48 protein-coding genes, 2 rRNA genes and 2 pseudogenes (1 of these 52 running past the window's edge) are annotated in these 57,671 nt (G+C 70.8%); 14 read left to right on the top strand and 38 right to left on the bottom strand.

All coding sequences use genetic code 11. The features are described from left to right. The first annotated feature begins 14 nt into the window (after window positions 1-14). Complete coding sequence (locus OG456_RS28810) at window positions 15-977, top strand: ABC transporter substrate-binding protein (protein ID WP_266565981.1); 963 nt, start codon at window positions 15-17, stop codon at window positions 975-977. 52 nt (window positions 978-1,029) lie between these two features. Here OG456_RS28810 and OG456_RS28805 read toward each other — a convergent pair whose 3' ends face one another. Further along, window positions 1,030-2,367, bottom strand: coding sequence for a DUF5685 family protein (locus OG456_RS28805; RefSeq protein WP_266565979.1), 1,338 nt, complete (start codon window positions 2,365-2,367; stop codon window positions 1,030-1,032). 290 nt (window positions 2,368-2,657) lie between these two features. On the opposite strand from OG456_RS28805, the gene OG456_RS28800 reads away from it, so the two are divergent. Beyond that, window positions 2,658-3,101: a cell division protein SepF gene (locus OG456_RS28800; protein ID WP_266565977.1), complete on the top strand. Its 444-nt coding sequence runs from the start codon at window positions 2,658-2,660 to the stop codon at window positions 3,099-3,101. 56 nt (window positions 3,102-3,157) lie between these two features. Here OG456_RS28800 and OG456_RS28795 read toward each other — a convergent pair whose 3' ends face one another. Continuing rightward, window positions 3,158-4,789, bottom strand: coding sequence for an MFS transporter (locus OG456_RS28795; protein ID WP_266565975.1), 1,632 nt, complete (start codon window positions 4,787-4,789; stop codon window positions 3,158-3,160). Window positions 4,790-5,037: 248 nt separating this feature from the next. On the opposite strand from OG456_RS28795, the gene OG456_RS28790 reads away from it, so the two are divergent. Beyond that, a complete protein-coding gene (locus tag OG456_RS28790; protein WP_266565973.1) occupies window positions 5,038-6,195 on the top strand; it encodes a glycosyltransferase family 39 protein in 1,158 nt (385 codons plus the stop codon). A 261-nt stretch (window positions 6,196-6,456) separates the two neighbouring features. Then, complete coding sequence (locus OG456_RS28785) at window positions 6,457-7,482, top strand: phosphatase PAP2 family protein (RefSeq protein ID WP_266565971.1); 1,026 nt, start codon at window positions 6,457-6,459, stop codon at window positions 7,480-7,482. Between the two features lie 111 nt (window positions 7,483-7,593). Here OG456_RS28785 and OG456_RS28780 read toward each other — a convergent pair whose 3' ends face one another. Further along, entirely contained in the window at window positions 7,594-7,809 is a 216-nt protein-coding gene (locus tag OG456_RS28780; RefSeq protein WP_266565969.1) for an I78 family peptidase inhibitor, read from the bottom strand. A 412-nt stretch (window positions 7,810-8,221) separates the two neighbouring features. Between OG456_RS28780 and ctaD the strand changes: the two genes are divergently transcribed. Next, window positions 8,222-9,928, top strand: coding sequence for a cytochrome c oxidase subunit I (ctaD, locus tag OG456_RS28775; RefSeq protein WP_266565967.1), 1,707 nt, complete (start codon window positions 8,222-8,224; stop codon window positions 9,926-9,928). Here ctaD and OG456_RS28770 read toward each other — a convergent pair. The 5 genes and pseudogenes from OG456_RS28770 to OG456_RS28750 all read right to left on the bottom strand — a co-directional run. Beyond that, window positions 9,810-10,607, bottom strand: a pseudogene (locus OG456_RS28770) (helix-turn-helix transcriptional regulator); the annotation flags it as partial. The gene ctaD and the pseudogene OG456_RS28770 sit on opposite strands and share 119 nt — an antisense overlap. A gap of 57 nt (window positions 10,608-10,664) precedes the next feature. After that, the gene (locus OG456_RS28765) at window positions 10,665-11,513 is read right to left on the bottom strand and encodes a hypothetical protein (protein WP_266565965.1); all 849 of its coding nucleotides are present in this window, start codon (window positions 11,511-11,513) and stop codon (window positions 10,665-10,667) included. Beyond that, window positions 11,510-12,778, bottom strand: a complete 1,269-nt coding sequence (locus OG456_RS28760) for a glycosyltransferase family 4 protein (protein WP_266565963.1) — start codon at window positions 12,776-12,778, stop codon at window positions 11,510-11,512. Before OG456_RS28760 ends, OG456_RS28765 begins: the two co-directional genes overlap by 4 nt. Window positions 12,779-12,941: 163 nt before the next feature. Then, window positions 12,942-13,133 (bottom strand): annotated as a pseudogene (locus tag OG456_RS28755) (amino acid ABC transporter substrate-binding protein); the annotation flags it as partial. Window positions 13,134-13,197: 64 nt separating this feature from the next. After that, window positions 13,198-13,788, bottom strand: a complete 591-nt coding sequence (locus OG456_RS28750) for a transglycosylase family protein (RefSeq protein WP_266569471.1) — start codon at window positions 13,786-13,788, stop codon at window positions 13,198-13,200. Window positions 13,789-14,190: 402 nt separating this feature from the next. Between OG456_RS28750 and OG456_RS28745 the strand changes: the two genes are divergently transcribed. Together OG456_RS28745 and OG456_RS28740 are read left to right on the top strand one after the other, a co-directional pair. Next, a complete protein-coding gene (locus OG456_RS28745; RefSeq protein ID WP_266565961.1) occupies window positions 14,191-15,015 on the top strand; it encodes a hypothetical protein in 825 nt (274 codons plus the stop codon). Window positions 15,016-15,245: 230 nt separating this feature from the next. Further along, window positions 15,246-15,563 (top strand): hypothetical protein, encoded by a 318-nt coding sequence (locus tag OG456_RS28740; protein ID WP_323136362.1) that lies wholly within the window; start codon window positions 15,246-15,248, stop codon window positions 15,561-15,563. Window positions 15,564-15,592: 29 nt separating this feature from the next. Here the strand turns inward: OG456_RS28740 and der are convergent, their stop codons facing one another. The 6 genes from der to OG456_RS28710 all read right to left on the bottom strand — a co-directional run bounded on the left by der (window position 15,593) and on the right by OG456_RS28710 (window position 20,617). Further along, complete coding sequence (gene der, locus OG456_RS28735) at window positions 15,593-17,065, bottom strand: ribosome biogenesis GTPase Der (RefSeq protein ID WP_266565959.1); 1,473 nt, start codon at window positions 17,063-17,065, stop codon at window positions 15,593-15,595. Window positions 17,066-17,146: 81 nt separating this feature from the next. Continuing rightward, window positions 17,147-17,797 (bottom strand): 1-acyl-sn-glycerol-3-phosphate acyltransferase, encoded by a 651-nt coding sequence (locus tag OG456_RS28730; RefSeq protein WP_266565957.1) that lies wholly within the window; start codon window positions 17,795-17,797, stop codon window positions 17,147-17,149. Continuing rightward, window positions 17,794-18,498, bottom strand: coding sequence for a (d)CMP kinase (cmk, locus tag OG456_RS28725; RefSeq protein ID WP_266565955.1), 705 nt, complete (start codon window positions 18,496-18,498; stop codon window positions 17,794-17,796). Before cmk ends, OG456_RS28730 begins: the two co-directional genes overlap by 4 nt. Window positions 18,499-18,610: 112 nt before the next feature. Then, window positions 18,611-19,696, bottom strand: a complete 1,086-nt coding sequence (locus OG456_RS28720) for a prephenate dehydrogenase (RefSeq protein ID WP_266565953.1) — start codon at window positions 19,694-19,696, stop codon at window positions 18,611-18,613. Further along, the gene (gene aroH, locus OG456_RS28715; RefSeq protein WP_266565951.1) at window positions 19,693-20,055 is read right to left on the bottom strand and encodes a chorismate mutase; all 363 of its coding nucleotides are present in this window, start codon (window positions 20,053-20,055) and stop codon (window positions 19,693-19,695) included. The genes OG456_RS28720 and aroH overlap by 4 nt, the downstream gene beginning before the upstream one ends. Before the next feature lie 145 nt (window positions 20,056-20,200). Further along, window positions 20,201-20,617 carry a YidB family protein gene (locus OG456_RS28710; RefSeq protein ID WP_266565949.1) on the bottom strand — a complete coding sequence of 139 codons (417 nt, stop codon included), beginning with the start codon at window positions 20,615-20,617 and terminating at the stop codon, window positions 20,201-20,203. Window positions 20,618-20,806: 189 nt separating this feature from the next. Between OG456_RS28710 and OG456_RS28705 the strand changes: the two genes are divergently transcribed. Then, the gene (locus OG456_RS28705; RefSeq protein ID WP_266565947.1) at window positions 20,807-21,511 is read left to right on the top strand and encodes a nucleotidyltransferase domain-containing protein; all 705 of its coding nucleotides are present in this window, start codon (window positions 20,807-20,809) and stop codon (window positions 21,509-21,511) included. Window positions 21,512-21,687: 176 nt separating this feature from the next. Here OG456_RS28705 and OG456_RS28700 read toward each other — a convergent pair whose 3' ends face one another. The 11 genes from OG456_RS28700 to OG456_RS28650 all read right to left on the bottom strand — a co-directional run bounded on the left by OG456_RS28700 (window position 21,688) and on the right by OG456_RS28650 (window position 34,612). Continuing rightward, entirely contained in the window at window positions 21,688-22,692 is a 1,005-nt protein-coding gene (locus OG456_RS28700; RefSeq protein ID WP_266565945.1) for an ADP-ribosylglycohydrolase family protein, read from the bottom strand. Further along, entirely contained in the window at window positions 22,692-23,420 is a 729-nt protein-coding gene (locus tag OG456_RS28695; protein WP_266569469.1) for an NUDIX domain-containing protein, read from the bottom strand. Before OG456_RS28695 ends, OG456_RS28700 begins: the two co-directional genes overlap by 1 nt. 97 nt (window positions 23,421-23,517) lie before the next feature. Beyond that, the gene (locus tag OG456_RS28690) at window positions 23,518-24,738 is read right to left on the bottom strand and encodes a pseudouridine synthase (protein WP_266565943.1); all 1,221 of its coding nucleotides are present in this window, start codon (window positions 24,736-24,738) and stop codon (window positions 23,518-23,520) included. A gap of 12 nt (window positions 24,739-24,750) precedes the next feature. Then, window positions 24,751-25,404, bottom strand: a complete 654-nt coding sequence (gene scpB, locus OG456_RS28685; RefSeq protein WP_266565941.1) for an SMC-Scp complex subunit ScpB — start codon at window positions 25,402-25,404, stop codon at window positions 24,751-24,753. Beyond that, entirely contained in the window at window positions 25,401-26,651 is a 1,251-nt protein-coding gene (locus tag OG456_RS28680; protein ID WP_266565939.1) for a ScpA family protein, read from the bottom strand. The genes scpB and OG456_RS28680 overlap by 4 nt, the downstream gene beginning before the upstream one ends. Before the next feature lie 16 nt (window positions 26,652-26,667). Then, entirely contained in the window at window positions 26,668-27,219 is a 552-nt protein-coding gene (locus OG456_RS28675; RefSeq protein WP_266565937.1) for a hypothetical protein, read from the bottom strand. Further along, entirely contained in the window at window positions 27,204-28,373 is a 1,170-nt protein-coding gene (locus tag OG456_RS28670; RefSeq protein WP_116502892.1) for a ParA family protein, read from the bottom strand. The genes OG456_RS28675 and OG456_RS28670 overlap by 16 nt, the downstream gene beginning before the upstream one ends. Before the next feature lie 346 nt (window positions 28,374-28,719). Then, window positions 28,720-29,835 (bottom strand): alanine dehydrogenase, encoded by a 1,116-nt coding sequence (gene ald / locus OG456_RS28665; protein WP_266565935.1) that lies wholly within the window; start codon window positions 29,833-29,835, stop codon window positions 28,720-28,722. Window positions 29,836-29,979: 144 nt separating this feature from the next. Further along, window positions 29,980-32,019, bottom strand: coding sequence for a tetratricopeptide repeat protein (locus OG456_RS28660; protein ID WP_266565933.1), 2,040 nt, complete (start codon window positions 32,017-32,019; stop codon window positions 29,980-29,982). A gap of 180 nt (window positions 32,020-32,199) precedes the next feature. Then, window positions 32,200-32,829 (bottom strand): NUDIX hydrolase, encoded by a 630-nt coding sequence (locus tag OG456_RS28655; RefSeq protein WP_266565931.1) that lies wholly within the window; start codon window positions 32,827-32,829, stop codon window positions 32,200-32,202. 109 nt (window positions 32,830-32,938) lie between these two features. After that, on the bottom strand, window positions 32,939-34,612 hold the full coding sequence (locus tag OG456_RS28650; RefSeq protein WP_116502888.1) for a CTP synthase: 1,674 nt from the start codon (window positions 34,610-34,612) through the stop codon (window positions 32,939-32,941). A 458-nt stretch (window positions 34,613-35,070) separates the two neighbouring features. On the opposite strand from OG456_RS28650, the gene OG456_RS28645 reads away from it, so the two are divergent. Together OG456_RS28645 and OG456_RS28640 are read left to right on the top strand one after the other, a co-directional pair. Continuing rightward, window positions 35,071-36,879, top strand: coding sequence for a glycoside hydrolase family 15 protein (locus tag OG456_RS28645; protein WP_266569468.1), 1,809 nt, complete (start codon window positions 35,071-35,073; stop codon window positions 36,877-36,879). 126 nt (window positions 36,880-37,005) lie between these two features. Further along, entirely contained in the window at window positions 37,006-38,667 is a 1,662-nt protein-coding gene (locus OG456_RS28640) for a PucR family transcriptional regulator (RefSeq protein ID WP_266565928.1), read from the top strand. A 24-nt stretch (window positions 38,668-38,691) separates the two neighbouring features. On the opposite strand, the gene OG456_RS28635 is transcribed toward OG456_RS28640, so the two are convergent. From OG456_RS28635 to recN, 3 genes are all read right to left on the bottom strand, one after another. Beyond that, window positions 38,692-39,861 (bottom strand): glycosyltransferase family 4 protein, encoded by a 1,170-nt coding sequence (locus OG456_RS28635; RefSeq protein WP_266565926.1) that lies wholly within the window; start codon window positions 39,859-39,861, stop codon window positions 38,692-38,694. Window positions 39,862-40,026: 165 nt separating this feature from the next. Continuing rightward, complete coding sequence (locus OG456_RS28630) at window positions 40,027-40,806, bottom strand: hypothetical protein (protein ID WP_266565924.1); 780 nt, start codon at window positions 40,804-40,806, stop codon at window positions 40,027-40,029. Window positions 40,807-40,812: 6 nt separating this feature from the next. Beyond that, window positions 40,813-42,540 (bottom strand): DNA repair protein RecN, encoded by a 1,728-nt coding sequence (recN, locus tag OG456_RS28625; RefSeq protein WP_266569467.1) that lies wholly within the window; start codon window positions 42,538-42,540, stop codon window positions 40,813-40,815. Window positions 42,541-43,162: 622 nt separating this feature from the next. Between recN and OG456_RS28620 the strand changes: the two genes are divergently transcribed. Then, window positions 43,163-43,984, top strand: a complete 822-nt coding sequence (locus OG456_RS28620) for a hypothetical protein (protein ID WP_266565922.1) — start codon at window positions 43,163-43,165, stop codon at window positions 43,982-43,984. Between the two features lie 84 nt (window positions 43,985-44,068). Here OG456_RS28620 and OG456_RS28615 read toward each other — a convergent pair whose 3' ends face one another. The 3 genes from OG456_RS28615 to OG456_RS28605 are packed head-to-tail and all read right to left on the bottom strand — an operon-like array spanning window position 44,069 to window position 46,087. Further along, the gene (locus OG456_RS28615; protein ID WP_266565920.1) at window positions 44,069-44,974 is read right to left on the bottom strand and encodes an NAD kinase; all 906 of its coding nucleotides are present in this window, start codon (window positions 44,972-44,974) and stop codon (window positions 44,069-44,071) included. Continuing rightward, window positions 44,971-45,786, bottom strand: a complete 816-nt coding sequence (locus OG456_RS28610; RefSeq protein ID WP_266565918.1) for a TlyA family RNA methyltransferase — start codon at window positions 45,784-45,786, stop codon at window positions 44,971-44,973. Before OG456_RS28610 ends, OG456_RS28615 begins: the two co-directional genes overlap by 4 nt. Before the next feature lie 7 nt (window positions 45,787-45,793). Then, window positions 45,794-46,087, bottom strand: coding sequence for a hypothetical protein (locus OG456_RS28605; protein ID WP_266565916.1), 294 nt, complete (start codon window positions 46,085-46,087; stop codon window positions 45,794-45,796). Between the two features lie 42 nt (window positions 46,088-46,129). On the opposite strand from OG456_RS28605, the gene OG456_RS28600 reads away from it, so the two are divergent. Further along, window positions 46,130-46,477 carry an SCP2 sterol-binding domain-containing protein gene (locus tag OG456_RS28600; protein ID WP_266565914.1) on the top strand — a complete coding sequence of 116 codons (348 nt, stop codon included), beginning with the start codon at window positions 46,130-46,132 and terminating at the stop codon, window positions 46,475-46,477. Here OG456_RS28600 and OG456_RS28595 read toward each other — a convergent pair. From OG456_RS28595 to OG456_RS28580, 4 genes are all read right to left on the bottom strand, one after another. Then, complete coding sequence (locus OG456_RS28595; RefSeq protein ID WP_266565913.1) at window positions 46,461-47,354, bottom strand: ABC transporter ATP-binding protein; 894 nt, start codon at window positions 47,352-47,354, stop codon at window positions 46,461-46,463. The genes OG456_RS28600 and OG456_RS28595 overlap by 17 nt on opposite strands. After that, entirely contained in the window at window positions 47,351-48,379 is a 1,029-nt protein-coding gene (locus OG456_RS28590; protein WP_266565911.1) for an iron chelate uptake ABC transporter family permease subunit, read from the bottom strand. The genes OG456_RS28595 and OG456_RS28590 overlap by 4 nt, the downstream gene beginning before the upstream one ends. Next, window positions 48,376-49,419 (bottom strand): iron ABC transporter permease, encoded by a 1,044-nt coding sequence (locus tag OG456_RS28585; protein WP_266565909.1) that lies wholly within the window; start codon window positions 49,417-49,419, stop codon window positions 48,376-48,378. Before OG456_RS28585 ends, OG456_RS28590 begins: the two co-directional genes overlap by 4 nt. A 141-nt stretch (window positions 49,420-49,560) precedes the next feature. Then, window positions 49,561-50,589 (bottom strand): HAD hydrolase-like protein, encoded by a 1,029-nt coding sequence (locus tag OG456_RS28580; RefSeq protein ID WP_266565907.1) that lies wholly within the window; start codon window positions 50,587-50,589, stop codon window positions 49,561-49,563. A 72-nt stretch (window positions 50,590-50,661) separates the two neighbouring features. Here OG456_RS28580 and OG456_RS28575 point away from each other — a divergent pair, with 72 nt between their 5' ends. After that, complete coding sequence (locus OG456_RS28575; RefSeq protein WP_266565905.1) at window positions 50,662-51,951, top strand: DUF1015 domain-containing protein; 1,290 nt, start codon at window positions 50,662-50,664, stop codon at window positions 51,949-51,951. Between the two features lie 110 nt (window positions 51,952-52,061). Here OG456_RS28575 and OG456_RS28570 read toward each other — a convergent pair whose 3' ends face one another. Beyond that, a complete protein-coding gene (locus tag OG456_RS28570; protein ID WP_266569466.1) occupies window positions 52,062-52,889 on the bottom strand; it encodes a hypothetical protein in 828 nt (275 codons plus the stop codon). 72 nt (window positions 52,890-52,961) lie between these two features. Between OG456_RS28570 and OG456_RS28565 the strand changes: the two genes are divergently transcribed. Beyond that, entirely contained in the window at window positions 52,962-54,206 is a 1,245-nt protein-coding gene (locus OG456_RS28565) for a hypothetical protein (RefSeq protein ID WP_266569571.1), read from the top strand. A gap of 119 nt (window positions 54,207-54,325) precedes the next feature. On the opposite strand, the gene rrf is transcribed toward OG456_RS28565, so the two are convergent. After that, window positions 54,326-54,442 (bottom strand): 5S ribosomal RNA (gene rrf / locus OG456_RS28560). A 140-nt stretch (window positions 54,443-54,582) separates the two neighbouring features. Continuing rightward, window positions 54,583-57,671: ribosomal RNA gene (locus tag OG456_RS28555) — 23S ribosomal RNA — on the bottom strand; it runs 34 nt beyond the window's last position.

Genomic DNA, 57,671 nt, shown 5'->3' with positions numbered 1-57,671 from the left:
CAGAACTACACGCCATGCGTACAATCTTGACGACCCATCAGCGGCTCACCACCGCGTTCGCGCTGATCACCACGGCCACGCTGACACTGACCGGCTGCGGCACCGGCGACCCCGGAGCCTCCGCCGGTGGCGCCGCACCCGCGGGCAAGAGCGACAGGATTCCCACGACCGACGTGGTGAAGGCCGTCAGGAAGGACGAGGCGGCGGCGAAGCTGCTGCCCGCGGACGTCCGGGCCCGCGGCAGGCTGACCGTCGGCGCCTCCATCGGCGGCACCCCGCCCGGCGCCTTCTACCTGGAGGACGGCAGGACCGCCGCCGGCCAGGACATCGACTTCGCCGACGCCGTCGCCAAGGTCCTCGGGCTGAAACTGAAGCGGGAGGCGGCCGGTTTCGAGGCGATCCTGCCCGCACTCGGCAGCGGCAAGTACGACCTGGGCACAGGCAACTTCGGCGTCACGGACGAGCGGCGCAAGACGATCGACTTCGTCACGTACATCAATGACGGCCAAGGCTTCGCGGTGCGCAAGGACAGCGGCCTGAAGAAAGTCACCGACCTCAGGCAGCTGTGCGGCCTGAACGTGGCGACCGGCGCGGGCACCACCTTCGAAGCGACCCTGGAGGAGAACAAGCACCTCTGCACGGACGCCGGGAAGAAGGCGTACAGCGTGAAGACGTACGCCGACCAGAGCGCGATCTGGTCGTCCCTCCAGCAGGGCCGGTCCGACGTGGTGATGAGCACCATCAACGGGCTGCGGTACGCCGTAGCACAGCAGGAGGGGCTGAAGTTCCTCAACGAGTACCACCGCCTCGACGTCGGCTTCGCCTTCAAGAAGGGCACGAAGCTGGCGCCGGCGTTCCGGGCGGCGGTGAACAAGCTGATCGCCGACGGGACGTACGACAAGATCCTGACGAAGTGGGGCACGAGCGAGTCCGCGATCGAGAAGTCACAGATCTCACCGCCCGAGATCAAGGACTGACCCCGAACCCGGACCCGCGACCCGTAACCCGCGGCGACCCGCGCCCGGGGGCTCAACAGTCGCAGCAGGAGCAGCACTCACAGCATTCGCAGATGGAGCACGCCTCGCAGCAGCTGCAGTCGGTGGAGCAGCATTCGCTGCACCAGCCGTCGCGCTTCTTCCGGGACCAGGGCCCCTCGAACTCGTCGGCACAGCACACCTTGCAGGTGCAGCAGAGCCCGATGGCCGCGGCGCACCCGGCGAAGAACCCGCGCTTGCCGGGCTTCGGCGGCTGAAAGGACGGCCCGCCGCCGAAGCCACCGGGCCCGCCCGGACCACCGGGCCCGCCCTGTCCGCCGCCGTACGGATTCTGCGAACCGTACGGGCCCGAGGACCCGGGCGGCACATACGGGCCCGATCCGGTGGGCACCCAGGGGCCGGGCACGCCGGGGCGCTGTTGCGGCGTGGACGCGGCCGGAGCGTGCGCGCCGCGCGCGGGGCCGGCGCCGTGGGACGCGTCGGTTCCGTGGGACGCGTCGGTTCCGTGCGCGCAGCCCGTCGTACCGAAGACGCGGTCGACCGAGCGGCGCAGTTCGTGGACGAGCAGCAGGTGCGCGAGCGTGCCGTCGACGAATTCGGCCTCGCGCAGGGCGAGGCGGATGCCGCGCAGCGCGTCGTCGGCGAGGCGGCGCGCCTCGGCGAGGTCCGTGCCGGTCGCCGTGAGCGGGTTCCAGGCACCCGACGCGGCGTCAGCTTCCTTGTCCTCCACGGCGTCCAGGAGGTGCGCGAGCCGCCCGAAGAGCCGGCCGGCCTCGGCGAGCGGCGCCGCGTTGCCGGGGCGTCCGGCGAGGACGGCGGTGTGCGCGAAAGCGGCGGAGGTCGCCGTCTCGGTCGGCTCGGTGACCGTGAGTACCGGGGTGCCGAGGCCGGCGAGCGCCTCGACCCCCATCTGGCGCTCCACGGCGTCGACCAGGACCGCCGTATCGAACCCCACGTCAGAACCCGTACGGGAACCGGCCTTTCCCCACTTGGTGGCGACCCGGCGGGCCGCCGCGGCCACCGGCCTGCGGGCCAGCAGGCCGTCGCCGTCGGCGACGTGGTCGCTGACCTTCGCCGAGGCGAGAACCAGCGAGACGGCCGCGGCGAGCCGGGCGCCGTCGCCCTGCGCGACGGACGCGGTCCGCATCCCGCGCAGCGGACAGGGCCCCGCCGTGCGCCGTCCCCCGGCGGCGTGTTCGGCCTGAGCCTCCGTCAGAACCGAGATCAGCAAACCGTCGTAGTTCGTGACAACTCGGGCGAACTGCCCGTGGTCACCGCGAAGTGCCAGGCAGAGTCCGCACAGATGAGCCATCCATTGCGCCTGGAGCCCCTCGCCGAGACGATGGCTGCAAGGCCGGACTATTCCGAACAAGACGACTCCCCCGAGGGTCTCGAAGACGTAAGCTGCGGCATCGTATCGAGGGTGCCGTTCACCCGTACGCCCCGGCCGTCACCCATACGCCGCGAAGAATCATATTTCACTCACTGTCAGCAGCCGTACGGGGTACGACCCTTGGGATTCACGGGACAGCGCCGTGTTGACTCTGCACCAGTAGCGTCACGAAAACCCCGCGCGGCGACTATCCACTTGGCGCACCATCCGCATCATGGACGACCATAGGGATGCGGAACGCAGAGGAACCGCTGTGAGAGGAGGCGTCCATGGGATCGGTGCGCAAGGCGAGTGCCTGGCTTGGCCTCGTCGACGACAACGATGACGAGCGTTACTACGACGACGACTACGCCGAGGGGTCCGAGCCCCAGACCGGCGCAGCCTGGGTCACGGACCCGCGCGTGAAGGTGGCGGCCGACGCCGCCGAGGAGCAGGGCCGCCGGATCGGCACGGTCACCCCGGACGGATTCCGGGACGCCCGTGGCATCGGCGAGATGTTCCGGGAAGGTGTCCCGGTCATCATCAACCTCACGGCCATGGAGCCCGGGGACGCCAAGCGCGTCGTCGACTTCGCGGCCGGGCTCACGTTCGGGCTGCGGGGTTCCATCGAGCGGGTGGCGAACCGGGTGTTCCTGCTGAGCCCTGCCGACACGCAGGTGGTCAACGGTGAGGCGGAGAGCCGTCCGACGGACGGTTTCTTCAACCAGAGCTGAGCGTCACGGGTGGGTAGGGCCCGGCCCCTCGGCCGGGTCACCGCCCGCGGCAGCCGTCACGCGACGGTGGACTCCACGCCGACCCGCTCGGGACCGCGCTGGGGACCGATCTTCGCCGTGCCCTCCGCGTCCTGCGGAGCAGCGGCTTCGCACTCCATCCGCCGGGGCAGCCGCAGCGCGGCCACCGCGCCGAGCAGCAGAAGCCCGGCGCTGACGAACAGCGTCACGTGCAGCCCGTGGACGAAGGCGACCCGGGCGGCGCTGCGCAGCGCCTCACCGGCGGTGCCGCCGAGCCGCGTCGCGACCTGGTACGCCTCGCCGAGCGAGTTGCCCGCGTGGGCGCTCGCGGATCCGGGCACTCCGGTGACCCGGGCGATCCCGGGTGCGTACGCGGCGTTCATCACCGAGCCGAGCAGGGCGATGCCCATGCCCGCGCCCAGCTGGTAGGAGGTCTCCCCTATCGCCGCGGCGCCGCCCGCGTCCTGCGCCGAGGCCTCGCTGAGCATCGACTCGTACGCCCCGAAGAGGGTGGTCTGCAGGCCGAAGCCGAGAAGGACGAAGGCGAAGGTGAGCAGCGACGGCCGGTCGTGCTGTCCCATCAGCGTGAGCATGAGCACCGCGGCCGCGGTGAGAACGAAGCCGGCCGAGACCATGCGGCGCGGCCCGAAACGGCGCAGCTGCGACGAGCCGAGGACACCCGCGGCCATCGCCGCGAAGGTGAGGGGCAGCAGCCGCACCCCCGTCTCCAGGGGACTCAGGCCGAGTACCAGCTGGAGGTACTGGACGGCGATCAGCTCCAGGCCGACCAGGGCGAGCATGGCGAGGACGATGCAGCCGACCGCGGTGGAGAAGGCGGGCCTGGCGAACATCTTCATGTCGATGAGCGGATGCTCGCGGCGCTTCTGCCGCCGCACGAACACGATCAGCACGGCCGCGCCGACGAGGAGGGGGCCGACGGCGGACGGGTCGAGCAGGTCACGGTCGACGCCGAGCCGCTTCACGCCATAGACCACACCGAGCATTCCGACGGCCGCCATGAGTGCGCCGACCACGTCCCAGGGCCCGTCGGAACGGCCCTTGGACTCGGGAAGTATGAGACGGCCGAGGGGCAGCATGACGGCCATCAGCGGGATGTTGATCAGGAAGACCGAGCCCCACCAGAAGTGCTCGACCATGAAGCCGCCGAGTACCGGTCCGGTGGCGGCGCCTATCGCGGCGACCGCTGACCAGACGCCGATGGCCACGGCCCGCTCGCGCCGGTCGGGGAAGACCGCGCGCAGGATCGACAGGGTCGCGGGCATGATCATCGCGCCGCCGACGCCGAGCAGCGCGCGGGCCAGGATCAGGACGTGCGGTGTCGTGGCGAACACGGCGAGTGCGGAGGCCACGCCGAAGAGGCCGTATCCGAAGAGCAGGACGCGTCTGCGTCCGACGCGGTCGCCGAGTGTGCCGAAGAGGATCAGGAGCGCCGCGCAGATCAGCGGATAGGCGTCGACGATCCACAGCAGCTGGACCGCCGAGGGGCGCAGGTCCTGGGTGACGGCGGGGACGGCGACGTGCAGCACGGTCGCGTCGAGGGCGACGAGCAGCAGGCTGGTGCACAGAACGACGAGGACGACCCAGCGGTTGGCGCCTGGCCCGGCGGCCCGCAGGCGAGAGGGCACGGCGGTCGTGGTCGTCCCGGACATATGCGTACCTCCCAGTGGTCCCTCGCGCTCGGCGGATCCGCGGGGTGGGGACTTCCCCGCGGTTGCGGCCGGAAGGAGCGGACTCCCGTGCCCACGCGGTGAGCCGCCAGAGTACGCGAGTTCATTGTGGTGACACGTGGCGGACCTCTCATGTGCCTGACCGTGGAGTGTGGTGTACGCCACGCTCCACTCCCCGACCACGCACCGCGCGGGCGGTCCGGTTGCGCCCGGCGCCGATAATCGACGCCGTGACCGAAGTCGACCTGCAAGAACCGTGGCGCGCGCCGGCCCGGGCGGCCGGTGCGCTGCGCCGCGCGGCGCCCGCGCTCCTTGCCTATGCCGGGGTGCGCACCCTGGGCCTGCTCATGCTCGCCGTGTGGAGCGCGGCGAGGGGGAAGAGCCCGCACACACTGCTGACCGCTCGCTGGGACTCGCTCTGGTACACCCGCGTCGCGGATTTCGGCTACGGCTGGGAGGTGCGCCTGCCGGACGGCACCGTGCACTCGAACCTCGCCTTCTTCCCGCTGCTGCCGTGGCTGGAGCGACTGGTGTCGGCGGTTAGCCCACTGTCGGACGCGGACGCGGGCCTGCTGGTGAGCTGGCTCGCGTCGCTCTGCGCGGCCTGGGGGATCTTCCTGGTGGCCGAGCTGCTGTACGGGCGGCGGGCCGGGGTCTGCGCGGTCGTGCTGTGGGCGGTGCTCCCGGTCGGGATCGTGCAGTCGATGGCGTACAGCGAGTCCTTGTTCACGGCGCTCGCGGCCTGGTCGCTGTACGCGGTCCTGACCGGACGGTGGGTGAGTGCGGGGCTGCTCGCCTCGCTCGCGGGGCTGACCCGGCCGGTGGGGGCGGCGGTGGTCGCCGCGCTCTGGGCGACGGCCGCGGTCCACGTCGCGCGCGACAGGAAGGTCTCCTGGCGCATGGCCGTCGGCGTGCTGCTCGCCCCGCTGGGCGCCGCCGCGTACGTCCTGTGGGTGGGGCACCGCACGGGGGGCGGCCTCTTCGGATATCTCGACGTGCAGGGCCAGTGGGGCAACGGCTTCGACGGCGGCCTCGCCTTCGCACGCTTCGTCGGCGACAAGTTCACGTCATTCCCCTCGGCGCTCGCGGGGCTCGGCCTGATCGTCGGGGTCGCGCTCGTGATCTGGCTCTACGTGCTGTGCGTACGGCGAGGTCAGCCGCTGGCGCTGCTCGTCTACTGCGGGATCGTCGTCGCGCTCGCCCTGTGCGCGTCGGGGTACTTCGGCTCGAAGCCGCGACTGCTCCTGCCCGCCTTCCCGCTCCTGCTGCCGGTCGCGGTGGCGCTCGCCCGGCTGCGTACGAGCAGATCGGCGGCGGTGCTCGGCGGCGTGGCCGTGGCGTCGGCGGTGTACGGGGCCTTCTGGCTGAACGGGTCGGGTCCTCCTTGATCGACTCGGCGGGCCCCGGGAGGCCGTCCGATCGCCCCGGGTGATCGGACGGGAAATTCCGAGGAAGCCGCCGGTGAACGAATTCGGGCGCAGCGAAAAACGAATACAAGAAATGATCAATGAAATTGAAGGCGGCACCCCGGTCCGATAGTGATATCCGCAGGAATAAACGCCCCGCTGAGAGCAATCCCACATCACATCGTCATCACAAACCGAGTGATTCGGCCGGGTTCGGCACTCACTCGCTGTAGCGTCGATTGGGTGCGTACCGAACGAAACCTCACCCGTCTGGAGCGGCTCTTCGCCCGCCTCGACCGTGAGCCGGAACGACCGGTCAACCTGGATGTGCCCAGGATGAGCCGGCACAGGGTCGTGCTCTTCGGGGCCACCCTGTCCTTCTACCTCGCCATCGTGGTGGCGGTGTTGACCACGTCCTGGCTGGTCACCTTCGACTGGCAGGTCATGTTCTTCCGGCCGTACCAGCAGTGGCCCGAGATCCACGCGTTCCTGGACTACTGGGTCGTGCTCGGCCAGCGCGGGCCGACCGCGGTGATGGTCATGGCCTGGCTCGGCTGGCGTTCCTGGCGCCAGCACACGCTGCGGCCGCTGCTCACGTTCGGTGCCGCCCTGCTGCTCCTGAACATCACCGTGGGCGCCGCCAAGCTCGGCATGGGCCGCCTCGGCCCGCACTACGCGACCACCATCGGCTCGAACGAGATGTGGCAGGGCGGCGATATATTTCCTTCCGGCCACACCGCCAACGCCGTGGTGACCTGGGGAATCCTCGCGTATCTGGCCTCGACGCCGCGCGCCAGGCGCTGGCTGTCGGCCGCCTCCGCCGTGATCTCGCTGAGCGTCGGCCTGACGACGGTCTACCTCGGTACGCACTGGCTCAGCGATGTCTTCCTCGGCTGGGCCGCCGGACTGCTCATCCTGCTCGCGCTGCCCTGGGTCGAACCGCTGATCACGCAGGTCGAAGCCTGGATCTTCTCGCTGCGCGAGCTGTGGCGCAACCGTCGTTCCGGTGCGCTCCCGGCGCCCGCCCCGGCCGCCGCCACGCCCGCGATGGTTCCGCAGCGCGTCTCCCCGCCCACCTCGGAGGAGCCGCCGGTACGCGAACCGGTCGGCGCCGCGCGGGCGGTGCGGCCTCCCGGGCTGCTCGCCCCTGGTCCGCACACCGCCCGCTCCGAGCGCACCCCGGTCACTCCGGCCGGCAGCCGCAGGCCGCCGCACGCGGACCGGGTGCCGCGCGGCACCACGTCCGCCCGCCCGGTCGCCGGCGGCTGACCGCCCCCGGCGCGAGAGCGCCGAAGGCCGCCGGGCCGGTACGCACCACCTGCCCCGCACGCCGAAGGCCCCCGGTTCCGTCACGGAACCGGGGGCCTTCGCGTTGTCCCGTCAGCCCTTCCAGCAGCGGGTCACGGTCCCGTCGGACACCTCGAAGTTCAGGCGTCCCACGCGGTACTCCATGGTGATGATCGCGCCCGGGGGCAGCGACCTGACCGTGGACCAGCCGCGCTCACGGGCCCGCCGCTCGGCGCCCGGCGCATCGAGGCCGACGTACGTGTCGAGGGTGTCCTGGGGTTCTGCGGGAGGGGTCGGAATGGGTGCCATGACCGCCACGTTAGGCGGCCGGGCTGCCTGGCACCAGGGCGGACCACCCCCCGTCACCGGTCCCCCTCCGGTCACGCTTCTGTCACAGGTCCACGACACGCGTTTCACTCGAACTCCGTCACACGTACGAGCGATTCGATGCTCCTTCTGCGCATGTTCTGCGCGCGCCACGACATAATTCCGCGACTTCACGGAAAGCGCCCGGATAACGTGCCCGAAAATAGCGTCACGACCGCGCCCGGGACCCGCCCAATTCGGATTCCCGGCGCTCTTCATCAGTTGACGCCCCATCGGAATTGCATGAACGCGACACAGAGCTCCCGTACGCCCCCTGTCGGAGTCGGTGGGGACGCGAGCATCATGGCGTGTGCTCGAGGCAGGCCCGGGGCGCGAGAAGCGAGGGGGGCAAGCGATGGGTGCGACGGACGTGCAGCCCGTGCAGCCGGCGGCAGGAGCGGTGCGGACGAGGACTCCAGGCCGGATCGTCGTGGACTGGCTGACCACCACGGACCACAAGAAGATCGGCCACCTCTACCTGATCACGTCGTTCGCGTTCTTCCTCGCCGGCGGGATCATGGCGCTCCTGATGCGGGCGGAGCTGGCACGGCCCGGCCTTCAGATGCTGTCCAGCGAGGAGTACAACCAGCTCTTCACGATCCACGGCACGATCATGCTGCTGCTCTTCGCGACCCCGACCTTCGCGGGCTTCGCCAACGAGATCATGCCTCTGCAGATCGGCGCCCCCGACGTGGCGTTCCCCCGGCTCAACATGTTCTCGTACTGGCTGTTCCTGTTCGGCGGGCTGATCGTGATCAGCTCCCTGATGGTGCCCGGCGGGGCCGCGGACTTCGGCTGGTTCGCGTACGCCCCGCTCAACAGCCTGACGCGCTCGCCGGGCGTCGGCGCCGACATGTGGATCATGGGTCTGGCGCTCGCGGGTTTCGGCACGATCCTCGGCGCGGTGAACTTCCTGACGACCATCATCGGGATGCGGGCGCCCGGCATGACGATGTTCCGGATGCCGATCTTCACGTGGAACACGCTGTTCACGTCGATCCTCGTGCTGATGGCCTTCCCGGTGCTCGCCGCGGCGCTGCTCGTCCTGGAGGCGGACCGGCGCTTCGGGGCCGTGGTCTTCGAGGCCCAGTTCGGGGGTGCGCTGCTGTGGCAGCACCTCTTCTGGTTCTTCGGCCATCCCGAGGTCTACATCATCGCGCTGCCGTTCTTCGGCATCGTCTCCGAGATCCTCCCGGTCTTCAGCCGCAAGCCGATCTGGGGCTACACGATGCTGGTCGGCGCCACGATGGCCATCACCGGGCTGTCGATCGTCGTGTGGGCGCACCACATGTTCGTGACGGGTGGGGTGCTGCTGCCGTTCTTCTCGTTCATGACGTTCCTGATCGCGGTGCCCACGGGCGTGAAGTTCTTCAACTGGATCGGGACGATGATCAACGGGTCCCTGTCCTTCGAGACCCCGATGCTGTGGTCCGTCGGCTTCCTGGTGACGTTCCTGTTCGGCGGCCTGACCGGCGTCATCCTCGCCGTGCCGCCGCTGGACTTCCATGTGACGGACTCGTACTTCGTGGTCGCGCACTTCCACTACGTCGTCTTCGGCACGGTCGCCTTCGCGACGTTCGGCGGCTTCTACTTCTGGTGGCCCAAGTTCACCGGGAAGATGCTCGACGAGCGGCTCGGGAAGATCCACTTCTGGACGCTGTTCGTCGGCTTCCACACCACGTTCCTGGTGCAGCACTGGCTCGGCGCCGAGGGCATGCCACGGCGGTACGCCGACTATCTGGCGGCCGACGGGTTCACGGCGCTCAACACGCTGTCGACCATCGGCTCGTTCCTGCTCGGCTTGTCCACGCTGCCGTTCCTCTACAACGTCTGGAAGACGGCCAAGTACGGCGAGAAGGTCGGCGTGGACGACCCCTGGGGCTACGGGCGTTCGCTGGAGTGGGCGACACCGTGCCCGGCACCGCGGCACAACTTCGTCACGCTGCCCCGGGTCCGCTCCGAGTCCCCGGCGTTCGATCTGCACCATCCGGCGTTCGCGTCGTCCCGTCCGCTGAGCCGGCCCCTTCCAGCGCCCGGGACAGACGGTCCCGAGCAGTCCTGATCACGTCCGTGAGCCCGTCGGGTTCGAGCACCTCGAACCCGACGCCCATCAGGATCACGTGGATCATCATCACGTCGTGGCTCGCCGCCCCGGTGCGCAGCACGCTGCTGTCGTCGCCGTCGGCCTCGAGCGTGCCCGCCGACGGGGCCGATCCGCTGTGCAGCTACCTCGACGGGCACCAGGATTCGGATCGTCGCCCCGTGGGCGTACGGCCCCTGCGAGACACCCTTCGAGACATGCGCGGCGAGGTCGTCGGCGGGGTGGCGTGCGCGGGGTCACGCGCGGCCCGTGCGGCGGCTGCGGCGGCTTCGGCGTGGTGCGGCCGACGCGGAAACGTGCGCCGGTCCTCGCGGTCGACGTCCCAGGCGACCAGGTACCAGCGGCGCTCGCCGTACACCAGGCGGTGCGGCTCGACGGTGCGGCTCGTGCGCGCCCCCGTGGTCCACGCAGGCGAAGCGCAGCCGCTCCGAGTCCCGGCAGGCCGCGCGAGTTCGGTCAGGACCGACGGGTCGACGTCGGAGGGTCCGGGCCGCGGAGCATCGCCGCGCAGCCGGTCGGCGTCGCGGCGGACGGAGCGCGGCGTGACGCCGAGCCGGTCCGCGAGGCCGGCGCCCGACCACTCGCGGCGGGCCCGCAGCAGCGAGAGCGGCCGCAGGGGTCGGGCCGAGGTCTCCAGCATGGGCCCGAGTCTGCCGGCCCTCGCGGACAGCCTGAGTCCGCAAGGGCGCCGCGCGGGCTACTCGGCGGCCGCCTCGGTCACGAGGACCGCCAGGTCGTTGTCTCTCGTGTAGTACGGCTCGACCGCGATCCGGCCGCGCCCGGTGTCCAGGCGTGCGGTCGGGTAGGTGAAGATCGGCTTCTTGTCGGCGACGTCGTCCAGGAGCCGGGCGACGCGTACCGCGAGTCCGTCCTCGCCCTCCGGGCGCACCCACAGGTCCCAGCGTCCCGCTTCCAGCTCCTCGTACACGACGCGGAAGGTGAACTCGTCGCCACGCGGGGTCAGTTCGCTGCGGAGCGTCGGCCCGCCGTCCGTGCGTGAACGTATCTCCGCGTACGCCTTGGGGGTGATCGCGGTGCCGTAGACCCGGCCGCTGACCGTCATCTCGCCTTCCGTGACGAGCAGTTCACCCGCCTCGGCGTGCGGGGCGCGCAGCCAGCTGCGCACGGTGAGGTTGCCGTGCTTGGTCGCGTAGGGGATGCGGACGGCGACGAAGCCGCGGGAGCCGCTGGGTACCCGGTCGACGAGGGACCGCAGGTCGTTGAGGCCGGGGGCCAGGCGCCGCGGCTCCTCGCCGGCCACCTGCGCGAAGACGTCCCAGCGTCCCTCGGGCAGCCGGACGCTACTGGGCAGCGCCGCCCGGAGACTGCCGTCGCCCGCCGGGGTCAGCGGCAGGCGCACGTCCTCGCCGCTGTCGCGGTCGGTGAGGACCAGATGGGCCGGGTCGGGCCCTCCGTGGTCAGTGACGTCGAAGGTGAGACCGCCCGCCGAGTCGGCGATGCAGTCGGCGTGGGGCGCCGTGGTCCCGTCCCCCACGGACGGCTCGGACGAGGCCGAGAAATCGGCCGAAGCGGTCGACGGCGTCATGCTGTGCGTCCCTTTCTCTGTGAGGTTCCCTGGGCCGTGAACGCGGAGCGTCCCGCGTCCCGCACCGCGTACGCGCCCCCGAGCACAGCGCCGCGGGTGCGGTGCAGAAGGCCTCCGCCGTGGCGGGCCGTGAGCGAGCCGAACAGCGATTCGTAGCGCTCGGCGATGTGCGCCGGGTCGAACCGCTCGGAGTCCTTGAGCGCGGCGCTCGCCATCCGGGCGCGCAGCGCGTCGTTGTTGATCAGTTCGAGGAGGCCGCCTGAGATCGCCCCGACGTTGCCCACCTCGACCAGACGCCCGTCGACACCGTTGTCGATGATTTCGCCGGGGCCATGCGGGCAGTCGGTGGCGACCACCGGGAGGCCGCAGCGCATCGCCTCGACGATCGTCATGCCGAACGACTCCAGGCTGGAGGTGACGGCGGCGATGGAACCTTTCGCCCACTCCGGTTCGATGGGGTGGGCGGGGCCCATGAGGAACACGTGGTTGTAGAGACCGAGGTCGTCGATCAGGGCGCGGAGCTTGTCCTTCTGCTTGCCGCTGCCGTAGATCCGCAGGCGCCAGTCGGGCCGCTCGGCGCGGACCCTGTCGAAGGCCCTGACCAGCAGGTCGTACCGCTTCACGGGCGCGAGCCGGCCGGCCGCGACGACCCACTTTCCCGAGCCGTCCGCCGGCTCGACGCCGGGCGCGGGCACGGGGTTGGGCACGGCCTCGATCCGCACGCCGGGCAGCCGCATCTTCGCGCGGTACGCCCGGGCGTCGGCCTCCGTGGTCGTGGTGAGCGCGTCGAGCCGCGGGTAGACCGCGCGCAACTGCCGGCGCAGCGCGGTGGGGTGGCTGTCGAGCGTGAGGTGTTCCTGGCCGACGCGCAGGGGGCCGCGCCGGGTCTGACGGGCCAGGTGCACATTGAGTCCCGGGCGGGTGCCGACGACGACGTCGGCGTCGACCGCGCGCAGGTGCTCGGCGATCCGCCGGTCGGTGAGCGCGTTGTACTGGTCGTAACGGCCCTCGGCGCGCGGGAACGTCGCGGCGGGGGTGCGGTATTCGGGGCTGTCGCCCTCGTAGCCCGGTGTGCCCTTGCGGATGTCGATGAGGTGACGGACGCGGATCCTCGGGTCGGCCCTGAAAACTGGCTCGTCACGGTGGCGCAGGACGGAGACCACCTCGACGTCGTGCTGTTCGGCAAGCGTGTTCGCGAGGTTGTACGTCGTCCGAATCGTCCCCCCGATTCCGTAGGCGTTGTGAATCAGGAAAGAAATCTGCATGCGTCCCCGTATTCCACTGTTCCTCGCGGACAGTCCGTCTCGTCCGCCTACCGCAGGGTTAGACAGGAGCGCGGAGGCAGAGGTTGGGCGTCATCATCATCTTGTTCCAGAACAGATGCGTGATTGAGAGATGATTCGTGGAACCTTTTGACGTTTTCCGACATCAAGGCAGGTAGGAGAGCTGAGGCACCTCGAAGCGGTTCGTGGTCATGTCACCCGCTTGAGTGACCCACCCCGAGCCGCCCTTCCAACGCGCCACCGATGAGCGGCGGGCGCGACGCGTCTTCGGGGGCTCCGGCAGCCGCTCGCAGGTGACGGGCAGCGGCGGTCCGCGCGCGGTGTACGGCTCCCTGCGCGCGCGGTGGTCGTGTACGAACTGCGGCGGGGTGCCGCCGTGTTCGCCGGCGAGGCAGCCGAGCTCAGCCGAGGCTCTTGACCGACGCCTCCGGGATGAGCAGCACGGTGCCCTTGTTGAGGCGGTCGGGGTGGACCCCCACCATCTGCTTGTTGGCCTTGTAGAGCGCCCGCCAGCCGCCCTTGACGCGGTACCGCGTGGCGATCGAGCTGAGGGTCTCGCCCGGCCCGACCACATGGACGCGGCCGGCGAGCGCGAGGACCCTGGAGCAGATTGGCCAGGCACGCCAGCCCTGGGTGCGCAGCACCTTCTCGGCGACCGCGATCTGTTCGGCGCGCGTCGCGAGGTCCGCGCGCGGGGCGTACCCGAGGCCGCCGTTCTCCTTCCAGGTGGACTGCCGGAACTGCAGCCCTCCGTAGTAGGCGTTGCCGCTGTTGATGTGCCAGCGCCCGCTGCTCTCGCACTCGGCGAGGCAGCCCCACGGCCACTGGTCCCTGGCGCAGTCGTCCAGCCTGAGGATCAGGCGCCCGGGGCCGGGAGCCGGCGGGGGCGGGACGGCGGCCGCGGCCGCGGGGGCGAGCAGGACGGCGAACAGGGCGGCCGGCAGGGCCGCGAGACGGAAGCGGCGTGCGGGGCGCGTGCGGTTCACGGGCATGGGGCGCATCGCGTCACGCTAGGCACGCGATCCCGCGCCCGTGCCGAGCCGCGCCCTGCGCGGACCCGGCCCCACCCGGTCGGCCGCCTCCCGGCCCACCGTAGGCACACTTTCGCCAACGACTGTTTTCAGCCACCTGCTTCATTACACGATTTCAGGATTTGTCGACCTGTGGGCATGGCGACCTGCCACTCACCTCTCCGGACCAAACTCCTTACCTGCAAGGGGAGTTGATGTGGAGCGATTGATTCTGGCCGCCGGTTCGCGCCGTGCGTCGGATGGGTCGATTCCGCCCCCTTCCGGGCGTGACCCCCGGCACAGATCATCCGTTGTCTTCTTTATGAGCCGGGGACCGCCCGGCCGCATTCGACGCAGCAACACACCGAATCCGAGGAGCCACCCGTGCCGCGCATGCTCGACGTCAGCGACGACGTACGCGCCGAGATCGGCGACGCAGAAGCCGACCGGCTGCTCGCCGGAGAGAACGCCCCGGGCACGTACGACTGCACGTCCTGCCGTACTCCGGGCGATTCGGAACAGGAGCGCACCAGCACCGTCCTGTTCATCGGCGACGAGACCGCCGTCCTGGCCTTCGCCCACTCCACCTGCCTGCCCTCACAGGTCGTCCAGGTGTCCGAGGAACAGCTGCAGGGAGCCGTACGTTCCATCACCGGCGACGGCGGCGCCCCTGCCGCGGCCCCCGCCCCCACCCCCTCCCCCGCGGTGCAGTCCATCCCCGGGCAGGCCGTTCCGGAGCCGGCCGTGCTCGGCGTGACCAGCGGGCTCGTCCTGATCGCCGGCGAGCTGCACCCCGCGCTCGTCGTCGAGCCGACCGGGCCGATCGCCCGCCCCGGCTCGACGGGCGGCTTCGACGAGTTCCTGACCCTCCTCGTGGAGCAGGGCTTCACGCCGACCGCCCAGGTCAGCGAGGTGCCGCGGGTGCTGCACGGCTGGTCCGTGCTGCTCGCCATGGGCCAGCTGCACGCCGTCCTGCAGCCCGGCACCGTCGGTGCGGGTCAGGTCGCGTGGTGGCAGGCGCACCAGCCGCTGCACGTCACCGACAGCTGGCGCGCGGCGGCGAACAAGACGAACTCCGTCCTCGTCTTCGCCGCCCCGGCCGGCACGATCGGCCGCCAGCCCCGCGAGGACCTGCTGCGCGACGCCCTCGACAAGGCCGCGGCGAACGGGCTGCTCGTCGGCGCGGCGATGCCCCTGGCAGGTACGTGACCCTCAGCCAGGAACCGAGGTGACCGTGGGCCGGGCGCATGCCCGGCCCACGCTCGCACCCGGGCCCCCCGGACACCGGCCCGTGCACCTCCGCGTGCGCCGCCCGCACCCCCGTCGGCCTGCGAAAGCGCGGACCGGACCGCATCCGCGAGGGCGTGCGGGTCGTTGGCACCTACGTGCACGCATACGACCCCCCTCGCCGCCCGCAGTATCCGACCCCGATCCCCGCCATGCGCGGGACGCATGAATCGGTGGGTGGCCGCTCGGCCACACCGATCTACGACGCCCTGTACTCGGAGTACCGCAGGTCCTTCCGGGCCCTGCCGGGTGACCGCAGCGGCGAAGAGAACCTCTCGTTCTCCGCGTTCGGCTCGATCCCCTACGCCGTGCACCACAGCAACAGCGGCCGGCACAGCGCGTCGTACCACGAACCGCAGCACGTGCACAGCTCGCCGCCGACCGGCTCCTGGCACACGAACGGGCGGCAGCACAGCACCGGGAGCAACCTCCCTGCCGCACTGCCGCCCGCTCCGCGTCGCGAGCGCTAGGCGCCAAGTCCTGGGCGCCGGGCGCTAGTTCACTTCTTGCGGCCGCGCTTCTCGCGCACCCGGACCGAAATGTGGATCGGCGTCCCCTCGAAACCGAACTCCTCGCGGAGGCGCCGCTCCACGTACCGCCGGTAGCCGGCCTCGATGAAGCCGGAGGCGAAGAGCACGAACCGCGGCGGCTTCGTGCCGGCCTGTGTGCCGAAGAGGATGCGGGGCTGCTTGCCACCGCGGACCGGGTGCGGGTGCGAGGCCACCAGTTCGCCCAGGAACGCGTTGAGGCGGCCCGTCGGGACGCGCGTCTCCCAGCCGTCAAGGGCCGTCTCGATCGCGGGGACGAGCTTCTCCATGTGGCGCCCGGTCGTCGCCGACACGTTCACCCGGGGCGCCCACGCGACCTGCGCGAGCTCCGTCTCGATCTCGCGCTCCAGGTAGTAGCGCCGCTCCTCGTCGAGGGTGTCCCACTTGTTGTACGCGACGACAATCGCGCGGCCCGCCTCGACGGCCATCGTCACGATGCGCTGGTCCTGGATCGAGATCGACTCGGACGCGTCGATGAGGATCACCGCGACCTCCGCCTTCTCGACGGCGGCGGCGGTGCGCAGGGACGCGTAGTAGTCGGCGCCCTGCTGGAGGTGGACCCGCTTGCGGATGCCCGCCGTGTCGACGAACTTCCAGGTCTTGCCACCGAGCTCGATGAGCTCGTCGACCGGGTCGCGGGTGGTGCCCGCCAGCTCGTTCACGACGACGCGGTCCTCGTTCGCCACCTTGTTCAGGAGGGAGGACTTGCCGACGTTCGGGCGGCCGATGAGGGCGATGCGGCGGGGGCCGCCGATCGCGGTGCCGAAGGTCTGCGCCGGAGCGTCGGGCAGCGCCTCGATGACGGCGTCCAGCATGTCGCCGGTACCGCGGCCGTGCAGGGCCGACACCGGGTACGGCTCGCCGAGACCGAGGGACCACAGGGCGGTGGCGTCCGCCTCACCGCTCGGCCCGTCCACCTTGTTGGCGCACAGCACGACCGGCTTGCCGGCCTTGCGCAGCAGCCGTACGACCGCCAGGTCGGTGTCGGTGGGGCCCACCGTGGCGTCGACGACGAAGACGACCGCGTCGGCGGTCTCGATCGCGTACTCGGCCTGCGCGGCCACGGACGCGTCGATGCCGAGGACGTCCTGCTCCCAGCCGCCCGTGTCGACGAGCCGGAAGCGGCGGCCCGCCCACTCGGCCTCGTACGAGACGCGGTCACGGGTGACGCCCGGCTTGTCCTCGACGACGGCCTCGCGGCGGCCGATGATGCGGTTCACCAGGGTCGACTTGCCGACGTTGGGGCGGCCGACGACGGCGAGCGCGGGCAGCGGGCCGTGACCCGCCTCCTCGATCGCGCCCTCGACGTCCTCGATGTCGAAGCCCTCTACCGCGGCGAGCTCCATGAACTCCGCGTACTCCGCGTCGCCAAGGGCCCCGTGCTCGTGCCCGGCCGAGCCCTCGGGCTGGATCTGGTCGTTCATGAAGTCCGTACCTCGTTGTTCATCGTGGTGATCGGTGGACCGTCTGCATCACTTACGGCGGTCCACTACTGAAAGTCTCGCTCAGTGCCCGGTGAGGCGCCTGGCGTTTTCCAGGTGGGCGGTGAGCCGCTCCTGGATGCGCACGGTCGCCTCGTCCAGCGCCTTGCGCGTACGCCGCCCGCTGCCGTCGCCCGCCGGGAACGGGTCCCCGAAGACGACGTCGACGCGGCTGCGCAGCGGCGGCAGCGCCTTTATCAGCCGGCCGCGCTTGTTCGTGCTGCCCAGGACCGCCACCGGCACGATCGGCGCCCCGCTGCGCACCGCGAAGTACGCGAGGCCGGCCCGCAGGGAGGCGAAGTCGCCGCCCCCTCGGGTGCCCTCAGGGAAGATCCCGAGGACTCCCCCCTCGTCGAGCACGCTCAGCGCACGCGTGATCGCCGTACGGTCCGCCGTCGAGCGGTCCACCTCGACCTGGCCGATGGCGCCCAGGAAGGTACCGAGCGGCCCGATGAACGCTTCCTTCTTGATCAGGAAGTGCGTCGGCCTGGGCGCGACGCCCATGACCATCGGCCCGTCGACGTTGTGCGCGTGGTTGACGGCCAGGATCACCGGGCCGGTCGCGGGGACCTTCCAGGCGCCGAGGACGCGGGGCTTCCACAGCCCGTACATGAGGCCGACCCCGATGCGGCGGCCGACCTCCGCGCCTCTTTCCGAGGGGGAAGCCGCGGTCACTTCGCCGCCCGCTTCTCCCCGATGAGGGTGACCACGCACTCGATGACCTGCTGGAGCGTGAGCTCGGACGTGTCCACCTCGACGGCGTCGCCGGCCTTGGCCAGCGGGGACGTCTTGCGGCTGGAGTCCGCGGCGTCCCGCTTGATCAGGGCCTCCTGGGTCGCCTTCACGTCGGCGCCCTTGAGCTCACCGCTGCGGCGGGCCGCGCGGGCCTCCGGCGAGGCGGTGAGGAAGATCTTCAGGTCGGCGTCGGGCAGGACGGTCGTACCGATGTCACGGCCCTCGACGACGATGCCCTGCTCGGTCGAGGCGGCGATGGAGCGCTGCAGCTCGGTGATGCGGGCACGCACCTCGGGGACGGCGCTGACGGCGCTGACCTTCGAGGTGACCTCGGTGGTACGGATGGGACCGGCGACGTCGACGCCGTCGACCGTGATCGTCGGGTCGGACGGGTCGGTGCCGGAGATGATCTCGGCCTTGCCGGCCACGGCGGCGATGGCCGTCGGGTCGGTCAGGTCTATGCCGTTGTTCACCATCCACCAGGTGATCGCCCGGTACTGGGCACCGGTGTCCAGGTAGCTGAGGCCGAGCTGGGCGGCGACGGCCTTGGAGGTGCTCGACTTGCCCGTGCCGGAGGGGCCGTCGATGGCGACGATCACTGCTGCCGGGGCGGCGCTTGCGGCGGTTGCGGCGGTTTCCACGGGGCTGCGGACACCTTTCTCAGTGCACGGGACAGGGAGGCGGGGCGCGAGGGCGCCCCGCACAAGGTTACTGGCTCAAGCACCCTGCCCATACAGCCCCTGTGAACAGGACCTACTGGCGCATGGCCCAGCCCCGGTCACGCAGAGCCGCGGTCAGCTTCGGGGCCGCCGCCGGCTGGACCAGCAGCTGGACGAAGCCCGCCTGCTGGCCGGTGGCGTGCTCGATGCGGACGTCCTCCACGTTGACGCCCGCGGCGCCCGCGTCGGCGAAGATCCGGGCCAGCTCGCCGGGCTGGTCGGAGATGAGGACCGCCACGGTGTCGTACGACGCCGGGGCCGCGCCGTGCTTTCCGGGGACGCGGACCTGGCCCGCGTTCCCGCGGCGCAGGACCTCCTCGATGCCGGTGGTGCCCTCGCCGCGCTTCGCCTCGTCCGAGGACTGGAGGGAGCGCAGGGCGCTCACCGTCTCGTCGAGGTCGGCGGAGACCGCGGAGAGCAGGTCGGCGACCGGGCCGGGGTTCGCGGAGAGGATGTCGATCCACATGCGGGGGTCGGAGCCCGCGATGCGCGTCACGTCCCGGATGCCCTGGCCGCACAGGCGTACGGCCGACTCCTCGGCGTGCTCCAGGCGGGCCGCGACCATGCTGGAGACCAGGTGCGGCATGTGGGAGACGAGGGCGACGGCGCGGTCGTGGGCGTCCGCGTCCATGACGACGGGGACGGCCCGGCACAGCGCGACCAGCTCCAGCGCGAGGTTCAGGACCTCGGTGTCGGTGTCGCGGGTGGGCGTCAGCACCCAGGGGCGGCCCTCGAAGAGATCCGCGGTGGCCGCCAGGGGCCCGCTGCGCTCGCGGCCCGACATGGGGTGCGTACCGATGTAGGGGCTGAGGTCGAGGCCGAGCGCCTCCAGCTCGCGGCGCGGCCCGCCCTTGACGCTGGCGACGTCGAGGTATCCGCGGGCCACCCCGCGCCGCATCGCGTCGGCCAGGGTCGTCGCGACGTGCGCGGGCGGTACGGCCACCACACAGAGGTCCACGGGTCCCTCGGGCGCCTCGTCGGTGCCCGCGCCGAGCGCGGCGGCGGTGCGGGCCTGCGCCGGGTCGTGGTCGGCGAGGTGCACGTGCACACCGCGCGAGGCGAGCGCCTGGGCCGCGGAGGTGCCGATGAGGCCGGTGCCGATGACAAGGGCGGTTCTCACTGGGCGATGTCCTTGCGCAGGGCGGCGGCGGCGCCGAGGTACACGTGCGCGATCCCGGACTTCGGCAGCTCGGACTCGATATGGGCGAGGACGCGGACGACGCGCGGCAGCGCTCCCTCGATGTCGAGTTCCTGCGCGCAGATCAGCGGCACGTCGACGATGCCCAGCTTGCGGGCGGCGGCGGCCGGGAAGTCGGAGTGCAGATCGGGGGTGGCCGTGAACCAGATCGAGATCAGGTCGTCGGAGGTCAGTCCGTTCCGCTCAAGGATGGCGGTGAGCAGCTCGCTGACCTGCCCGTCCATGTGTGCGGCTTCGTCCCGTTCCAGTTGGACGGCGCCACGGACCGCTCGTACCGCCACGGTGTCGCTCCTTGCTTGCGTACGTACAGCTGATGAGGTGCCAAGCCTAGTCAGCCCCGCAGACACCGGCGCGCGGCGCCCGCCTGCCGAGACGGACGCCGCGCACGGTGCGGGACATCAGAGCTTCCGGTCTCCGGCCGGCCGGTCAGAACTTCTGCTCCTTGACCAGCTCGTCGAGCGAGAGGCCCGGCACCTCGCCCCCCGGGGTCAGCTTGTCGACGGCCGTGGGCAGGACGCTCGCGATGTCGTTCGCCGCCTGGTCGGGGCTGACGCCCGACTCCGCCGCGACCTTCTGCAGCGTGGCGTCCGGCAGGGCCTCCTTGACCTGGTCCGCAGTCAGCTGCTCGTTCGAGCCGGTGCCGACCCAGGACTGCGCCTGCCCGCCGAGGCCCGACTTGGCGAGCGCCTCCAGGAGACCGCCCAGCGGGTTGCCGCCCGCGGAGCCGCCCTGGCCCTGGGTGAACGCCGCCAGGAGCGAGGTGAGGACCCCGCCCGCCGAGCCGCCCGCCTTGTCACCGAGGAGGCCGCTGAGCAGGTTTCCCAGATCGTTGCTACCCGCCATGGTCACGCCTTTCGGGACGTTCTCGGAGTCGTTCGTGGACTCACTTCCGGAGTCCGCGGACCCCTGCCAATGTGACCCGAACCACCCCCTGTCGCCACTCGGGCGGCCCAGGCCGGCCCGCCCTCCGGAAGATCACGGACGCCGGAAATTCGCTCCGCTCCGGCAGGACGCGGACCGTACGCTCCGTTCATGACAGAGGCTCTGGACCTGGTGCGCGGCCACACGATCTACTCCTGCGTGATGGGGTCGCGGGCGTTCGGCCTCGCCACGGACGGCAGCGACACCGACCGCCGGGGCGTGTTCGTGGCGCCGACGCCGATGTTCTGGCGGTTCGAGAAGCCGCCGACACATGCGGACGGTCCGGCGGACGAGCAGTTCTCCTGGGAGCTGGAGCGCTTCTGCGAGCTCGCCCTGCGGGCCAATCCGAACATCCTGGAGTGCCTGCACTCGCCGCTCGTCGAGCACGTCACCGACACGGGCCGCGAACTGCTCGCCCTGCGTGAGGCGTTCCTGTCCCGACAGGTCCACGCCACGTTCACCGGCTATGCGATGGGCCAGCGCAAGAAGCTCGACGCGGATGTCCGCCAGTACGGCGCACCGCGCTGGAAGCACGCGATGCATCTGCTGCGCCTCCTCGTCTCCTGCCGCGACCTGCTCCGCACCGGCCGGCTGACCCTCGACGTCGGCGAGGACCGTGAGGCGCTGCTCGCGGTGAAGCGGGGCGAGGTGTCCTGGGACGACGTGGTGGCCCGGATGGCGCGCCTGGGCGGCGAGGCGGAGGAAGCCGCCGCCCGCACCCCGCTGCCGGCCGAACCGGACCGGGCGCGGGTGGCGGACTTCCTGTTCGGGGTGCGCCGGGCGTCAGCCCTTCAGCTCGTCGGCCCTTCGGCCTGAGCCGTACGGCGAGGTCGTGCAGGACGCCTCGTAGGCGGTCGGTGTGTCCGGCGGCGCTGAGCCTCGCGGGCGGTGTCGAGGACGGCGTGCAGCGGGTCCGCCCGCCCGCCGACGATCCCGCGAACCCGGCGGACGGCACGCGCGCGCGGCGCACCCGTGCCGTCCGCCGTCATCGATCAGGCGTCCCAGAGTGCCCCGAGCGACAGCAGGTCGCTGCGGTACTCGATCCGTTCCGACCAGTCCGCCGGCCACACCTCGTCGCCCAGGTACGCCCCGGCGAACGCCCCCGTGAGGCAGGCGATCGAGTCCGAGTCGCCCGAGGTGCAAGCGGCGCGGCGCAGGGCGGTGACGGGTTCGTCGACGAAGAGCAGGAAGCAGAGCAGGCCCGTGGCGAGCGCCTCCTCGGCGATCCAGCCCGCCCCGGTGGCCAGGCACGGGTCGGTCTCGGGCGACGGTGAGCGCAGCGCCTCCTGGAGTCGTTCGAGAGCGGCCAGGCAGTCGTCCCAGCCGCGGGCGATGAAGTGCTCCGGGCTCGGGTCGGCGGCGCGCGCCCACAGGTCACCGAGCCACGGCGCGTGGTACTTCTGCCGGTTCTCGTACGCGTACGAGCGCAGCATCCCGACGAGTCCGGCCGGCTCGGCGCCCTGCGCGAGGAGGTGGACGGCATGCGCGGTGAGGTCGGACGCGGCGAGGGCCGTGGGGTGTCCGTGGGTGAGTCCGGACTGCAACTGGGCGGCGCCCGCGCGTTGTTCGCCGCTGAGGCCGGGGACCAGGCCGACCGGCGCGACCCGCATGTTGGCGCCGCAGCCCTTGGATCCGATGCGGCTGGCCTCCTGCCAGGGCTTGCCGCGCGTGAGGAGGTCGCAGGCCTGGAGGCAGGTGTTGCCGGGGGCCCGGTTGTTCTCCGGCGACCGGTACCAGTCGATGAACTCCTCGCGCACGGGCCCCGTCATGCGCAGCGGCGCGAGCACGCCGCGGTCCATCGCGGTGCGCAGGCCGCGCCCCAGGGCGAGCGTCATCTGGGTGTCGTCGGTGACGATCGCGGGCCTGGGCAGGGCCATCTGCCGCCAGGGCCCGCACTTTGCGAGGATCGACGGCACGTCGTTGAACTCGGTCGGGAAGCCGAGCGCGTCCCCCAGGGCGAGCCCGACAAGGGAACCGGTCGCCGCACGCTTCTTCATCAGGGTCGTCCTTCCGCGGGGGGCCTGAGCAGGGGCGGGTGCAGGGCGGTGGCGGGTCCTGCCTTGTAGAGCGCGGCGGGCTTGCCGCGGCCGCCGGTGAGCCGGGCGGCGCCGTGCACCGGTTCGACGAAGCCGGGGGTGGCGAGGACCTTGCGCCGGAAGTTCGCGGGGTCGAGCCCGGCGCCCCACACCGCTTCGTAGACCCCCCGCAGCTCGCCGAGCGTGAACTCGGGCGGGCAGAAGGCCGTGGCCAGGCAGGTGTTCTCGATGCCGGCGCCGACGCGCTCGTGCGCGTCGGCGAGGATCCGGTCGTGGTCGAAGGCGAGCGGGCCGTACGCGCCCGTGCCGTACGGCAGCCAGTCCGCGCGGGCGGCGTCACCGCCCCCGCGTACCTCGGGCGGGTCGGGCACGAGGGCCGCGAACGCGACGGAGACGACCCGCATCCGGGGGTCGCGGTCCGGGTCGCTGTAGGTGCGCAGCTGTTCCAGGTGCAGCCCGGTGACGTCGGACAGACCGGTCTCCTCGGCCAGTTCACGCGCCGCCGCCGTCTCCGCCGACTCGTCGGGCAGGACGAAACCGCCGGGCAGCGCCAGGCGGCCCGCGTACGGGTCCTGCCCCCGCTCGACGAGCAGCACCCTCAGCGTGCCGTCCCGGATCGTGAAGACGGCCAGATCGACGGTGACGGCGAAGGGCTCGAAGGCGTACTTGTCATAGCCCTGCACGCACACCACCCCCCTCTCTTTATGGTCTTACCGACTATAAAGAGAGGGGGGTGGCACACACAAGAGCCAGGCCCCTGCCGGGGGGCAGGGCGCCCGGGTGCTTCTAGAGGTCGACCTCCTGCATCAGCATGCCGACCTCGGTGTTGGACAGGCGCCGCAGCCAGCCCGACTTCTGGTCGCCCAGCGCGATCGGCCCGAAGGACACCCGCACCAACTTGTCGACCGGGAACCCGGCCTCCGCGAGCATGCGCCGCACGATGTGCTTGCGGCCCTCGTGCAGGGTGACCTCGACGAGGTAGTTCTTGCCGGTCTGCTCGACGACGCGGAAGTGGTCCGCCTTCGCGTACCCGTCCTCCAGCTGGATACCGTCCTTGAGCTGCTTGCCCAGGTCGCGCGGGATCGGGCCCACGATGTGCGCGAGGTAGGTCTTCTTCACGCCGTACTTGGGATGGGTGAGGCGGTGGGCCAGTTCTCCGTGATTGGTGAGCAGGATGATGCCCTCGGTCTCGGTGTCGAGCCGCCCGACGTGGAACAGCCGCGTCTCGCGGTTGTTCGTGTAGTCACCCAGGCACTGGCGGCCATCGGGGTCCTCCATGGTGGAGACGACACCGGCCGGCTTGTTCAGCGCGAAGAACTGGTACGACTGGGTCGCGACGGTCAGGCCGTCGACCTTGATCTCGTCCTTCTCGGTGTCGACACGCAGACCCTGCTCGAGCACGATCTGGCCGTTGACCTCGACCCGAGCCTGCTCGACGAGCTCCTCGCAGGCGCGCCGGGAGCCGTAACCGGCCCGCGCGAGCACCTTCTGGAGCCGCTCGCCCTCCTGCTCGGCGCCCGGGAAGGTCTTGGGGGTCTTGATGTCCGGCCTGCCCGCGTAACGGTCGCGGTTGCGCTCCTCCTGCCGGGCGTCGTACTCCCGCGAGGTCGCCCGGGCGGTGCTGCGGCTGCTGCCACGGGCACCGGTGCCCTGGGAGGTGCGGGGGCCGCCCTTGGCGCCGCCGCGCGCTGCCGCGCCCCGGCCGCTCTTCGGCGCGCCGCCGCCGTCGGCGGGGCTCACGTCGTAGCGCCGCTCCTCGGGACGCGGCTTGCTCGGCCGGCCCTGCTTGTCGTCACGGTCGTTGCCGGCGCCGCGGTAGTTCCCGCGACCGCCGCCGGCGCTGCCGCCGCGAGCACCGCCGCCGCCACCGCTGCCGCCGCGGCCACCCCCGCCAGTGCTGCCGCCGCGACCGCCACCGCCGCCACTGCTGCCGCGGCCGCCGCTGTTGCCACCACGGCTCCCGCCGTTGTTTCCGCTGCTGTTCCTGCCGCTGCTGCTGCTTCGCATCAAAAGTTCCGTCTAGTCGTCTGCGTCCTCGTAACCCGGCGCATCGGGTGCGTCCGGGTCGAACGACGGGACCCCTTCCTGCGTCTCGGCCTCGATCGCGTCCGCCTCCGGAAGGAAGGGCGCGAGTTCCGGGAGCTCGTCCAGGCCGCGCAGGCCCATCCGCTCCAGAAAGTAGTTCGTCGTCCTGTACAGGATCGCACTTGTTTCGGGTTCCGCGCCCGCCTCCTCCACGAGGCCCCTCTGGAGGAGCGTCCGCATCACGCCGTCACAGTTCACTCCGCGCACGGCGGAGACCCGCGACCGGCTCACCGGCTGGCGGTACGCGACGACCGCGAGGGTCTCCAGAGCTGCCTGGGTGAGCCGGGCCTGCTGCCCGTCGAGCACGAAGCGTTCGACCGCCGCCGCGTACTCAGGCCGGGTGTAGAACCGCCAGCCGCCCGCCACGAGCCTCAGCTCGAATCCGCGGCCCTGGGCCGTGTACTCGTCCGCCAGGGCCCGCAGGGCGTCCGCCACGGCCCTGCGCGGCCGGTCCAGGATCTTCGCGAGGTGCTCCTCGGTCGCGGGCTCGTCGACGACCATCAGTACGGCCTCCAGGGCCGGCCCGAGATCCAGCTCGGCCACCCGGTCGGCCCCGGCGACGGCTTCCTTCCCACTCGTACCCGTCATGACTGCTTCTCCTCCGCCCCGCCGCGCTCGGCCTTTGTCTCTTCACCGTCTTTGCCGGCCGTCTCGGGAGGCCTGTCGAACTCGTCCGTGACGGTCGGCTCTCCGTCACTCTCCCCACCCGTCCAGCGCACGAGAAGCTCCCCGAGGGCCTCCTCCTGCTCCAGGCTGACGGCCTTCTCCCGGTACAGCTCAAGGAGCGCCAGGAAGCGGGCCACGACGGTCAGGGTGTCGTCGGTGTCCTCCACCAGCACCCGGAAACTCGCCTCGCCCAGCTCCCGCAGCCGCGCCACGACGAGCCCGGCCTGCTCGCGCACGCTGACCAGTGGGGCGTGAATGTGGTCGACGTACACCTGGGGCTTCGGCCTGGGCTGCATCGCCTTCACGGCGAGCCGGGCGAATCCTTCCGCCCCGATGCTGATGACGACTTCCGGCAGCAGCTCGGCGTGGTGCGGCTCCAGACCGACGGTCCGCGGGTAGCGCCGCGCCTCCTCGTCGAGCCGCCCGCTGAAGATGTCGGCGATCTTCTTGTACGCGCGGTACTGGAGCAGCCGGGCGAACAGGAGGTCACGCGCTTCGAGGAGCGCGAGGTCGGCCTCGTCCTCGACCTCGGCGGTCGGCAGCAGCCGGGCGGCCTTGAGATCGAGCAGCGTGGCGGCGACGACGAGGAACTCGGTGGTCTGGTCGAGATCCCACTCGGGCCCCATGGCGCGGATGTGCACCATGAACTCGTCGGTCACTTTGGAGAGCGCGACCTCGGTGACGTCCAGCTTGTGCCTGGAGATCAGCTGGAGGAGCAGATCGAAGGGCCCCTCGAAGTTGGCCAGCCGCACCTTGAACCGCCCGTCGTCGGGCACAGGCTGCTCAGGTGCGGGTTCCGGGCCGGAGCCCGCCGGCTCCCGAGACTCCAGATCGGCCTCAGCCACGAGCTCCGCCGGCGGCCCAAGTTCCGGCTCGTGAACGAGCTCCGACTCGGGAACGGTTTCCGGCTCAGGAACAAGCTCCGGCTCAGGAACGAGCTCCGCCTCAGGAACGGCCTCCGACTCAGGAACGCGTTCCGGCTCAGAAACGGCCTCCGACTCAGGAACGACTTCCGGCTCGGGAACGGTTTCCGGCTCAGGAACGAGCTCCGGCTCAGGTACTACCCCCGGCCCCGGCGCCGGCAGGCGCGTCGTCCCCGGGCCCCGGCCCAGCACGCGTCGCCGCGCGCCCCGGCCGGGCGTGGAGGAGTCGTCGTCGTTCGCGGGCATCAGGCGGACGTTACCGCTACCGCCCGCGCAGTCGGCGTACGAGGATGCTCGCGTCTCCACGTGATTCCAGGTCGGCGAGCACCACGGCGACCGCCTCGCGGACGATGCGGCCGCGGTCCACGGCGAGCCCGTGCTCGCCACGGAGCACGAGGCGTGCGTGCTCGAGGTCCATCAGCTCCTCGGCGGAGACGTACACCGTGATCTTCTCGTCGTGGCGCTCACGCCCGCTGGGCCGCCGGTTGGCGGCCGCCCTGGAGCGCTTGCGCGACGACCCCGCGGAGGCAGAACCTTCCTGCGCCTGCGGCGGGCGGCGCCCCGCGGGCTTGTCGCCCTCGGTGGCGCGGCTGCGGGACTCGCCCGACTCGTCGTCCGCCGCCGCGTGTTCGGCGCTCTCGCCGCCCTCGCCGCGCCGCTTCTCCTCGGCGGCGACGGCGTCGCTCTCACCCGCCGGTGCGGGCACCCGCGCCTCGCCGTTGACCGGGCGCCTCGGGGAGGAGGCCTGGAGCCCCATTCCCCCGGTCGTACGGAACAGTTCGTCGGCCCCCGGCAGACTCACTCGGCGTGACACCGGGCGAGCACCTCCCTGGCGAGCTGGCGATAGGCGGCCGCGCCCACCGAGTTGGAGGCGTACGTCGTGATCGGCTCACCGGCGACCGTGGTCTCCGGGAAGCGCACGGTCCGGCCGATCACGGTGTGGTAGACGTGATCGTCGAACGCCTCGACCACGCGCGCGAGCACCTCACGGCTGTGCACCGTGCGGGAGTCGTACATCGTGGCGAGGATGCCGTCGAGCTCCAGGTCGGGGTTGAGCCGCTCCTGGACCTTCTCGATCGTCTCCGTGAGGAGCGCGACCCCGCGCAGTGCGAAGAACTCGCACTCGAGGGGCACGATCACCTTGTGAGCCGCCGTCAGGGCGTTCACGGTGAGCAGGCCGAGCGAGGGCTGACAGTCGATCACGATGTAGTCGTAGTCGGCCATCAGCGGCTTCAACGCCCGCTGGAGCGTGGACTCGCGCGCGACCTCGCTCACCAACTGCACCTCGGCGGCGGACAGGTCGATGTTGCTCGGCAGCAGGTCCATGTTCGGGACCGCGGTCTTCAGGAGGACCTCGTCCGCGGCCATGCCCCGCTCCATGAGCAGGTTGTAGACCGTCAGGTCGAGTTCCATCGGGTTCACGCCGAGACCGACCGAGAGCGCGCCCTGCGGGTCGAAGTCGACAAGCAGGACACGGCGTCCGTACTCCGCGAGCGCGGCACCCAGGTTGATGGTCGACGTGGTCTTGCCGACGCCGCCCTTCTGGTTGCACATCGCGATGATCTTCGCGGGGCCGTGGTCGGTCAGCGGGCCTGGGATCGGGAAGTACGGGAGCGGGCGCCCGGTCGGGCCGACGCGTTCGCGGCGCTGACGGGCAGCGTCGGGCGCCAGCGTGGCCGCGTACTCGGGGTCCGGCTCGTACTCGGCGTCGGGGTCGTAGAAGTGCCCCTCGGGCAGTTCGTCGTAGTCGGCGAAGTGGGAGCGTTCGCCACTTCGGTCGCCGGCCATGGCGTTCACGTGATGGCCATCCATGCTCTGGGGTGCTGTCTGCGTCTGCAGGGGGCTGCTCTGACGGGCGGCAAAGGTACGGACCGCGACGGAGCCGACAGCCTCGAGCCCCGCGGGACCTTGCTCCCTCGCAACCGTTCCTGGTTGACCACCCCCGGGAGTAAATGTCGACTCATTCACAAGTCGTCTTACCTCCTTGGTGACCAGGAAACTTCTAGATAGGTCAGCGTGGCACCATGCCGACGGTTGGCGACTCTATGGCGTGTCACCACTCCGCAGCAACACAATCCGCCGGACCCGGCCCGATGTGTCGGCAACGGAACACCCTTGTGTCAAGGGTGCACGGCGTCGGTTCGAAGCGTTTCGCGGGTGCGCGAATCGGTTAAAGGGTTACGTTCGAGGCGAGTTGACCAAGTCCGTATTGATGCCCAAGTGATACGCATACGGCCGGACCCCTCACAAGGTCCGGCCGCAGGCGTGAGATTGACGACTTCCGTTGACGAAAGTGGTCGATGAGTCGTCGACGTCAGCCGAGCAGGGACTCCAGCTCGGTGTGCTCGAGGCCGTGGGACTCGGCGACCTCGCGGTAAACCACCTTGCCGTCATGGGTGTTGAGGCCCAGGGCGAGCGCCGGGTCGCGGCGCAGCGCCTCGGCCCAGCCGCGGTTCGCGAGCTCGACGATGTACGGCAGCGTGGCGTTCGTCAGCGCGTACGTCGACGTGTTGGGCACGGCGCCGGGCATGTTGGCGACGCAGTAGAAGACCGAGTTGTGGACCGGGAAGGTCGGCTCGGCGTGCGTCGTCGGGTGCGAGTCCTCGAAGCAGCCGCCCTGGTCGATCGCGATGTCGACAAGGACACTTCCCGGCTTCATGCGGGAGACGAGCTCGTTGGTGACCAGCTTCGGGGCCTTGGCGCCCGGGATGAGGACGGCGCCGATGACCAGGTCGGCCTCGAGGCACGCCTTCTCGAGCTCGAAGGCGTTGGAGACGACGGTCTGGATCTTCGTACCGAAGATCTTGTCGGCTTCCTTGAGCTTGTTGATGTCGCGGTCGAGCAGGGTCACGTGGAAGCCCATGCCGATGGCGATCTGCGCGGCGTTCCAGCCGGAGACGCCGCCGCCGATGACGACGGCCCTGGCGGCGAGCACGCCCGGGACACCGCCCGGCAGGACACCGCGGCCGCCGTTGGCGGCCATCAGGTGGTAGGCGCCGACCTGCGGGGCCAGGCGGCCCGCGACCTCGGACATCGGGGCGAGCAGCGGGAGCGCGCGGTTCGCGGTCTCGACCGTCTCGTAGGCGATGGCGGTGGTGCCGGACTCCAGGAGCGCGTCCGTGCACTCCTTGGAGGCGGCGAGGTGCAGGTAGGTGAAGAGCGTCTGGTCCTTGCGGAGGCGGTGGTACTCCTCCGCGATCGGCTCCTTGACCTTCAGGAGCAGGTCAGCGGTGCCCCAGACCTCGTCGGCGGTGCCGAGGATCTGCGCACCGGCCGAGACGTACTCGTCGTCCGTGATCGAGGAGCCGACACCGGCGTTCTGCTCGACGAAGACCTGGTGGCCGTTGCGCACGAGCTCGTGCACACCGGCGGGGGTGATGGCCACCCGGAACTCGTTGTTCTTGACCTCGCGGGGGATGCCGACCTTCATCGTCGATCACGGTCCTTGGCTCAGGGATTTCTCGGGCAATGCACTACATACCCGTGCGCTTGGGGGCGCACCGGGAGACACCACGGAAGTACGCGGCGGAGCCAGTCTAATGAAGGATTTCTAGCTGTCTAGCCTTTCAAAGCATCAATCTTCTTCGGATGCACTACGGATTTCGTAGGCATCAGCACCTTGTTCTGGAGTCATTCCTTCGATCGGCAGCTCCTCTCCCAGCATGCGCTCGGCCGCACCGCGGTGCAGCTTCGCGGCCGCGGGGTCGCCGAGCCGGTCGAGCGTGTCGGCCAGGCGGAGCTGCAGCGCGGCCTGCAGTCGCACGTCCTTGGCCTGGCGCGCCCACTCGACCGCTTCCTGGCAGGTGTGCAGCGACTCCTCGGGCCGGCCCGCGTACTCCTGGACACGCGCCATCTCGCTCAACGCCCGCGCCTGCGCTGCGACATCGCCCTCCTTGCGGTACCCGGCGGCGGCCGAGCGCCAGCTGCGCAGCGCGTCGCCGTAGCGGCCCGCGTAGGTGTTCACCGTCCCGATGCGGCCGTGCAGCCGCGCGGCGTCGGCGCGCTCGCCGCGGGTGAGCCGCTGGGCGAGGGCGCGCCCGTACCAGTCGGCGGCCCGGTACCAGTCCCCCAGCTCCTGGTACGTGCCGCCTACGGATTCCATCGCGCGGCCGGTCGCGTACGGGTCCCTGGCTTCGCGTCCGGCGTCCAGAGCGGCCCGGTATCGGGTGAGGGCCTCCTGGGTGCGGCCGGTCCGCGCGTCGAGGTCGGCGAGGTTCAGGAGGGCCGCGGCCTTCTCGCGGGGCAGGTTCCTGCGCTCGGCGACGTCGAGGACGAGGCGGTGGATGCCGTAGAGGTCGGGGGCGGCGGCCTCGGCGCCGACATGCGCGGCCAGGGCCCGCGCCAGGGCCGCCATCAGGCGCCTGGCCAGGGTGTCGAGCTCCCCGTCGGCGACGGCGAGGCGGGCGGCGGCCAGGAGCGCGGGCCGCCGGACCCGCAACCACTCGGCGCCCGCCGCGGAGCTCGGGAAACGCAGGGCGCGGGGCAGCCCCGCGAGCTTCTTGCGGGCGGGCGAGCCGTCCGGTTCGGTGATCGCCCGGCAGGAGTGGAGCAGCCGCACCGTGCGCTCCAGCATGCGGGCGCGGGCGAGCTGCACCTCGCCCGGCCGGTCGTGGGTCTCGGTCAGGCCGCGCAGGAGCGGCATCAGGCAGCCGGGCACCTCGTACTGCGGCAGTTCGGAGCCGATCCGCTCGACCAGGCCGAGCACCGTGAAGTCGTCGAGGGTGGTCTGCGCGGCGGAGACGGAGCAGCCGGCCAGCGCGGACGCGGTGTGCGGGTCGACATGGCCTTCGGGGGCGAGGGACAGGTAGCGCAGTATCCGGGCGGCGGGCACCGGCAGGGACGCGTAGGCGTGCTGGAAGACGCGGGCGAGCGCGGGCCCGTCGTCGGCCTGGGCGTGCAGCTGCTTGGCCAGGTCCGCCACGGCCTCCTTGGGGCGTACGGCGAGCCAGCCGCCGGCCAGCCTGAGCGCCGCGGGCTGCGACCCGCACTCCTCGACGAGGGACTCCGCGGAGCGCGGGTCGACGGTGATGCGGACCGATCCGGTGTGCCGGCCGAGCAGTTCGAGGGCGGACTTCGTGTCGAGGCCGCCGAGCGTGCAGGGCCGCACGTCGGAGATTCCGGTCAGTGGCCCCTCGGACACGGCGACGACCAGGCAGTCGGGGGTTTCGGGGAGCAGCGGGTCGACCTGTTCGGCGTCCGCCGCGTCGTCGAGGAACAGCACGACCCTGCGGACGGAGAGCCCTTCGCGCAGCCGCTCGGCGAGGTCGTCCTCGCCTTCGCCGGGCGGCGCGGGCAGATCGAGGGTGTCGAGGAGTTCGCGTGCGGTGCGTTCGGTGGGGACGCGGGTGCCGTCCGGGGCGGTGAGGCGGGTCCGCAGGATGCCGTCCGGGTAGCCGGCGGCGACCTGGCCCAGGAGTTCCTCGGCGAGCGCGGTGCGACCGGATCCCGGGCGGCCCGCGATGAGCAGGACGCGCGCGCGTGGCGCTTTGCGCCCGGCGATCGTGTCGAGTCCCGCGCGCTCGATGTCGGCGCGTAGTTCCTTCAACTCACGGCTGCGGCCCAGGAACTGACTGCCCTTCAGTCCGTCCTTCGGTTCGACCGCCTGATCCGTCACGGGCCACGCTCCGTCCACCTGCGCCGAACCCGCCGGGGTGCGGGCGGGACGCTTTCAGAGCCTAGTTCAGGCGGAACGGCGTTCCCTGGTGGGCGGCACGGAGGTGTCCCTCAATCGGATCAGCGGATGGTGTGACCGGAGGGGCTGATCGGAATCAGCCCCTCCGGCGCACGGCCGTACCTACGCCGCGAACGGCCGGGCGGGCCAGGGCGCCTCGGCCGGCCGCAGCGACTCCACGCCGTCACCGGCCTGCACGGCGGTCAGCGCGAGCGTCCCCACCACCAGGCAGTTGTTGTGCAGCTCGCCGGCCAGCACACCGTGTACGAGCTCCTCCAGCGGGACGCGGGCCAGCTCCATGTCGGCCTCCTCGTCCTCCACCTCGAAGCGCTCGCCCTCCGCCTCGGACAGGTCGCGGGCCAGGAAGATGCGGACGGCCTCGGAGCAGCCGCCGGGCGTCGTGTAGACGTCGGTGAGGACGCGCCAGTCCTCCGCCTTGACGTGCGCCTCCTCGTAGAGCTCGCGCTGGGCCGCGTGCAGCGGGTTCTCGCCGGGGATGTCGAGGAGTCCGGCCGGGATCTCCCAGAGCTTGTGCCGCACGGGGTGGCGGTACTGCTTGAGGATCAGGACGCGGCCCTGGTCGTCGAGGGCGAGGACGGCGACGGAGCCGGGGTGGACCTGGTAGTCGCGGCGGACGACCGAGCCGTCGGGCATGACCACGTCGTCGGTGCGCACAGAGGTCTTGTTCCCGACGAACGGGGTCTCGGTCGCCCGGACCTCCCACTCCTCGGCGGTGTCCTTGATCGTCGTCATGTCGACAGGTCCTCCTACGCGCATAAAAAGAAACCGGGGAACAGAAACCGGGGCACGTACCCCAAAAGGCACGCACCCCGGCAACCGTACAACCCATGTCCTACACGGCTTACTTGGCCTTCTTGCCGTTCGCCGCGGCGCCGGTCTTGCGCTCGACGGCCGCCTTCACCAGGCCCGCGAAGAGCGGGTGCGGGCGGGTCGGGCGGGAGCGGAGCTCGGGGTGCGCCTGGGTCGCGACCAGGTAAGGGTGCACCTCACGCGGGTACTCCACGTACTCCACGAGCTTGCCGTCCGGCGACGTGCCGGAGAACTGCAGACCGGCCTTCTTCTCCAGCTCGGCGCGGTAGGAGTTGTTCACCTCGTAGCGGTGACGGTGGCGCTCCTCGACGTACTCCTTGCCGTCGTACACCTCGCGCGCGATGGAGCCCTCGGCGAGCTTCGCCGGGTACATGCCCAGCCGCATGGTGCCGCCCATGTCGCCCTCACCTGCGACGATGTCGAGCTGCTCGGCCATCGTGGAGATGACCGGGTGCGCGGTCGCGGCGTCGAACTCGGTGGAGTTCGCGTCGGGGATGTCGGCCAGGTTCCGCGCGGCCTCGATCACGATGCACTGCAGACCGAGGCAGAGGCCGAGCAGCGGGATCTTGTTCTCGCGGGCGAACTGGATGGCGCCGACCTTGCCGGACACGCCGCGGTCGCCGAAGCCGCCGGGGATGCAGATCGCGTCCACGTCACCGAGCTGCTTCTTGGCGCCGGCCGCGGTCTTGCAGTCGTCGGACGCGACCCACTTGATCTTGACGCGGGCCTTGTTGGCGAAGCCGCCGGCGCGCAGCGCCTCGGTCACCGACAGGTAGGCGTCGGGCAGGTCGATGTACTTGCCGACGAGCGCCATGACGATCTCGTGGTCGGGGTTGTGGACGCGGTCGAGCAGGTCGTCCCAGGTCGTCCAGTCCACGTCGCGGAACGGCAGGTCCAGCTTGCGGACGACGTAGGCGTCCAGGCCTTCGGTGTGCAGGACCTTCGGGATGTCGTAGATCGACGGGGCGTCGATGGCCGCGACGACGGCCGCCTCGTCGACGTCGCACATCAGGGAGATCTTGCGCTTGATCGCGGTGGGCACCTCGCGGTCGGCGCGCAGGACGATCGCGTCCGGCTGGATACCGATGTTGCGCAGGGCGGCGACCGAGTGCTGGGTCGGCTTGGTCTTCAGCTCACCGGAGGGGCCGATGTAGGGCAGCAGCGAGATGTGCACGACGAAGACGTTGTCGCGGCCGACCTCGTGGCGGACCTGGCGGACGGTCTCCAGGAACGGCAGGGACTCGATGTCGCCGACCGTGCCGCCGACCTCGGTGATGACGACGTCGACGTCGTCCGTGGCCATGCGGCGGATGCGGTGCTTGATCTCGTTCGTGATGTGCGGGATGACCTGGACGGTGTCTCCGAGGTATTCGCCGCGCCGCTCCTTGGCGATCACCTGGGAGTAGACCTGGCCGGTGGTGACGTTGGCCGTGCCGTCCAGATCCACGTCGAGGAAGCGCTCGTAGTGGCCGATGTCCAGGTCGGTCTCGGCGCCGTCGTTGGTGACGAAGACCTCACCGTGCTGGAACGGGTTCATCGTCCCGGGGTCGACGTTCAGGTACGGGTCGAGCTTCTGCATCGTGACCCGCAGACCACGCGCCTTGAGGAGCGCACCCAGGCTGGAGGCCGTCAGCCCCTTGCCGAGGGAGGAGGCGACACCCCCGGTGACGAAGATGTGCTTGGTCGTCGTGGATTTGGGCGTCATGGCCAAGAGGGGGCTCCCGTGGTCGCGGTCTGGAATGCGTACCGGCTTGCCTGGTCCGGAGATTTCCGGGGGTGCCGTCGCTGCGGGTTCGGGGGCTTCGACTGCTCGCAGAAGCGCACCGGTCCACGGGCTACCAGGGTAACAGCGAGTGGGCGAGGCTGCTTCCGGCCACGCTCCGCACATGCCTCACCACAGCATCACCGAAACCTCACCCGCCGCTCACTCTTTCGGCCCACCTTCGTTGCCGGGACCGGCGCGCGGATCACCGCGCTGCGTCGTATCCTGCTCGGACACTCGCTGCCGAGCCAGGCCGGCAAACGGCACTACCCCCGCCCGTTACTCCCGGAACAAGAGCTCGTCAGTTCGTTTCTCACGACGACGCACCAACACGAACCCTTGACCGCAGAGACCGCAGAGCGATCGCCCTTCCGGGGGCGTACGTGGCCGTTCGACTGGAGATGCACGTGGCCGGGCGCATCGAGGACTACGCACTCATCGGAGACATGCAGACCGCTGCCCTGGTCTGCCGGGACGGAACAGTCGACTGGCTGTGCCTCCCACGCTTCGACTCGCATGCCATTTTCGCCGGCCTGCTCGGCACCGAGGAACACGGCTTCTGGCGGCTGGGACCGGCGCACGCGCCGGAGGCCGAGCCGCCGACCGCGGCGCGCCGGACGTACCGCGGCGATTCCCTGATCCTCGAATCCGAATGGGACACCCCCCGCGGCACGGTCCGCGTGACCGATTTCATGCCGCCGCGTGACGGCGCGCCGCAGCTGATCCGGATCGTGGAGGGCATCAGCGGCCGCGTCCCGATGCGCTCGGCACTGCGCATGCGCTTCTCCTACGGGCGGATCGTGCCGTGGGTGCACAAGGTCGACAGCCGTACGGTCGCGGTCGCGGGCCCCGACTCCGTGTGGCTCGACTCGACCGCGGAGACGTACGGCAAGGACCTGACGACCTACTCGGACTTCACGGTGGCGCCGGGTGACCGGATCGCGTTCACCCTCTCGTGGCAGCCCTCGCACCAGAAGCCGCCGGCCCTCCCCGACCCGGAGGGGTCCCTGGAGGCGACGGAGGAGTTCTGGGGCGAGTGGGTCGAGCACTGTACGTACCACGGGCCCTACCGCGAGGCCGTGGTCCGTTCGCTGATCACGCTCAAGGCCCTGACGTACGCGCCGACCGGTGGCATCGTCGCCGCGCCGACGACGTCGCTGCCGGAGGAGATCGGCGGTGTCCGCAACTGGGACTACCGCTACACCTGGCTGCGCGACGCGGCGATCACCCTGTCCTCCATGCTGCGCACCGGCTACCGCGAGGAGGCCCGTGCCTGGCGGGACTGGCTGCTTCGCGCGGTCGCCGGCGACCCCGAGAACCTGCAGATCATGTACGGGATCGCGGGCGAGCGTGAGCTCGGCGAGGCGGAGCTCGACTGGCTGCCCGGCTACGAGAACTCGGCGCCGGTGCGGGTCGGCAACGGCGCCGCGCACCAGCTCCAGCTCGACGTGTACGGCGAGGTCACCGAGGCGCTGCACCTGGCACATATGACGGGCCTGACCCGCAACGACTACGCCTCGCTGCTCCAGCTCAAGCTGATCCGCTACCTGGAGAAGCACTGGGACGAGCCGGACGAGGGCATCTGGGAGGTGCGCGGGCCGCGCCGGCACTTCGTTCACTCGAAGGTGATGGCGTGGGTCGCCGTGGACCGCACGATCAAGCTCATCGAGTCGGGTGACGCGGACGGGCCGCTGGAGAAGTGGCGCGAACTGCGCGACGACATCCACCGGGACGTGTGCGAGCGGGGCTACGACAAGGAGCGCAACACGTTCACGCAGTCGTACGGCTCGAAGGAGCTGGACGCCTCGCTGCTCCTGATCCCGCAGATGGGCTTCCTGCCGCCCGACGACAAGCGCGTCATCGGCACGATCGAGGCGATCCAGCGGGAGCTCTCGACGCCGGACGGGTTCATTCTGCGTTACCCGACGACGGGCGAGGACGCGGGCGTCGACGGCCTGGAGGGCGACGAGGGCGCGTTCCTCGCCTGCTCGTTCTGGATGGCCGACGACCTCGCGATGATCGGCCGCGTGGACGAGGCCCGCACGCTCTTCGAGAAGCTCCTGTCGCTGCGCAACGACCTGGGGCTGCTCGCGGAGGAGTGGGACTCGCGCCTGCAGCGCCAGGTCGGCAACTTCCCGCAGGCGTTCAGTCACGTTCCGCTGATCGACACGGCCCTGCGGCTGACGGCCTCGGGGGCGTACGGCGGCTAGAGCGGCTTCCTGATCACCTTTCCGGCGGCGCGTTCCCCTGCGGGACGCGCCGCCGGCGGCGTCAGTCACGTCCTGCCCGATGGCCGGAGGTTTTCCCGGAACGTGCGCGCAGGTAGCGTCCGCACCATGGACACTCAGGCCCCCCACAGCAGCACGCCCGGCACCCAGGGCGGCATCACCGTGCAGCGGGCCCTGGAACTGCCAGGTCTGCGCAGCGGGCTCCCGGAAGTGGTGGCGGGCGGGGACCGGCTGCAGCGCACCGTGCGCTGGGTGCACGCGGGCGAGGTGCCCAACATCGCCTCGCTCCTCAAGGGCGGCGAGCTGCTCCTGACCACCGGGTTCGGCATCGGTACGCGCCCCGCCGAGCAGCGTGCCTTCGTCCGCAAGCTCGCCGACCGCGGCATCTCCGCGCTCGTCATCGAGCTGGGCCAGCGCTTCGCGCGGCTCCCCGCCGCGCTGGTGGAGACCGCGCGCGCGGCCGGCCTCCCGCTGGTGCAGCTGCATCGTGAGGTGCCGTTCGTGACGGTCACCGAGGAGGTCCACACCGAGATCGTCAACGGGCACTACGCGCTGCTCCAGCGCGCCGAGGAGGTACACCGGCGCTGCACGGAGGCCCTGCTGGGCGGCGGCGGAGTGCCCCAAGTCCTGCGTATTCTCGCGGAGTTCAGCGGCAACCCGGTGTTCCTGGAGACGGCCGACGGTCAGCTCCTGTACGCGGCCGGGGGCGAGCCCGAGGTCGCCGACCCGCTCCAGGTGTGGGAGGGCATGCGCGGCAAGCCCGCCGACCGGGACGAGCCGCCGGCCGGGGCCGTACTCGTCGACGTGCCGGGCGGCGGGCCCGGCGCCGGCTCCGTACGGGCGCGCCTCGTCCTGCTGCCGGTCGCGGCCCCGCTGGCGCCCGTGCACCGCATCGCGGCGGAACGGGCGGCGAGCAGCCTCGCCGTCGTCCTGATGCAGGCCCGCCAGGAGGAGGAGCTGGCGGCGCGCGGCCGCGGTGACTTCCTCACGGATCTCGCGGAGGGCCGGATCACACCGGACGACGCCCCGGCGCAGGCGCGCGTCCTCGGGTTCAAGCCGGGCGGCCAGGGGCCGCTGCTGCCGGTCGTGATGCGGCTGCCCGAGGCGTCGGTGGGCCTCTCCCCCGGCGGCGGCTGGGCGGTGCTCGCCCGGGCGGTCGCCGAGGAGCTGGCCGCGGTCGGAGTTCCGGTCCTGCTCGGCGTACGGCCCGTCGAGGGGCGCGTCCCCCTGCTGCTCGGGCTGCGGTCGGACTCGGAGCGCACGGCGGTCGCGGACCGGGTGGCCGCGGCGCTGCGGGCGGGGGTCGAGCGGGCGGGCATGCTGCGCGCCGGGACGCAGCCGCCGGTCGTCGTGGTCGGCGGCGCGGGCGGCTGGGCCGCGGCCGCGGCCGGTCTGCGGCACGCGGCCGAGACGGCCACGGCGGCGCAGGGCCTGTCGGACCGGCCCTGGTACGACGCGCGGCGCCTCGACATCGACCTGCTGCTGTGGCGGCTGCGGGACCATCCGGACCTGGCGGCGTTCGTGGAGCGGGCGATCGGCCCTCTCCAGGCCCACGACCGCCGCGCCAAGCCCCCGCTCCTTCCCACTCTCCAGACGTATCTGGCGCACGCGGGCCGCAAGGCGGAGACGGCCCGCGAACTCCACCTGAACCGTCAGACGCTCTACAACCGCCTTGCCCGCATAGGGGAGTTGCTCGGCACGGACCTGGACGACCCGCAGACGGTACTCGCGTTGAGCCTGGCGCTGCGGGCGCGCAGGCATGTGGGGTGAACGCGCCGCCGGGCCTTGGTCAGGTCAGCCCGGCGGCCGGGCCCCCGTCAACTCGTCGTAGATGCTGAGCACTTGGGCCACCGTCTCGTCCTCCGTCGGCCACGACGCCGCCTGCAGCGTGCCGCGCTCCTTGAGTTGGTCGCGGCGCGCGGGGTCGGCCAGGAGGCGGATGACGGTGTCGGCGAGGGCGCACGCGTCGCCGTAGGGGACGAGTTCCGCCGCGTCGCCCACGAGTTCGGGGATGCCGCCGACGTCGGTGGCGACGAGCGGTACGCGCGCGTGGAGCGCCTCCTGCGCGAGGACCGAGCGGGACTCCCAACTGCTGGTCAGCAGAGCCACATCGGCGGCTGCGAGCAGTTCGGAGACGTCGTCCCGGCGCCCCACGAGCCGTACGGGCAGCTGCTCACTCTCGATCCGGCGCTGGAGCGCGCCCCGCTCCGGCCCCTCGCCCGCGATGACGAGGAGCGGCACGGGGTCGAGGTGGCGCCAGGTGCGCGCGGCGTCCAGCAGCGTCCCGTAGCCGCGGTGCTTCACGAGGCTGCCGACGGCCATCAGCAACGGCCGGTCCACAGCGCCGAGTTCGGCCCGTGCCTTGTGCTGCAGGCGCTCCGGGTCCTCGGGTCCCTCGGGTCCGGGCACCGGCGCGGCTTCCGACGAGTCGGGGCGGCGCGGAGCCGGGAAGGCGACCGCGGCCAGCCGGGCGTCACGGGCGCCACGGACACGCGCTCGCTCGACGAGGTCCGAGGACGTGCCGAGGACCACGGAGGCGGCCCTCGCCACGCGCCGCTCGAGCAGCCGCAGCAGGTGGGCGCGGGCGCCCTCGGCGTGGGAGCGGGTGTGCCAGGTGACGACGAGGGGCGTGGTCCGGCCGCTGAGCGCGAGCGACGCACGGAGCCCGGCGTGCAGCCCGTGCGCGTGGACGAGGTCGGCGTCGGCGCAGGCGAGCCGGAGCGCCGCGACGGATCCGGGGTCGCTGCTGCGGGGCACGGTGACGTGCTGGGCGCCGACGTCCGCGAAGCCGTAGACGTGCGCGACCTCGGTGGGGGCGCAGACGGTGACGCGTACCCCCCTGGCGACGAGCCCGGCGGCCAGCGACCTGACGTGCGTGCTGCTTCCGGCGCTGCCGCCGCCCAGCACTTGCACGGTGCGCAGCGGCGACTGGCCGTGCGCTGGCTGGCTGCTCACGTGACTCACGCGGCCGGGACTCCTGGGTCGGTCGGTGCGGGACGCTCGGGGATGTCGCGCCGTAACGGTCTGGGCCAAGGATGCCAGCCCGTACGGGCGTTCCGGCACCGGGCCGGAGTCCCGACCGTGTCGGAGTGGGCAACACGTCGTACGGGATCACTCACACGCGTGAATTCAGGCGTGTCGCGCTGACTTCGCCCCGCGGGCCAGTGCGGTCACTTTGTCCCCGTATGCCGCGGCGAGGACCAGTCCGGCCGCGTGCGCGAGGAGTCCCGCGCGCCCGTTCCCGGCGACGACTGCGACGCCGAGCGCCGCGCCCAGGGCGTGGGCCCCGGTGTCGCCGATCATGGTGCGCCCGTCGAGATCCTCCGGCAGGACCGCCGCGACCGCGCCCATGGGGGCCGCGGCGACGGCCCCCTTGAGCAGTCCGGGCGCCCCGAGCGCGAGCACCGCCGCGGCCGCCCGCCCGGGCCGTACGTCCACCAGGTTCACGAGGTGCGCCGCGCCGGCGATCACGACACCGGCGAGTGCCCTGTCCACGGCCCGTTCCTCGAGCAGCGCGCCGGCGACGAGCCCCGCGGCGGAGATACCGATCAACTTCGCGGCCCCGCTGGTCAGTTCGCCGTCGCGAAGCGCCGACAGATGGGCCCGGAACCCGCTGCGCGGATCTCCGGCGCCCGCCACGTCGTCGTACGCGCCGCACGCCCCCGCCGCGAGCACGGCCAGGACGGCGGCCCGGCGATCGGGTCCCGAGGTGACGACGGCGGCGCCGGCGACGGCCCCGGCCACGACGGCCGGCCCGGCGTACAGGTCGACCGCCCGGCCCGCGAAGTTCGTCCGCTGCCACACGGCAGACCCACCCGGCCTGGCCCGCCGCAGCACCGCATACCCGGCCCGGGCCACGACGGCCCCGGCCGCGAGAGCCGCGAAGCGGCCCACCACACGCTTCTCCATGGGCGGTTACGCGTCCGCTCGGGCGGTGGCGAGCAGCTCCTCCGCGTGCGCGCGCGCCGTCTCGGAGTCCTCCTGGCCCGCCAGCATCCGGGACAGCTCGCGGACCCGGTCCTCGCCTTCGAGGACGGTGACACCGGACCGGGTGACGGTCCCGTCGTTCGTCTTCTCCACGAGGAGCTGCCGGTCGGCGAAGGCCGCCACCTGCGGAAGGTGTGTGACGACCACGACCTGCGCCGACTTGGCGAGCTTGGCGAGGCGCCTGCCGATCTCCACGGCCGCCTTGCCGCCGACGCCCGCGTCGACCTCGTCGAACAGATACGTGGGCACGGGATCGGTCCCGGCGAACACGACCTCCACGGCGAGCATCACGCGGGACAGCTCACCGCCCGAGGCCCCCTTGGCGATCGGCCGCGGCGGGGCGCCGGGGTGCGGGGCGAGCAGCAGCTCGACCTCGTCCACACCGGAGGGACCGTACGCGACCGTGCGCCCGTCGAGCTCGACGCCGTCCGGGTCGTCGGTGCGCCGGATGTCGAAGGACACGCGCGCGTGGGGCATGGCGAGCGAGGCCAGCTCCTGCGTGACGGCTTCCGCGAAGCGTGACGCCGCCTCCGTGCGGGAGTCCGTCAACGCCTGTGCCAGGACGCCCAGTTCACTGCGGAGGCCGTCCCGCTCTGCGGTCAGCTCATCGACCCGGTCGTCGTCTCCGTCGAGTTCGAGCAGCCGCGCCGAGCCCTGCTCGGCCCAGGCGAGCACCCCGGCCGTACCCTCGTCGGCCGCCCCGTACTTGCGCGTGAGCTGCGTCAGCGCGGCCCGCCGCTCCTCGACCGCCGCGAGCCGCAGCGGGTCGGCGTCCAGGTCGTCGGCGTATCCGGCGAGTTCCCCCGCCACGTCGGACAGGAGGATGCCGATCTCGCCGATCCGGTCGGCGAGCGCGGACAGGGCCGGGTCGTGCGCACGCACGGCGTCGAGCGCGCGGTTCGCGCCGCCCACGAGTGTGGTGGCGTCGACGCCCTCGGGGTCCTCGGGGTTGCCCGCGAGCGCGGTGTGCGCGGCGGACGCGGCCGAGGCGAGCGCCTCCGCGTGACCGAGCCGCTCGGCCTCCGCCGACAGCTCGACGTCCTCGCCGGCGCGCGGCTCGACGGCCGCGATCTCGTCGAGTCCGAAGCGCAGCAGATCCGCTTCCTGGGCGCGTTCACGCGCGCGCGTGACGATGGTGTCCAGCTCGGCGCTGACGGCCCGCAGCCGCCGGTACGCGGCCTGGTACTTGGTGAGCGGCACGGCGACCGCGTCGCCCGCGTACCGGTCGAGGGCAGCGCGTTGCCGGGACAGCTTGAGCAACCCCTGCTGATCGGTCTGGCCGTGCACGGCGACGAGCTCGTCGGCGAGTTCGGTCAGCATGCCCACCGGCACCGAACGCCCGCCGAGATGCGCCCGTGAGCGCCCCTCCGCCGAGACGGTCCGGCTGATGAGCAGCGCCCCGTCGTCGAGTTCGGCACCCGCCTCCTGGGCGCGCACGAGGGCCGCGGTGCCCTCGGGCACGGTGATCCGGCCCTCGACGACCGCCGCCTTGGCGCCGATCCGTACGAGGGCGGGGTCCGCGCGCCCGCCGAGCAGCAGGCCGAGGCTGGTGACCACCATCGTCTTGCCCGCACCGGTCTCGCCGGTCACGGCGGTGAATCCCGGCGACAGCTCGACCACCGCGTCGTCGATGACTCCGAGCGACCGTATCCGCATCTCCTCCAACACGGACACGACCTTACGAGGTCCGGAGCCATGTGTGCGACGGGCCCTGCCCCGCTTCCCTCCCGGCAGACCGAAATCGCAGGTCGTGAGTGGCTCTGTCCGGTCCTCCCGTCGCGCGTTGTCACCTGTTGTCACCCGTGAGGGTGGGGACAGCCCTCGTCCGGAGCGGCCTGCCCGCCGCATGGTGCCCGAGCCCGACGCGCCCGCACGCTTGAGCCCATGAGTACCGGACTGGCCAGGGCGGCCCTGCGCGCACACCGGCCCGCGTTCGTCGGCACGGCGGTCGCCGCGCTGTTCGCGGCGACGGTGGTGGGCGCGTCGACGACGGTGCTGCTCGCCACGAGCACCGACGGACTGCCGGCAGGCGCGCGCCACCGCATCACGGAGAACGGCGTCGGCGACATCGCGCCCGTCCTCCTCATCGGTTCGATCTACATGTCGATTTTTGTGGTCGTCTCGACGATGGGTACGGCCGTCACGCAGCAGCACCGCGAGCTCGCCCCCTCGTACGCGCCATCGGGGCCCGACCGCGCCAGGTGCGCCACGCCGCGAAGCCCGCGAGCGCCGCGGGGACGGACCGGGTGGGCTGCTCGCCAGGGCCTGGTTCTCCGGCATGGTCACGCACGGTCCGATCCCGCCGGGGGTGCCGTTCCGCCTCAGCTGGGCGGCGCTGCCGGTCCGCCTCGGGGTGACCGTGGTGACGTCGACGGTCGCCGCGCTGCTCTCGTCGCCGCGGTTCTCGCTCCTGCGGCCCGCCCGCGCCCTGTCCGAGGCGGCAGCGGGCAGGCGGCACCTCGGCCCGCTCAGGGCGCCGCTCGGCCTGGTCGCGGTCGCCGGGGCGTGCTTCCTCTCGGCCCTGCTGTCCCGGCAGGGCGCCGAGGAGGCGGGCCAGGGCGCGTTCCTCGTCCTGATCCTGTTCTGCATGGGGGTGGGCCTGCTCGGCCCGCGGATCGTAGGACCCGCGGCCTGGCTGGTCTCGGTGCTCGTGGGCCGCTTCGGCGCGAGTGCGCGGCTCGCGATGCTCAACGTCCGCTCGCAGCCCCGCCGCTTCTCGGCCGCCGTCGTCCCGCTCGTCCTCGTCGTCGGCTTCGGCCTCACCAAGGTCGCCCCGCACACGACGGCACAGCACCGCACGGGCTCGGCGGGCAGCACCGGCGAAGTGTGGCTCGACTACATGGGCACGGCGCTGTACGCGGGGTTCGCCGCCACAGCCGCCGCCAACACGCTCGCCATGATCTCGTTCGAGCGGCGCCGGGACGTGGCCCTGCTGCGGGTCGTCGGCACCCAGCGCGGCCAGGTGCACTTCCATGGCCGCCTGGGAGGCCGTCGTCGTCGCCGGTACGGCGCTGCTGCTCGGCGCCCTGATCGCGCTCGCCGCTGCCGTAAGTCCCGTGGACCCTCGCCGCCGGGACGGTCGCGGGCACACTCCTGCTGACGCTGCTCGCGACCGGTGTCCCGGTGTGGACGGTGATGCGCCGCGCGATCACCGTCGTACGGACGTGATCACCTACGGGATGTCCTACTGGGGCTTCCCGCGCCAGCCGGAGACGGGCAGCGCGAACTTGGCGACGAGCCGATCCGTGAACGAGGCGTGATGCAGCCGCGCGAGCCGCACCGGCACCGCCCCGCGCCGCACCTCGACGCGCGCGCCGGCGGGCAGTTCCACGGTCCGCCGCCCGTCGCACCACAGCACGCCGTGCGGGGTGTGCTGCTGCACCTCGACGGCTAGCACCGAGTCCGGCGAGGTCACCAGCGGCTTGGCGAACAGGGCGTGCGCGCTGATCGGCACCATGAGGAGCGCCTCGACCTCGGGCCACACGACGGGACCACCGGCCGAGAACGCGTAGGCCGTGGAGCCGGTGGGTGTCGCGCACACGATGCCGTCGCAGCCGAAGCCGGTGACGGGACGCCCGTCGATCTCCAGGACGACCTCGAGCATCCGCTCGGCCGACATCTTCTGCACGGCGGCCTCGTTGAGCGCCCAGTCGCGGTGCACGACGTCGCCGTTGCTGTGCACGACGACGTCGATCGTCATGCGCTCCTCGACCTCGTACGCCTTGGTGACGACCCGGTCGACCACCCTGTCGAGGTCGTCGCGCTCGGCCTCGGCGAGGAAGCCGACGCGGCCGAGGTTCACCCCAAGCATCGGGACCCCGGAGGCGCGGGCGAACTCGGCGCCACGCAGCAAAGTCCCGTCGCCGCCGAGGACGACCAGCAGCTCACAGGCGTCGAGGCACTCCGGAGTCGCCTCCTTCACGAGCTCCACCGACGCCGGGAGCGGCAGGTCCGCCGCCTCCGCCTCCAGGACGCGTACGCCGATGCCGCAGCGCAGCAGCCCCTCGACGACGAGTTCGGCACTCCGGATGGCGGCGGGCCGCCCGGTGTGTGCGAGCAGGAAAACAGTTCGAGCTCGGGTCTGTGTCAACGCGGCCCCTCCGCCACTGCACGGTCAACGTCCGCCGGGTCGAGTTCGGGCGCACCGGCGCGGAGCCACAGAAAGTACTCGACGTTTCCGGACGGCCCGGGCAGCGGGCTCGCCGTCACGCCCCTTACGCCGAGGCCGAGTTCCCACGCCTGCCGGGCCACCGTGCGCACCGTCTCGGCCCGCAGTTCAGGGCTGCGCACGACACCGCCGCTGCCGAGGCGGTCCTTGCCGATCTCGAACTGCGGCTTCACCATGAGCATCAGGTCCGCGTCGGGCGCCGCGCACCGCGCGAGGGCGGGGAGCACCAGGCCGAGCGGGATGAAGGACAGGTCTCCGACGACCAGGTCCACGGGTTTTCCATCGATCGCCTCCAGCGTCAACTCGCGTACGTTCGTACGGTCCTTGACGGTGACGCGTTCATCGCTCTGCAGCGACCAGGCGAGTTGCCCGTACCCGACGTCGACGGCGACGACATGGGCGACGCCGGCCCTCAGCAAGACGTCGGTGAACCCGCCCGTGGACGCCCCCGCGTCGAGCGCGCGGCGTCCCTCGACGGCGAGCCCCTGCGGCACGAAGGCCGCGAGGGCCCCCGCGAGCTTGTGGCCGCCGCGCGAGACGTAGTCGGGGTCGTTGTCGTCCTGCGTGACCACGATCGCGGCGGCGGTCTCCACCTGCGTGGCGGGCTTGGTCGCGGTGGTCCTGCCGACCGTGACGCGCCCCGCGGCGATCAGCTGGCTCGCGTGCTCGCGCGAGCGGGCGAGCTTCCGGCGGACGAGCTCGGCGTCGAGGCGGCGTCGTGCCACTCCTGCCACGTTCGGTTCAGCTCCTGTGTCGGTTCGAGGGTGAGGGCTCGGGGCGTGCGTCCAGCGCGGTCAGCGCGTCACGCAGGCCCCGGTGTACATCCTCGTACACCTCGATGTGTCCGTCGGCGGTGAGGTGGTCGACGTCGGCGAGCCGGTCGAGCCCGGCGTCCACGTCCGCGTTGCCGGTGGGGGTGCGCGGGACGCCGAGGGGGGCCGGGGCCGCGGGCTCGTACGACGGTTCGTCCCGGACCTCCGGGACCCCGGCCGCCTGGTCCGGCACCTGGTCGGGGTCCGGATGAGAGTCGTTCATGCCACGACGCTACCGCGTAGCACTGGGGTACGGTCGACCGCGATGGCGACGACGCAGGAGTGCCGTGCCGCACTCGACAAACTCTCTGACAATCTGGCGGGCGCGGACGGCGGGGTACGCAGCGCGGCGGCGCTCGACCGCTCGCTGAGCTGCCATGTCACGGACCTCGGGATCACGTTCACGGGCCGGCTCGAGAACGGCCGGATCGAGGTGCTCGACACGGTCGACGGGCCGCCGCCCGACCGGGCACAGATCCGGCTCGCGATGACCGGCGACGACCTGGTCGCGATGGTCGACGGCAGGCTGAACTTCGCGAAGGCCTGGGCCTCCGGCCGGATCAGGCTGGAGGCCGGCTTCCGCGATCTGCTGCGGCTCAGGACGCTGCTCTAGCCACCGCCTTCGCGGGCGCCTCCGCGTCCCGGGCTGGGGCCTTCCTGGCCTTGCGCGCGGCCGGCACCACCAGCGGAGTACCGGTCTCCGGATCGTCGATGACCTGGCACTTCATCCCGAAGAGCCGCTCGACGAGGTCCGCGGTGACGATGTCGCCCGGCGCTCCCTCGGCGATGATCTCGCCGCCGCGAAGCGCGATCAGGTGGGTGGCGTAGCGGGCCGCGTGATTGAGGTCGTGCAGGACCGCGACGAGCGTGCGCCCCTGCTCCTCGTGCAGCTCCGCGCACAGGTCCAGTACGTCGATCTGGTGCTGGATGTCGAGGTACGTGGTCGGCTCGTCGAGGAGCAGCAGCGGGGTCTGCTGGGCGAGCGCCATGGCGATCCAGACGCGCTGGCGCTGACCGCCGGACAGTTCGTCGACAAAGCGATCGGCGAGTTCGGCCACTCCGGTGGAGGCCATCGACTCCTGCACGATCCGCTCGTCGTCGCTGGACCACTGGCGCAGCAGGCCCTGGTGGGGGTAGCGGCCGCGGGAGACGAGGTCGCCGACGGTGATGCCGTCGGGCGCGATCGACGACTGGGGCAGCAGCCCCAGCGTGCGCGCCACCTTCTTCGCCGGCATCGACTGGATGGCCTGCCCGTCGAGGAGCACCCGGCCCGTCGACGGCTTCAGCATCCGCGACAGCGCGCGCAGCAGCGTGGACTTGCCGCAGGCGTTCGGGCCGACGATCACGGTGAAGGAGTTGTCGGGGATCTCGACCGAGAGCTCCGACGCGATCACACGCTGGTCGTAGCCCAGGGTGACGTTCTCGGCGGACAGTCGGTTCACGGTGGTGCTCCTCCGGTTGTTGCTCTGGCTGGGGTTCCTGTCGCTCATATCCGGCCGGCTTTCCGCTCGGAGAGCAGGAGCCACAGCAGATAGACACCGCCGACGACTCCGGTGACCACTCCGACGGGCAGCTGGTCGGCGCCGAAGGCGCGCTGCGAGATCCAGTCGGCGGTGACGAGCAGGGCCGCTCCCATGCACATGGACGCCGCGATGTTCGGACCCGGCGAGCGGGTGAGCCGCCGGGCCAGCTGGGGGGCGGTCAGCGCGACGAATCCGACGGGTCCCGCGGCGGCGGTGGCCGCGGCGGTGAGCAGCACGGCGGCCACGAGCAGGACGAGCCGCGTCCGCTCGACGCGCACCCCGAGCGCGTTCGCCACGTCGTCGCCCATCTCCAGCATGCGCAGCGGCCGCGCGTACGTGAGGGCGACGGGTACGAGGACGGCGCACAGGGCGAGCAGGGGCCAGACCTGGTTCCAGTCGCGGCCGTCGAGCGATCCCGTCATCCAGACCGTCGCGCGGGCGGCGTCGACGATGTCTGCCTTGGTCAGCAGATAGCCGTTGACCGCGGTCATGACGGCGGACATTCCGATGCCGACCAGGACGAGCCGGTATCCGTGCACGCCACGCTTCCAGGCGAGCAGATAGATGGCGAACCCGGTCACCAGACCGCCGACGAGCGCCCCGAGCGCGACCTGGGCGGCGCTCCCCGAGAACAGCACGATCATGACGAGCGCACCGGCCGTGGAGCCCTGACCGAGGCCCAGAATGTCCGGACTGCCCAGCGGATTACGGGAGATGGCCTGGAAGAGCGCGCCGCCGAGCGCGAGCGCCGCGCCGACGAGGAGTCCCACGAGGACCCTGGGCAGCCGCAGCTCGTTGACGATGAACTCCTGCCCCGCGTCACCGTTGCCGAGCAGCGTACGGATCACGTCGGTGGCGGAGATGGGGAAGTCGCCGGTGCCGATCAGCGCGACGCTCGCGGCGAGCGCGACGCACAGCAGCACGAGGACGATCACGAGCCCGCGGATGTCGAGGCGCAGGGAGATCCCGCCCCGGGTACGGATCGCCTTCACAGCTGGGTGACCTTCCGCCGGCGCACGAGGTAGATGAAGACCGGGCCGCCGATGATCGCGGTGACGATGCCGACCTGGACCTCGGCGGGCCGCGCCACGAGCCGGCCCACGACGTCCGCGCCGAGGAGCAGCACGGGCGACAGGACAGCGGAGAACGGCAGGATCCAGCGCAGGTCGGGGCCCGTGAAGGAACGGACGACGTGGGGCACCATCAGGCCGACGAATACGATCGGCCCGCAGGCGGCGGTCGCGGCGCCGCACAGCAGCGTGGCAGCCATCATGGACAGCGCACGCGTCCTGTTCAGGTTCGCGCCGAGGGCGCGGGCCGTGTCGTCGCCCATCGCCATGGCGTTGAGCGGCCGCGCGAGCGCGAGGGCGAGCACCGAACCGACGGCGATGAACGGCAGCACCTGCCGGATCGTCGACATGTCGGCAGAGACGAGCGAGCCCACCGTCCAGAAGCGCATCTTGCCCAGCGCCGCGTTGTCCATGATCATCACGGCCTGGAGATAGCCGTAGAGCGCGGCGCTGATGGCGGTCCCGGCGAGTGCGAGCCGCACCGGCGTCGCACTGCGGGTCCCGCCGAGGACGTAGACGAGAACACCCACGGCCGCGGCCCCGAGGAAGGCGAACCACACATAGCCCGTCAGCGAGGTGACGCCGAAGAAGCTGACGGCGGTGACGACGGCCGCCGAGGCGCCCATGTTGATGCCGAGGAGTCCGGGGTCGGCCAGCGGGTTACGGGTCAGCGCCTGGAGGACCGCGCCGGAGAGCCCGAGCGCGACACCGGAGAGAAGCCCGAGCAGCGTGCGCGCGAGCCGCTCGCCCACCACGACATCGCTGAACGTCCCGGTGTCCTCGAACAGGCCGTGCCACACCTGGCCAACGGACAGGGGTTTCGCCCCGATCGCGACGCTCACGACCAGGAGCGCGGCCAGTACGACGACGGCTCCGAGGAGCCCGACCGTACGTATCGCCCGGCGGTTCGGGGGCGCGGCGGCAGTATCCGCGCGCTGTTCGAGGGGACTGTCGACCAACACGAGGTTAGGTTAGCCTACCCTCCCCGCCCTCTTCGAGGTCGCTACCGCCAGAGAAGCTCGGGGAAGCACTGGGGAAGCACCGAGAAGCTCGGGGAAGCGCAGGAAACCCCACCCGCCGTACGCCTCCCCGCCCGCGCCGCCTCAAACCCCCAGCCGCGCCAGCGCCTTCGCACCGTCGAGCCCGCAGGTCCCGTCCCCCGCCGCCGTCCAGGCCGCCGCGCACAGCGCCCTCAGCCCGTCGATCGCCTCGCCGTCCCCCTCCAGCTCAAGGCGCTCGCCGCCCGCGGTCGCGACCCAGCCCCCGCACGCGAACCCGTCCCCCCGCGCCACGACTTCCGGCTGCCCGGTGAGCAGCCCCCGCAGGTCGACGTCGACATAGGTGGGCCGGTGCTGCGGCGGCGCGGCGAGCAGCTGCGCGCCGTCGGTGACACCGGTCAGAACGAGCAGCGAGTCCACCTCCCCGTTGAACGCGCCCTCGATGTCCGTGTCGAGGCGGTCCCCGATCACCAACGGCCGCTCCGCGCCGGTGCGCAGGATCGTCTCGCGGTGCATCGGAGGCAACGGCTTGCCGGCCACCTGCGGCTGCGCACCCGTCGCGATTCGGACGACCTCGACCGCCGCGCCGTTGCCCGGAGCGATGCCGCGCGCGCTCGGAATGGTCAGGTCCGTATTGGACGCGAACCACGGCACACCGCGTGCGATCGCGTAACAGGCCTCCGCGAACCGCCCCCAGGCCAGGTCGGGCCCGCCGTACCCCTGTACCACCGCCACCGGCTCGTCGTCGGCGGAGTCCACCGGCTCGAGCCCGCGCTCTCTCAGTGCGACCCGCAGCCCCTCCCCGCCGATTACCAACACCCGTGACCCGTCCGGCACTTGCTCACTGATCAGGCGCGCCACTGCCTGCGCCGACGTGATGACGTCCGCCGCGTCCGTCGGAATCCCCAGCTCCCTCAGATGCTCGGCCACGGCGTCCGGCGTACGCAGCGCGTTGTTCGTGACGTACGCGAGCCCCATGCCCGCCCCGCGCGCCACGGCGAGCGACTCGGGGGCGTGCGCGATGGCGTCACCGCCCGCGTACACCACCCCGTCGAGGTCGAGCAGCGCCGTGTCGTACGCCTCGTTCAGCGCTCGCCGACTGCCTTCGGGCCGCGTCCTGACGGTCTGGCTCATTACACATCGCTCCTCGTTCGATCCCACTCCCCCGATCATCGCTCATGCCACTGACACACATACGATGCAGCAATGAACACTGCAGGTCCCCCAGGTCCGACGGACAGTGACGGCCTCGACCTGATCCCGTTCAGGGGTGTGCGTTACGTCCCCGAGCGCGTGGGCAGCCTCGCCGCCGTGACGTCACCCCCGTACGACGTGGTCGTCCGCCCCGACGGCCTGCACCACCTGGAGTCCGCGGACCCGCACAACATCGTCCGCCTGATCCTCCCGCAGGCCGTCTCCCCGGACACCCGCAACGCCCTCGCGGCCGACACCCTGCGCCGCTGGCTGTCCGAGGGCATCCTGGCCCCCGACGAGATCCCCGCGCTGTACGTCTACGAGCAGCGCGACGGCGACCATCTCCAGCGCGGCGTCATCGGTGCCCTGCGTCTGTCCGAGCCGTCCGAAAGGGTCGTCCTGCCCCACGAGGACGTCATGCCGCACGTGATCGCCGACCGCGCGGGCCTGATGCGCGCCACGGCCGCCAACCTCGAACCCCTGCTCCTCACCTACCGCAGCGAGGGCAACGCGACGGGCACGACCGCGGTCATCGAACGCACGGTAAAGCGCCCCCCGCTCCTCGCGACGACCACGGAGGACGGCTTCGCCCACCGCCTGTGGTCGGTCACCGACCCGGCCGAGCTGGCTGAGATCCGCGCGGACCTCGCCCACCACCAGGCCCTGATCGCGGACGGCCACCACCGCTGGGCGACGTATCTGCGCCTGCGCTCCGAACAACCGTCCCCCACCCCATGGGACTTCGGCCTCGTCCTCCTCGTGGACACGGCCCGCTATCCGCTGCGCGTGCGCGCCATCCATCGCCTCCTGCACCGCCTCCCGGTCCCGGACGCCCTGGCCGCGCTGAAGGGCTCCTTCCGGCTGCGCGAAATCCCCGGCCCGCTGTCTCAGGCCCTGAAAGCCCTCGCCGACGCGGCCGCCCACGGCAACGCGTTCCTCCTCGCCGGCGCCGGCTCCTTCCACCTCGCGGACACCCCGTCCCCGGAGCTCCTGGCCCGTACGATCCCTACCGACCGCCCGGAGGCCTGGCGCACGCTCGACGCGACCGTCCTGCACTCCACGCTCCTGGAGCATGTCTGGCGCATCCCCGAGGACGCGCCGGAGCACATCGCGTACATCCATGACGCGGCCGCCACGGTCGCGAAGGCGGAACGTGACGGCGGCACGGCCGTCCTCATGCACCCGGTCCGCGAGGAAGTCGTCCGCGACCTGGCGCGGCAGGGCGTGACGATGCCCCGCAAGTCGACGTCGTTCGGCCCGAAACCGGCGACGGGTCTGGTGCTGCGTACGCTCGCCGACTGACCGCGAGCCACGCGCGCGTAGGCGCATACGACGAACGGGCGGGGCCCCATCGCTGGGATCCCGCCCGTTCGTCATGCTGCGTCATGCGCGGCCGCACTCAGCCGCTGAGCTCAGCCCTTGTCGTTCTCGGACTCGAACTCCTCGTCGTCCTCGTCGTAGAACTCTTCGACGTCCTCGTCGTCCTCGACCCAGGGCTCGTCGTCGTCACCCGCGGCGGCCTTCGGCCCCGCGACCGTGGCGGGGGCCTCGTCGGACTCGCCCTCGAAGGCGTCGACGAACTCGACCCCGTCCATCTCGGCGAGCCGGTCGGACGCGTCGGTGCTGCCGTCCCGGTCGGACTCGACGGCCTTCGCGAACCACTCGCGCGCCTCGCCCTCACGACCGGCGGCGAGCAGCGCGTCGGCGTACGCGTACCGCAGACGCGCGGTCCACGGCTGTACGGAGTTCGAGGCGAGCTCGGGGCTCTGCAGCGTCACGATGGCCGCGTCGAGCTGGTCCATGTCACGCCGGGCACCGGCCGCCACGAGCCGCATCTCGACCTGTCCGGCCTTGTCCAGCTTGGCCACCTCGGGCGCGCCGGCCATGTCGAGGGCCTTCTCGGGCCGCCCGAGACCGCGCTCGCAGTCCGCCATGACGGGCCACAGCTCGACGTTGCCGGTCATGCGCCGGGCGGCGCGGAACTCGGCGAGCGCCTCGCTGAACTTCTGGTTCGCGTACGCGGCGAAGCCGGCGGCCTCGCGCACGGCGGCGACCCTGGAGGCGAGCCGCAGCGCGATCTTCGAGTACTCGTAGGCCTGCTCGGGGTCCTCGTCGATCAGCTTGGCGACCATCACCAGGTTCTTGGCGACGTCCTCGGCCAGGCCCTTCGGCAGGCTCTGAAGCTCCTGCCGTACGTCCTTGTCGATCTCGTCGCCGGTGACGTCCTCGGGGATCGGCAGCCGGCGGATGGGCTCGCGGTCGCGGTCACGCTCGTCGCGGAAGCGGCCACCGCCACGGCGGTCGTCGCGCCCATGGTCGTCACGCCCACGGAACCCGCCGGGACGCCCACCACGGTCGTCGCGGCGCGGCCCACGGTCGCGGTCGTCACGCGGCCGGTACCCGCCACCACCACGGGTGTCGCCACCACGGTCATCACGACGGAACCCACCGCCACGGCTGTCGTCACGGCGGTCGTCACGACGCTCGTCGCGACGGAAGCCGCCACCACGGCTGTCGTCACGGCGGTCGTCACGACGCTCGTCGCGACGGAAGCCGCCACCACGGTTGTCATCGCGGCGGTCGTCCCGACGGTCATCACGGGGACGGTACCCACCGCGATCATCGTCACGGCGGAAGGCGGGGCGGTCGCCACCGGGACGGTCGCCGTCACGACGGGGACCACGGTCACGGTCGTCACGCGGGCGGTAACCGCCACCACGGGTGTCGCCACCACGGTTGTCGTCGCGGCGGAACCCACCACCACGGGTGTCGCCACCGCGGTCATCACGACGGAACCCACCACCACGGGTGTCACCGCCACGGTCATCACGACGGAAGGCAGGACGGTCGCCACCGGGACGGTCGCCGTCACGACGGGGACCACGGTCACGGTCGTCACGGGGGCGGTAACCGCCACCACGGGTGTCGCCACCACGGTCATCGCGACGGAAGGCGGGGCGGTCGCCACCGCCACGGTCATCACGACGGGGACCACGGTCACGGTCGTCACGCGGGCGGTAACCGCCACCACCACGGGTGTCGACACCACGGTCGTCACGACGGAAGCCACCACCACGGTTGTCGCCGCCGCGGCTGTCGCCACCACGGTCGTCACGACGGTCGTCGCGCCGGTTGTCGTCACGGCGGTCATCGCGTCGGAAGGGAGGACGGTCGTCGTCGCGGCGGGGGCCACGATCGCGGTCGTCACGCGGGCGGTAACCGCCACCACGGGTGTCGCCACCACGGTTGTCGTCGCGGCGGAACCCACCACCACGGGTGTCGCCACCGCGGTCATCACGACGGAACCCACCACCACGGGTGTCACCGCCACGGTCATCACGACGGAAAGCGGGGCGGTCGCCACCGGGACGGTCGCCGTCACGACGGGGACCACGGTCACGGTCGCCGCCGCGGTCGTCCCGGCGGGGCGCCTGGCCACCGCGGTCGTTGTCGCGTCGCGGTCCGCCTCGGTATTCGCCCCGGTCCCGGTCACCACTGTCCCGGCGTCGCTGGTCGCGATCCGGTCGCTCATCGGGAGAGTTGGTGGACATGGGTGACTCCTGTCTTCGGTACCGCAGTCATTCTCGCGCAGCCGGGTAGCCGGCGCGCTTCGACAAAACAAAAAAGGACCCTTGGTCCCAGCGTGTGTGCTGGGACCAAGGGTCCTCTAAAAATTGTTCGGCGGCGTCCTACTCTCCCACAGGGTCCCCCCTGCAGTACCATCGGCGCTTTGAGGCTTAGCTTCCGGGTTCGGAATGTAACCGGGCGTTTCCCTCACGCTATGACCACCGAAACCCTATCAGTGTCCCGTTTCAAGGAAACGAGTTCCCGAACAAGGCAGCGAACAAGCACACTCTTCAATTAAGTAGTGCGGCCGTTCAGCCGACACAATTGTTCGTTATCTGAGAACAAACACAGTGGACGCGAGCAACTGAGGACAAGCCCTCGGCCTATTAGTACCAGTCACCTCCACCCGTTACCGGGCTTCCAGATCTGGCCTATCAACCCAGTCGTCTACTGGGAGCCTTAACCCCTCAAGGGGGTGGGAATACTCATCTCGAAGCAGGCTTCCCGCTTAGATGCTTTCAGCGGTTATCCTTTCCGAACGTAGCCAACCAGCCATGCCCTTGGCAGGACAACTGGCACACCAGAGGTTCGTCCGTCCCGGTCCTCTCGTACTAGGGACAGCCCTTCTCAATATTCCTGCGCGCGCAGCGGATAGGGACCGAACTGTCTCACGACGTTCTAAACCCAGCTCGCGTACCGCTTTAATGGGCGAACAGCCCAACCCTTGGGACCGACTCCAGCCCCAGGATGCGACGAGCCGACATCGAGGTGCCAAACCATCCCGTCGATATGGACTCTTGGGGAAGATCAGCCTGTTATCCCCGGGGTACCTTTTATCCGTTGAGCGACGGCGCTTCCACAAGCCACCGCCGGATCACTAGTCCCGACTTTCGTCCCTGCTCGACCCGTCGGTCTCACAGTCAAGCTCCCTTGTGCACTTACACTCAACACCTGATTACCAACCAGGCTGAGGGAACCTTTGGGCGCCTCCGTTACTCTTTAGGAGGCAACCGCCCCAGTTAAACTACCCATCAGACACTGTCCCTGATCCGGATCACGGACCCAGGTTAGACATCCAGCACGACCAGAGTGGTATTTCAACGACGACTCCCCCTGAACTGGCGTCCAGAGTTCAAAGTCTCCCACCTATCCTACACAAGCCGAACCGAACACCAATATCAAACTGTAGTAAAGGTCCCGGGGTCTTTCCGTCCTGCTGCGCGAAACGAGCATCTTTACTCGTAGTGCAATTTCACCGGGCCTATGGTTGAGACAGTCGAGAAGTCGTTACGCCATTCGTGCAGGTCGGAACTTACCCGACAAGGAATTTCGCTACCTTAGGATGGTTATAGTTACCACCGCCGTTTACTGGCGCTTAAGTTCTCAGCTTCGCACACCCGAAAGTGCACTAACCGGTCCCCTTAACGTTCCAGCACCGGGCAGGCGTCAGTCCGTATACATCGCCTTACGGCTTCGCACGGACCTGTGTTTTTAGTAAACAGTCGCTTCTCGCTGGTCTCTGCGGCCACCCCCAGCTCGAGGAGCAAGTCCTCTCACCAGTGATGGCCCCCCTTCTCCCGAAGTTACGGGGGCATTTTGCCGAGTTCCTTAACCATAGTTCACCCGAACGCCTCGGTATTCTCTACCTGACCACCTGAGTCGGTTTAGGGTACGGGCCGCCATGAAACTCGCTAGAGGCTTTTCTCGACAGCATAGGATCATCCACTTCACCACAATCGGCTCGGCATCAGGTCTCAGGCACAAGCTGTCCGGATTTACCTGGACAGCGCCCTACACCCTTACCCCGGGACAACCACCGCCCGGGCTGGACTACCTTCCTGCGTCACCCCATCACTCACCTACTACAAGTCTGGTCCGTCGGCTCCACCACTTTCCTTTCCCCGAAGGGTCCGGAACGGCTTCACGGACTTAGCATCGCCTGATTCAATGTTTGACGCTTCACAGCGGGTACCGGAATATCAACCGGTTATCCATCGACTACGCCTGTCGGCCTCGCCTTAGGTCCCGACTTACCCTGGGCAGATCAGCTTGACCCAGGAACCCTTAGTCAATCGGCGCACACGTTTCTCACGTGTGTATCGCTACTCATGCCTGCATTCTCACTCGTGAACCGTCCACAACTCGCTTCCGCGGCTGCTTCACCCGGCACACGACGCTCCCCTACCCATCACGATCCCCGTTGGGGGTATATATCGCAATGACACGACTTCGGCGGTACGCTTGAGCCCCGCTACATTGTCGGCGCGGAATCACTAGACCAGTGAGCTATTACGCACTCTTTCAAGGGTGGCTGCTTCTAAGCCAACCTCCTGGTTGTCTGTGCGACTCCACATCCTTTCCCACTTAGCGTACGCTTAGGGGCCTTAGTCGATGCTCTGGGCTGTTTCCCTCTCGACCATGGAGCTTATCCCCCACAGTCTCACTGCCGTGCTCTCACTTACCGGCATTCGGAGTTTGGCTAAGGTCAGTAACCCGGTAGGGCCCATCGCCTATCCAGTGCTCTACCTCCGGCAAGAAACACACGACGCTGCACCTAAATGCATTTCGGGGAGAACCAGCTATCACGGAGTTTGATTGGCCTTTCACCCCTAACCACAGGTCATCCCCCAGGTTTTCAACCCTGGTGGGTTCGGTCCTCCACGAAGTCTTACCTCCGCTTCAACCTGCCCATGGCTAGATCACTCCGCTTCGGGTCTTGAGCGCGCTACTGAATCGCCCTATTCGGACTCGCTTTCGCTACGGCTTCCCCACACGGGTTAACCTCGCAACGCACCGCAAACTCGCAGGCTCATTCTTCAAAAGGCACGCAGTCACGACTGTATGTGCAAGCACATACAGCGACGCTCCCACGGCTTGTAGGCACACGGTTTCAGGTACTATTTCACTCCGCTCCCGCGGTACTTTTCACCATTCCCTCACGGTACTATCCGCTATCGGTCACCAGGGAATATTTAGGCTTAGCGGGTGGTCCCGCCAGATTCACACGGGATTTCTCGGGCCCCGTGCTACTTGGGTGTCTCTCAAACGAGCCGCTGATGTTTCGACTACGGGGGTCTTACCCTCTACGCCGGACCTTTCGCATGTCCTTCGCCTACATCAACGGTTTCTGACTCGTCTCACAGCCGGCAGACTGTGAAAGAGAGATCCCACAACCCCACATGCGCAACCCCTGCCGGGTATCACACGCATATGGTTTGGCCTCATCCAGTTTCGCTCGCCACTACTCCCGGAATCACGGTTGTTTTCTCTTCCTGCGGGTACTGAGATGTTTCACTTCCCCGCGTTCCCTCCACATACCCTATGTGTTCAGGTATGGGTGACAGCCCATGACGACTGCCGGGTTTCCCCATTCGGAAACCCCCGGATCAAAGCCTGGTTGACGGCTCCCCGGGGACTATCGTGGCCTCCCACGTCCTTCATCGGTTCCTGGTGCC

The sequence above is a fragment of the Streptomyces sp. NBC_01446 genome (assembly GCF_026340095.1).
GTDB classification, from domain to species: Bacteria; Actinomycetota; Actinomycetes; order Streptomycetales; family Streptomycetaceae; genus Streptomyces; species Streptomyces aureus.
Note: the sequence above shows the minus strand (reverse complement) of the source record. Positions and strands in the feature narration are given on the sequence as shown.

Coding starts and splice junctions, on each gene's coding strand:
- OG456_RS28810 (WP_266565981.1), top strand. CDS start 15: ATGCGTACAATCTTGACGACCCATCAGCGGCTCACCACCGCGTTCGCG.
- OG456_RS28800 (WP_266565977.1), top strand. CDS start 2,658: ATGGGATCGGTGCGCAAGGCGAGTGCCTGGCTTGGCCTCGTCGACGAC.
- OG456_RS28795 (WP_266565975.1), bottom strand. CDS start 4,789: ATGTCCGGGACGACCACGACCGCCGTGCCCTCTCGCCTGCGGGCCGCC.
- OG456_RS28780 (WP_266565969.1), bottom strand. CDS start 7,809: ATGGCACCCATTCCGACCCCTCCCGCAGAACCCCAGGACACCCTCGAC.
- ctaD (WP_266565967.1), top strand. CDS start 8,222: ATGGGTGCGACGGACGTGCAGCCCGTGCAGCCGGCGGCAGGAGCGGTG.
- OG456_RS28765 (WP_266565965.1), bottom strand. CDS start 11,513: ATGACGCCGTCGACCGCTTCGGCCGATTTCTCGGCCTCGTCCGAGCCG.
- OG456_RS28760 (WP_266565963.1), bottom strand. CDS start 12,778: ATGCAGATTTCTTTCCTGATTCACAACGCCTACGGAATCGGGGGGACG.
- OG456_RS28750 (WP_266569471.1), bottom strand. CDS start 13,788: ATGCCCGTGAACCGCACGCGCCCCGCACGCCGCTTCCGTCTCGCGGCC.
- OG456_RS28740 (WP_323136362.1), top strand. CDS start 15,246: ATGCGCGGGACGCATGAATCGGTGGGTGGCCGCTCGGCCACACCGATC.
- der (WP_266565959.1), bottom strand. CDS start 17,065: ATGAACGACCAGATCCAGCCCGAGGGCTCGGCCGGGCACGAGCACGGG.
- OG456_RS28710 (WP_266565949.1), bottom strand. CDS start 20,617: ATGGCGGGTAGCAACGATCTGGGAAACCTGCTCAGCGGCCTCCTCGGT.
- OG456_RS28705 (WP_266565947.1), top strand. CDS start 20,807: ATGACAGAGGCTCTGGACCTGGTGCGCGGCCACACGATCTACTCCTGC.
- OG456_RS28700 (WP_266565945.1), bottom strand. CDS start 22,692: ATGAAGAAGCGTGCGGCGACCGGTTCCCTTGTCGGGCTCGCCCTGGGG.
- OG456_RS28690 (WP_266565943.1), bottom strand. CDS start 24,738: ATGCGAAGCAGCAGCAGCGGCAGGAACAGCAGCGGAAACAACGGCGGG.
- scpB (WP_266565941.1), bottom strand. CDS start 25,404: ATGACGGGTACGAGTGGGAAGGAAGCCGTCGCCGGGGCCGACCGGGTG.
- OG456_RS28680 (WP_266565939.1), bottom strand. CDS start 26,651: ATGCCCGCGAACGACGACGACTCCTCCACGCCCGGCCGGGGCGCGCGG.
- ald (WP_266565935.1), bottom strand. CDS start 29,835: ATGAAGGTCGGCATCCCCCGCGAGGTCAAGAACAACGAGTTCCGGGTG.
- OG456_RS28655 (WP_266565931.1), bottom strand. CDS start 32,829: ATGACGACGATCAAGGACACCGCCGAGGAGTGGGAGGTCCGGGCGACC.
- OG456_RS28650 (WP_116502888.1), bottom strand. CDS start 34,612: ATGACGCCCAAATCCACGACGACCAAGCACATCTTCGTCACCGGGGGT.
- OG456_RS28645 (WP_266569468.1), top strand. CDS start 35,071: ATGCACGTGGCCGGGCGCATCGAGGACTACGCACTCATCGGAGACATG.
- OG456_RS28640 (WP_266565928.1), top strand. CDS start 37,006: ATGGACACTCAGGCCCCCCACAGCAGCACGCCCGGCACCCAGGGCGGC.
- OG456_RS28630 (WP_266565924.1), bottom strand. CDS start 40,806: ATGGAGAAGCGTGTGGTGGGCCGCTTCGCGGCTCTCGCGGCCGGGGCC.
- recN (WP_266569467.1), bottom strand. CDS start 42,540: ATGCGGATACGGTCGCTCGGAGTCATCGACGACGCGGTGGTCGAGCTG.
- OG456_RS28620 (WP_266565922.1), top strand. CDS start 43,163: ATGGTCACGCACGGTCCGATCCCGCCGGGGGTGCCGTTCCGCCTCAGC.
- OG456_RS28605 (WP_266565916.1), bottom strand. CDS start 46,087: ATGAACGACTCTCATCCGGACCCCGACCAGGTGCCGGACCAGGCGGCC.
- OG456_RS28600 (WP_266565914.1), top strand. CDS start 46,130: ATGGCGACGACGCAGGAGTGCCGTGCCGCACTCGACAAACTCTCTGAC.
- OG456_RS28595 (WP_266565913.1), bottom strand. CDS start 47,354: ATGAGCGACAGGAACCCCAGCCAGAGCAACAACCGGAGGAGCACCACC.
- OG456_RS28580 (WP_266565907.1), bottom strand. CDS start 50,589: ATGAGCCAGACCGTCAGGACGCGGCCCGAAGGCAGTCGGCGAGCGCTG.
- OG456_RS28575 (WP_266565905.1), top strand. CDS start 50,662: ATGAACACTGCAGGTCCCCCAGGTCCGACGGACAGTGACGGCCTCGAC.
- OG456_RS28565 (WP_266569571.1), top strand. CDS start 52,962: ATGGTCGTCACGCCCACGGAACCCGCCGGGACGCCCACCACGGTCGTC.